The sequence below is a fragment of the Scytonema hankhaensis NUACC26 genome (assembly GCF_045865695.1).
Classification (GTDB): domain Bacteria; phylum Cyanobacteriota; class Cyanobacteriia; order Cyanobacteriales; family Nostocaceae; genus Scytonema.
Genome location: NZ_BAACAP010000164.1, coordinates 1 through 41,767 on the forward strand (window position 1 = coordinate 1; position 41,767 = coordinate 41,767).

Annotated in this window: 39 protein-coding genes and 1 pseudogene; 17 read left to right on the forward strand and 23 right to left on the reverse strand. The window is 40.5% G+C overall.

The features are described from left to right. Window positions 1-258: 258 nt before the first annotated feature. Window positions 259-390 carry a photosystem II reaction center protein PsbN gene (psbN, locus tag ACKTT2_RS13365; RefSeq protein ID WP_407887544.1) on the reverse strand — a complete coding sequence of 44 codons (132 nt, stop codon included), beginning with the start codon at window positions 388-390 and terminating at the stop codon, window positions 259-261. An 83-nt stretch (window positions 391-473) separates the two neighbouring features. Between psbN and psbH the strand changes: the two genes are divergently transcribed. From psbH to pth, 3 genes are all read left to right on the forward strand, one after another. After that, complete coding sequence (gene psbH, locus ACKTT2_RS13370) at window positions 474-677, forward strand: photosystem II reaction center phosphoprotein PsbH (RefSeq protein ID WP_407887546.1); 204 nt, start codon at window positions 474-476, stop codon at window positions 675-677. Between the two features lie 166 nt (window positions 678-843). Continuing rightward, complete coding sequence (locus ACKTT2_RS13375; protein WP_407887616.1) at window positions 844-1,095, forward strand: TatA/E family twin arginine-targeting protein translocase; 252 nt, start codon at window positions 844-846, stop codon at window positions 1,093-1,095. A gap of 36 nt (window positions 1,096-1,131) precedes the next feature. Further along, window positions 1,132-1,770, forward strand: coding sequence for an aminoacyl-tRNA hydrolase (pth, locus tag ACKTT2_RS13380; RefSeq protein WP_407887548.1), 639 nt, complete (start codon window positions 1,132-1,134; stop codon window positions 1,768-1,770). A gap of 43 nt (window positions 1,771-1,813) precedes the next feature. Here the strand turns inward: pth and ACKTT2_RS13385 are convergent. Then, window positions 1,814-1,876: pseudogene (locus ACKTT2_RS13385) on the reverse strand (small ribosomal subunit protein bS21); the annotation flags it as partial. A gap of 92 nt (window positions 1,877-1,968) precedes the next feature. Further along, window positions 1,969-2,832, reverse strand: a complete 864-nt coding sequence (gene rsmI / locus ACKTT2_RS13390) for a 16S rRNA (cytidine(1402)-2'-O)-methyltransferase (protein WP_407887550.1) — start codon at window positions 2,830-2,832, stop codon at window positions 1,969-1,971. Window positions 2,833-2,921: 89 nt separating this feature from the next. On the opposite strand from rsmI, the gene ACKTT2_RS13395 reads away from it, so the two are divergent. Then, window positions 2,922-3,779, forward strand: a complete 858-nt coding sequence (locus ACKTT2_RS13395) for a sugar kinase (RefSeq protein ID WP_407887552.1) — start codon at window positions 2,922-2,924, stop codon at window positions 3,777-3,779. Between the two features lie 199 nt (window positions 3,780-3,978). After that, window positions 3,979-4,143 (forward strand): response regulator, encoded by a 165-nt coding sequence (locus ACKTT2_RS13400; protein WP_407887554.1) that lies wholly within the window; start codon window positions 3,979-3,981, stop codon window positions 4,141-4,143. 525 nt (window positions 4,144-4,668) lie between these two features. Here the strand turns inward: ACKTT2_RS13400 and ACKTT2_RS13405 are convergent. Beyond that, window positions 4,669-4,899: a bacteriocin gene (locus tag ACKTT2_RS13405; protein WP_407887556.1), complete on the reverse strand. Its 231-nt coding sequence runs from the start codon at window positions 4,897-4,899 to the stop codon at window positions 4,669-4,671. Window positions 4,900-4,976: 77 nt separating this feature from the next. Here ACKTT2_RS13405 and ACKTT2_RS13410 point away from each other — a divergent pair, with 77 nt between their 5' ends. From ACKTT2_RS13410 to ACKTT2_RS13425, 4 genes are all read left to right on the forward strand, one after another. Then, window positions 4,977-5,285: a hypothetical protein gene (locus ACKTT2_RS13410; RefSeq protein WP_407887558.1), complete on the forward strand. Its 309-nt coding sequence runs from the start codon at window positions 4,977-4,979 to the stop codon at window positions 5,283-5,285. A 578-nt stretch (window positions 5,286-5,863) separates the two neighbouring features. Further along, window positions 5,864-6,832, forward strand: a complete 969-nt coding sequence (locus tag ACKTT2_RS13415; protein ID WP_407887560.1) for an aldo/keto reductase — start codon at window positions 5,864-5,866, stop codon at window positions 6,830-6,832. A 30-nt stretch (window positions 6,833-6,862) separates the two neighbouring features. Then, window positions 6,863-7,033 carry a hypothetical protein gene (locus ACKTT2_RS13420; RefSeq protein WP_407887562.1) on the forward strand — a complete coding sequence of 57 codons (171 nt, stop codon included), beginning with the start codon at window positions 6,863-6,865 and terminating at the stop codon, window positions 7,031-7,033. A gap of 64 nt (window positions 7,034-7,097) precedes the next feature. Next, window positions 7,098-7,961, forward strand: coding sequence for a 3'(2'),5'-bisphosphate nucleotidase CysQ family protein (locus tag ACKTT2_RS13425; RefSeq protein WP_407887564.1), 864 nt, complete (start codon window positions 7,098-7,100; stop codon window positions 7,959-7,961). 20 nt (window positions 7,962-7,981) lie between these two features. Here the strand turns inward: ACKTT2_RS13425 and ACKTT2_RS13430 are convergent, their stop codons facing one another. The 13 genes from ACKTT2_RS13430 to ACKTT2_RS13490 form a co-directional block, all read right to left on the reverse strand. Next, on the reverse strand, window positions 7,982-10,654 hold the full coding sequence (locus ACKTT2_RS13430) for a non-ribosomal peptide synthetase (RefSeq protein ID WP_407887566.1): 2,673 nt from the start codon (window positions 10,652-10,654) through the stop codon (window positions 7,982-7,984). An 88-nt stretch (window positions 10,655-10,742) separates the two neighbouring features. Beyond that, window positions 10,743-11,669, reverse strand: coding sequence for a glycosyltransferase family 2 protein (locus tag ACKTT2_RS13435; protein ID WP_407887568.1), 927 nt, complete (start codon window positions 11,667-11,669; stop codon window positions 10,743-10,745). A gap of 116 nt (window positions 11,670-11,785) precedes the next feature. Beyond that, a complete protein-coding gene (locus tag ACKTT2_RS13440; RefSeq protein WP_407887570.1) occupies window positions 11,786-12,730 on the reverse strand; it encodes a glycosyltransferase family 2 protein in 945 nt (314 codons plus the stop codon). A gap of 222 nt (window positions 12,731-12,952) precedes the next feature. Then, window positions 12,953-13,858: a glycosyltransferase family 2 protein gene (locus ACKTT2_RS13445; protein WP_407887572.1), complete on the reverse strand. Its 906-nt coding sequence runs from the start codon at window positions 13,856-13,858 to the stop codon at window positions 12,953-12,955. A gap of 54 nt (window positions 13,859-13,912) precedes the next feature. Continuing rightward, entirely contained in the window at window positions 13,913-14,149 is a 237-nt protein-coding gene (locus tag ACKTT2_RS13450; RefSeq protein ID WP_407887574.1) for a hypothetical protein, read from the reverse strand. Window positions 14,150-14,176: 27 nt separating this feature from the next. After that, window positions 14,177-15,469: a lipopolysaccharide biosynthesis protein gene (locus ACKTT2_RS13455; protein WP_407887576.1), complete on the reverse strand. Its 1,293-nt coding sequence runs from the start codon at window positions 15,467-15,469 to the stop codon at window positions 14,177-14,179. Window positions 15,470-15,534: 65 nt separating this feature from the next. After that, entirely contained in the window at window positions 15,535-16,935 is a 1,401-nt protein-coding gene (locus tag ACKTT2_RS13460; protein WP_407887578.1) for a glycosyltransferase family 4 protein, read from the reverse strand. Next, window positions 16,932-17,915 (reverse strand): glycosyltransferase family 2 protein, encoded by a 984-nt coding sequence (locus ACKTT2_RS13465; RefSeq protein WP_407887580.1) that lies wholly within the window; start codon window positions 17,913-17,915, stop codon window positions 16,932-16,934. The genes ACKTT2_RS13460 and ACKTT2_RS13465 overlap by 4 nt, the downstream gene beginning before the upstream one ends. Window positions 17,916-18,338: 423 nt before the next feature. After that, window positions 18,339-19,304, reverse strand: a complete 966-nt coding sequence (locus tag ACKTT2_RS13470) for a glycosyltransferase family 2 protein (RefSeq protein ID WP_407887582.1) — start codon at window positions 19,302-19,304, stop codon at window positions 18,339-18,341. Between the two features lie 131 nt (window positions 19,305-19,435). Beyond that, window positions 19,436-20,896, reverse strand: a complete 1,461-nt coding sequence (locus ACKTT2_RS13475) for an O-antigen ligase family protein (protein WP_407887584.1) — start codon at window positions 20,894-20,896, stop codon at window positions 19,436-19,438. Next, a complete protein-coding gene (locus ACKTT2_RS13480; RefSeq protein WP_407887586.1) occupies window positions 20,896-23,058 on the reverse strand; it encodes a GumC family protein in 2,163 nt (720 codons plus the stop codon). The genes ACKTT2_RS13475 and ACKTT2_RS13480 overlap by 1 nt, the downstream gene beginning before the upstream one ends. Window positions 23,059-23,220: 162 nt before the next feature. Continuing rightward, entirely contained in the window at window positions 23,221-24,387 is a 1,167-nt protein-coding gene (locus tag ACKTT2_RS13485; RefSeq protein ID WP_407887588.1) for a glycosyltransferase family 4 protein, read from the reverse strand. 71 nt (window positions 24,388-24,458) lie between these two features. Beyond that, on the reverse strand, window positions 24,459-25,679 hold the full coding sequence (locus ACKTT2_RS13490; protein WP_407887590.1) for a glycosyltransferase family 4 protein: 1,221 nt from the start codon (window positions 25,677-25,679) through the stop codon (window positions 24,459-24,461). Between the two features lie 814 nt (window positions 25,680-26,493). Here ACKTT2_RS13490 and ACKTT2_RS13495 point away from each other — a divergent pair. Then, complete coding sequence (locus ACKTT2_RS13495; RefSeq protein ID WP_407887592.1) at window positions 26,494-26,976, forward strand: hypothetical protein; 483 nt, start codon at window positions 26,494-26,496, stop codon at window positions 26,974-26,976. Window positions 26,977-27,084: 108 nt separating this feature from the next. Next, window positions 27,085-27,222, forward strand: a complete 138-nt coding sequence (locus ACKTT2_RS13500; protein WP_407887594.1) for a hypothetical protein — start codon at window positions 27,085-27,087, stop codon at window positions 27,220-27,222. Between the two features lie 421 nt (window positions 27,223-27,643). Here the strand turns inward: ACKTT2_RS13500 and ACKTT2_RS13505 are convergent, their stop codons facing one another. Next, window positions 27,644-28,324 carry a tetratricopeptide repeat protein gene (locus ACKTT2_RS13505; protein ID WP_407887596.1) on the reverse strand — a complete coding sequence of 227 codons (681 nt, stop codon included), beginning with the start codon at window positions 28,322-28,324 and terminating at the stop codon, window positions 27,644-27,646. A gap of 465 nt (window positions 28,325-28,789) precedes the next feature. Here ACKTT2_RS13505 and ACKTT2_RS13510 point away from each other — a divergent pair, with 465 nt between their 5' ends. After that, the gene (locus ACKTT2_RS13510; protein ID WP_017746893.1) at window positions 28,790-29,116 is read left to right on the forward strand and encodes a YbjQ family protein; all 327 of its coding nucleotides are present in this window, start codon (window positions 28,790-28,792) and stop codon (window positions 29,114-29,116) included. Window positions 29,117-29,820: 704 nt separating this feature from the next. Further along, window positions 29,821-30,456 carry a hypothetical protein gene (locus ACKTT2_RS13515; RefSeq protein WP_407887598.1) on the forward strand — a complete coding sequence of 212 codons (636 nt, stop codon included), beginning with the start codon at window positions 29,821-29,823 and terminating at the stop codon, window positions 30,454-30,456. 164 nt (window positions 30,457-30,620) lie between these two features. Here the strand turns inward: ACKTT2_RS13515 and ACKTT2_RS13520 are convergent, their stop codons facing one another. From ACKTT2_RS13520 to sufR, 4 genes are all read right to left on the reverse strand, one after another. After that, window positions 30,621-33,284 carry an nSTAND1 domain-containing NTPase gene (locus ACKTT2_RS13520; protein WP_407887600.1) on the reverse strand — a complete coding sequence of 888 codons (2,664 nt, stop codon included), beginning with the start codon at window positions 33,282-33,284 and terminating at the stop codon, window positions 30,621-30,623. 392 nt (window positions 33,285-33,676) lie between these two features. Then, complete coding sequence (locus ACKTT2_RS13525) at window positions 33,677-34,984, reverse strand: Nramp family divalent metal transporter (protein WP_407887602.1); 1,308 nt, start codon at window positions 34,982-34,984, stop codon at window positions 33,677-33,679. A 241-nt stretch (window positions 34,985-35,225) separates the two neighbouring features. Continuing rightward, window positions 35,226-35,483, reverse strand: a complete 258-nt coding sequence (locus tag ACKTT2_RS13530; RefSeq protein WP_407887604.1) for an NDH complex assembly factor CRR9 — start codon at window positions 35,481-35,483, stop codon at window positions 35,226-35,228. Window positions 35,484-35,573: 90 nt separating this feature from the next. Then, a complete protein-coding gene (sufR, locus tag ACKTT2_RS13535) occupies window positions 35,574-36,254 on the reverse strand; it encodes an iron-sulfur cluster biosynthesis transcriptional regulator SufR (protein ID WP_407887606.1) in 681 nt (226 codons plus the stop codon). Between the two features lie 215 nt (window positions 36,255-36,469). Here sufR and sufB point away from each other — a divergent pair, with 215 nt between their 5' ends. The 4 genes from sufB to ACKTT2_RS13555 all read left to right on the forward strand — a co-directional run bounded on the left by sufB (window position 36,470) and on the right by ACKTT2_RS13555 (window position 41,636). After that, entirely contained in the window at window positions 36,470-37,909 is a 1,440-nt protein-coding gene (gene sufB / locus ACKTT2_RS13540; protein WP_407887608.1) for a Fe-S cluster assembly protein SufB, read from the forward strand. Window positions 37,910-38,094: 185 nt separating this feature from the next. Continuing rightward, window positions 38,095-38,883, forward strand: coding sequence for a Fe-S cluster assembly ATPase SufC (sufC, locus tag ACKTT2_RS13545; protein ID WP_407887610.1), 789 nt, complete (start codon window positions 38,095-38,097; stop codon window positions 38,881-38,883). Continuing rightward, entirely contained in the window at window positions 38,883-40,289 is a 1,407-nt protein-coding gene (sufD, locus tag ACKTT2_RS13550; protein WP_407887612.1) for a Fe-S cluster assembly protein SufD, read from the forward strand. Before sufC ends, sufD begins: the two co-directional genes overlap by 1 nt. Window positions 40,290-40,373: 84 nt before the next feature. Continuing rightward, window positions 40,374-41,636 (forward strand): SufS family cysteine desulfurase, encoded by a 1,263-nt coding sequence (locus ACKTT2_RS13555; protein ID WP_407887614.1) that lies wholly within the window; start codon window positions 40,374-40,376, stop codon window positions 41,634-41,636. Between the two features lie 45 nt (window positions 41,637-41,681). On the opposite strand, the gene ACKTT2_RS13560 is transcribed toward ACKTT2_RS13555, so the two are convergent. Further along, window positions 41,682-41,767 (reverse strand): ribosomal protein L7/L12 (locus ACKTT2_RS13560; protein ID WP_407887618.1); only part of this gene is annotated, 86 nt, incomplete at its 5' end.

Genomic DNA, 41,767 nt, shown 5'->3' on the forward strand with positions numbered 1-41,767 from the left:
CCAGTGACCAGTAACCAGTGACCAGTGACCAGTGACTAGTGACCAAAAATCAGTTTTTGTCTAATGCCACTAACAGCTTTTCTCATTTAATCCACAAATCTTTACAATAAGCCGGAAAAATTGACAGATTAAACCTTGTTACGGGCTGACATTTCCAGACACTGCTTATAGAAAGTGTAAAACCTTGTAAAGACGTGTTCTGGCACGTCTTTACAAGGTTTTTTAGGGATGTCCGGAACATCCATTAAATGGCTAGCATTAATCTTCGTGATCTTCAAAAGGATCGCTCAATCCCTTGCTAGGAGGGCCAAAAGAGGTGTAAATGGATAAAGCTGTGATGACGATGACGATCGCACCAACAGAAATGCTAAGAACTGTTGCGGGTTCCATAAGAAGTATATATTATGAGTAGTCTTCCTATAGAATATTACAGAACATTAAAAAATGGTTTGGCAACTCATCTTAGGTGAACTATGGCACAAAGGACGCGGTTGGGAGATATCCTCAGACCTTTAAACGCTGAGTATGGTAAAGTAGCTCCAGGATGGGGTACTACGCCCCTCATGGCTGTTTTTATAGGACTATTTTTCGTATTTCTGCTAATTATCCTGCAGCTTTACAACAAGTCAATCATGATTCAAGACGTAAATGTCGATTGGCGGACTCTAGGCAGATAATTCGCAATATTGACAAAACTTGCATAACAAACTACACTTCACCCGGTTTTCCGGGTTTTTTCTTTTCCAACTCTTACACTAAACTACAAGATGTGAGATGTTGTGGCTGTGGTTAATAGATTGGTCACTGGTCACTGGTCACTGGTCACTGTTAAAGGAGAAGCTTGTGAACGTATTTGGTATAGGTTTGCCAGAAATGGCTCTGATTTTCATCGTAGCGCTGTTAATTTTCGGTCCCAAGAAGTTACCAGAAATTGGTCGGAGTGTAGGAAAGGCAATTCGCGGTTTCCAAGATGCTTCTAAGGAGTTCCAAAACGAGTTTCAAAAAGAAGCTGTACAGATAGAAGAAGCTGTCAAGACTACAGCCGAACTCGAACCCAAGCAACTAGAAGCTGCTACAAAAAAGGATGAAGGATAAAATTTCTGACTTCATAATTCATAATTCATAATTTAGATGACAGAAGCGGTTGCTAAAAAAACTCTTGTTATTCCCCAGCTAATTGTGGGGTTGGGGAATCCAGAACCCAAATATGACCAAACACGCCACAATATTGGTTTTGCTGCCATAGATGCCTTATCTCGTGCTTGGAGAATTCCCTTAGCAGAGAATCGTAAGTTTCAAGGAGAGTACGGTGAAGGATTTGCACCAAATGGAGACAAAATCCGCCTACTAAAACCACTGACTTACATGAATCGTTCGGGACAGTCCATACAAGCTGTTAATAGCTGGTATAAATTACCACCAGAAATGGTAATGGTGATTTATGACGATATGGACTTACCTATGGGTAAAACTCGCTTGCGCTTGTCCGGTTCTGCGGGCGGACATAACGGTATGAAAAGTACCATTGCCCATCTTGGAACTCAAAACTTTCCTCGTTTGCGTATAGGTATAGGCAGACCAAAAAATGCGATCGCTGATGACTCTGGGACAATTTCCCACGTCTTGGGAAAATTCTCTGTTGCTGAAAATCAACTGATGTCTATTGTCTTGCAATTTATTGTTGATTGTACGGAAATGTGCCTCAAACAGGGAGTAGAAAAGGCAATGAATGTTTGTAATAGCCGTTCCTTCGATTTTCCTGAATCGTGAGTGAGTTTGATAGCCCAGAAAAACTAGAAAGTTGCCACTATGGACGTTTAAAGCGACGTAATGCTAACTCGATTCCTTCATTTTCACCTAAAACCACTTGGGTCATTCTTGCTCATTCCTCATTATCAATAATTTCCCATTTTGACATCTCATTTTAATTAAGAGTAGAGGTAGATTCTAAAGATAGGGGAGAAAATTTCACCCGTTAACTTCATCCTTAAGAGAAAGAGCTAATTGATAAAGTTGACGGCGTGAAAGAGAAGTCACTTTGGCTAATTCGCGACTCGCTTGACTTCGCGATATTCCTTGACGTATCAACTTTTCCAATTCTGCTTTCAGTTCTGCCTCTGAAAACTGTACTAGAGTCGGTGGGCTACCGGCAACCACTAAAGTATACTCTCCTTGAGGTTCGCGTCGATTGTATTCAGTTATGGCATCTGCTATCGTTCCCCGCCAAAACTCCTCATATAACTTGGTTAACTCTCGTGCAATGACAATTTGACGGAAATCACCAAACACCTCTGCCAAATCTTTGAGAGTTTCTCGCAAGCGATGTGGAGACTCATAAAAAATAAGTGTACGAGATTCTGCGAGCAAAGATTCGAGGTGCGATCGCCTTTGTTGACTTTTAGCTGGCAAAAACCCTTCAAACACAAACTTATCCGTTGGTAATCCCGCCGCACTCAAAGCTGTAATGACTGCTGTGACGCCAGGAATAGGAACAACTTGTATCCCCGCCTCAACACAAACTTTAACCAATTCGTATCCTGGATCGGAAATTCCTGGCATTCCCGCATCAGTAACCAAAGCAATTGCTTTACCACGATTAAGTTGTTCGAGTAACTCCGGAACCCGGCTGCTACGATTGTGCTCGTGATAACTTATTTGAGGCGTCTTAACTTGGAAATGTTGAAGCAGCTTTCCAGTATGCCTTGTATCTTCTGCAGCAATCAGATCCACAGTTTGCAAAATCCTTACCGCCCGGAATGTCATATCTTCCAAGTTGCCAATCGGCGTACCGACAATGTAGAGTATTCCTGGTTTTGGATCTGTTGTTTGCATGATTGGGGATTGGGGATTGGGGACTGGTGATTAGGGACTGGGAAGATATGACAACTAACAAATGACAAATGACAAACGATAAATGACAAATGACAAATAACGGACTCTTCGTTGGTTTATTAACTCTGGATTTAATTTATCTTGCAGAGTCTCCCCCTAAGAATAACCAGAAAATTGTAGCAGTTGATTATACTGTTGCTGCGGGAGGACCTGCAACGAATGCTGCAGTCACTTTTAGCCATTTGGGCGATGGCGCAAATGTATTGGGAATTGTTGGTTCTCACCCAATGACACAACTCATTAGAGAAGATTTGGCAAACTACAAAGTAGGAATTATCGATTTGGACTCTACCACCCAAAACCCACCACCTGTTTCTTCCATCATTGTGACTCAATTCACTGGGGAACGAGCAGTTATTTCTATCAATGCTGTCAAAACTCAGGCGTCAGAGCAATCTATTTCCTTAGATATTTTACAAAATGTTGATGTTGTACTGGTAGACGGACATCAAATGACGGTTGGAATTGCGATCGCCCAAATGGCTAAAGCCAAAAACATCCCTGTTGTCATTGATGGTGGTAGTTGGAAATCAGGATTTGAAAAACTCTTGCCTTTCGTAGATTACGCTATTTGTTCTGCCAATTTTCATCCTCCCCAATGTAAAAGCGAGGAAGAAATTTTTGCCTATCTGAGTCAAATTGGTATTCCCCACATTGCCATCACTCACGGAGAAAACCCCATTCAATACGTTACCGATGGCAAAAGAGGTATTTTAAATGCGCCGAGTGTTCGAGCTGTTGATACACTAGGTGCGGGAGATATTTTTCACGGTGCGTTCTGTCATTATATTTTGCAGTCAAGTTTTACAGATGCACTCGAGCAAGCGTCTCGTGTAGCTTCTTTGTCATGTCAGTTTTTTGGTACGCGCCGTTGGATGGAGCCTTAATAATTCGTAATTATTATTCTACAGAAAAAATTTCAGAGGGCTTTAAGAGGATGTTTGAAAAGTCCTTTCATCAGTAGCAATCATATTCAAGCTCCCCCTAAATCCTCCTTTTTAAGGGGGGCTAGGGGGGGATCGATAACTGGATAAAATCACAGCCAACCACTTTTCAAACAACCTCTAATAAAATGGATGTTTCCTAATGCGTCAAATAAGAATTTTGACCGAACGCGAACAATACAAGTATCTTCCAGCGATCGCTATAACAGCTTTGACGACAGAAGATGGACGCGAACAAGCTTTTAGGTCTGGGTTTGATGTCTACATAGCAAAGGGAGCATCCCAATTTGGAAAAAACACCGAGTAAGTGATTGAAAATCACGGCTATACAAGCGCTCGTCCGCCTACGCGGACTAATATAAAGTCCACGTAGGTGGACTTTGTTTGTATAGCCCCAGAATTCTATTCTGAGGCAATTAGCAAATTCGGGATGCTCCCCATAGCAAAACCTATTTACCCTGATGAGTTAGGAGAAATTGTTATTGAACTTGTTGAAAATTATTCCCTTCATCACCACCGCACTTATGACCGAACTCAAAAGTTGTCAGGGTCTGGAAGTATAAGCTCGGATTTAAGTGTAACTTAAAGGATAAAGTGGCCGTTCTTAAAGCATAAAGTAGCCGCATTGTTTAGAGCTAAAACCAGCCAGCAAGTCTGACTGGGGAAGTAAGCTGCTGGCTGGTCATAAAATTAGCTCGAGTCGAGGTAAGCACAAATACTCACTAGGTCAATTGATACTTTGGGAGCACCTACCCGGTATCGAAACGCCCTGAAGTAGCACGGCGAAATCGAGCGTTGTGTTTTTGATGCCGAGCGTGTATGATTAACCCGGTTATGCAATGCCCCGCCCTGTAGCAGGTAATTCTTTTGGCGGTACTAAATACTGGACTCGGATTTTCTGAACTGGGGCTACGTAGTATCCGCCGCTAACTGCTTCTAATTCAGTATCAGAGAGTTCTTGCACGCCATTGAGTTCTCCGCTGAGGCAAGGTACATCTGAGTTTGCTCTCGCAGCGAATGTAGCAGGGTCAGTAGTCATGTGTTGAGTCTTTTTGTTGTTCATAAGGTTTTTTCCATTTGATGGTAAGCAGTGAGCAAGCATAACTACGATTGGTGGTTATGTCGCCGGGGTTGTGATGGATGCTGTCGTCAGTTGGCACGTCCCCCAGAACTGAGCCCGTTGAATGGGCAAGTGTCCATCGCGCAGTTGCTGCACTCGTTCCAAAAGTATGTGCTGAAGTGGAAAAGAAAATTGATGCATTGCTAGTACGGATTCCAGAGGATACTGTAGAACTGTCTGTATGCCCAAGTGAAGTATGGCTGCAACTGTGCTGGTTGCATGAACTTGGCGCGTCAGGCGCTTCAGCAAAGCTCTTCATCTCCCACCAATACAATCACGCCCGAATTTTGAATTCCCCTAACGTCGCCCAAATCCTTGCCACCGAGTGAAGCACATGGGTAAAAGCGCCAGAACATCGGAAGCTGGCTGCCTACCCTACGGTATGCCCAGATTTAACACGGAGGTGGGACGACGGGTAATCCCGCTCATGGACCTGGACCCCAAGACTGGGCTCGGATTTTCTGAACTGGGGCTCTCAATCCGCTCCCGCCCCCGCCGCTAACTGCTTCTAATTCAGTATCAGAGAGTTCTTGCACGCCATTGAGTTCTCCGCCGGGGTAGGTACATCCGAGTTTGCTCTCGCAGCGAATGTAGCAGGGTCAGTAGTCATGTGTTGAGTCTTCTTGTTGTTCATAAGGTTTTTTCCATTTGATGGTAAGCAGTGAGCAAGCATAACTATCAGTGAGACTCAATACTTCTCATGTAACCGCTCGCAAGAGCCTTCGCTTAGAGTTTTCCAGAGTCTAAAGCCGAACTTATGCTTCTGTATGACTCTTTGGAATAACTGAAATCAGAATATGCACCACTAGTTTATATAAAGGCAAATAAAGATGATTGAAAACCTTTGACAGTAGGCAATAGTAAAAAACGGGTAAAGTAGAAAAAGTATAGTAAGTATGTATGGGCTATGGACAAACGTAAACTCGGACGTTCTCAACTAGAAGTATCACCTGTATGTTTTGGCGGTAACGTCTTTGGATGGACGATTGATGAAGCCACTTCATTTGAGATTTTAGATGCCTTTATTGCGGCTGGAGGTAACTTCATTGATACTGCCGATATCTATTCTAGGTGGGTTGAGGGCAATGAAGGCGGGGAATCCGAGACGATCCTGGGTTCATGGATGAAGCAGCGCCATAATCGTGACAAGGTGATAATCGCAACCAAGGTTGGTAATGATATGGGCGATCGCGGTAAAGGGCTTTCTCGTTCGCACATCCTGCAAGCTATTGATGACTCACTACACAGGTTACAAACAGATTACATCGACTTATATCAGTCACATATTGACGATGAAAATACTCCTCTTGAGGAGACCCTTGAAACCTATGCAGAGTTAATCCATCAAGGGAAAGTGCGCGAGATCGGTGCCTCGAATTATCGTGCAGATCGTCTTTCAAAGGCATTGCAAATCAGCGAACAGCATGGTTATCCTCGCTACGAGAGCCTTCAGCCCCTCTACAACCTGTATGACCGAGCCGACTATGAAAAAGACCTCGAACCACTTTGTATCGAACAGGAAATTGGCGTTATTAGCTATTTCTCGCTCGCCAGTGGTTTCCTTTCTGGGAAATACCGTTTGGAAAAAGATTTATCCAATAGTTCCCGTGGAGGTTATGTAAAGAAATATTTAAACGCTCGTGGCTTCCGAATTTTAGAGGCAATTGATGAGTTAGCAAAAACTTATAATACGACTCCCACCCAAATCTCTCTCGCATGGCTCATCCGGCGTCAGAGCATCACGGCTCCTATCGTCAGTGCAACAAAGCTCGAGCAACTGGAGGAAATTATCAAAGCGATCGCTCTTAAACTTGACTTAGCCTCGATCCAGCTTTTGGATCGAGCCAGCGCTGATGACAGTGATGCGATCGGATGATATCAAAGCAAGAATCAACAAGTTGGGTGATTGAACGCGCTCGCACTCAAGTCTCCTGAGAAAGAGACTTTAGCATCGAGCGGACAAACTCTTAATGGCACCATAACTTACTCTGGTGAGGAACCCCATGCCCAACCTTCTGTTGATACACTGGTGGCTGGAGATATTTTTCACGGTACCTTCTGTCATTATATTTTGTGAGAAAGAACTTAATTCTTTCCCAGTCCCCAGTCCCTAATCCCTAGTCGCCATTTTCAAGAAATAAATGAAAGACTTACAAGAAATACTCAATATTGCTCGTTCTGTCGGTTGGGAAGCAGCAGATATACTGCGATCTTACTACCACCAAACTGGCGAGCGCAATTTAGAAGTACAGTACAAGCAGAACGAACCCGTGACAGTAGCAGATGTAGCTGTCAATCAATATATATTAGAGACGTTACAAGCAGCTTTAGGCACTGAAGATTTTGCTTACATTAGTGAAGAAACATATACGAGCGAACAAGCAAAACAGGAATGGGTGTGGATTATCGATCCTTTAGATGGGACGCGAGATTTTATTGAAAAAACTGGCGAGTACGCCATTCACATAGCTCTAGTTAAAGAAACGCACCCAGTGCTAGCTGTAGTTGCTGTACCGGAGTTAGAAAAACTGTATTATGCCACCAAAGGCGGTGGGGCTTTTGCAGAAACTCGCGATGGGCAAACTTTACCCTTGCAAGTATCTTCACGAGAACGTCTTGAGGATTTAACACTAGTTGTTAGTCGTTCTCACCGGAATGAGAGACTTGAATATCTACTACAACAACTACCCTGTCAAAACCAAAAAGCCGTTGGGAGTGTGGGATGTAAAATTGCCACAATTGTGGAACAACGAGCAGATATTTACATTTCACTATCGGGTAAGTCTGCACCAAAAGATTGGGATATAGCCGCCCCAGAACTGATTTTGACAGAAGCTGGTGGAAAATACACTCATTTTGACGGTACGCCATTACAGTACAACACTGGTGATATAAATCAGTGGGGGGGTTTGCTCGCTAGTAACGGTCAATATCACGAGATTCTTTGTCAAGAAGCAGAGGAAATTTTAGCACGGTGGGAAAAAACAGAGCGCTCGTACAAATAAAGATTGCACTTTATTTAAATTCACATTGCTAAGTTTAGACAAGCCTTCAATTTTGTGGCTAATACCTGTACGTGGGGTTCTGCGAGTACAGTGTTGTGCATACCAGGAACGCGATCGACATCTACTCCATCAGACGCAAACTGACTCCAGCCCAAATGATGGTCTATTGTATAACCTTGAGCGACTGACCACAGTTGGTCTTCAATCGCTAAAACAGTTATCCGACCGGGATAAACTTGTAAAGAGTATTTTGATAATGCCTCTCTATTAGTTTCTTCCATGACCACGTAGCGGAACTTGCGAGGTAAATGATCTCTAACACTTAAAAAATATTTACAGGCAATTTTATCAAATTTTGCTTTAAATACTTTATTCTGAAGCCAATCACTCCATCCTACGATCCTTCTCCAAATGTAAGCAGTTCCTTCTTGAGAAAGGGCGGCTAGATGAAGAGGCATTCGCTGTAGAAATGGTAATCGATTGATAGCACCAGGAGCATGAGTATCTATCAAAACTAGACTAGCAACTTTTTCACCTTGTTTGTGGAGTTGTTGGGCTATCTCAAATGCTACAAAACCTCCAAATGAGTGTCCACAGATAAAATATGGTCCTTTTGGCTGTATGCTTTGAATTTCTTTGATATAGCAAGATGCCATCTCTTCAATCTGTGTATGAAGTGCCTGTTGTCCATCTAATCCTTTTGCTTGTAGCCCATAAATGGGTCGATCCGATTCAAGATAACGTGCCAAATTATAGAAACTAACAATTTCGCCATAAACGTCATGGATACAGAACAGAGGGGGTCGAGAGCCTTCTGGTTGAATGGCTACTAATGAAGACCATGAGGCTGAGGGTTCTGTTTGAACTACTTTTAAGTTATTCCGGAGTGGAATCAATCCGTCTTTTTGCTCGCGGATAACACTCGCTAGAGTCTCTACAGTACTTGATTGGAAGAGGATTGCTAGAGGTAAATTTGTACCCAATGTTTTCTCAATTTGCGAAAACATTTCTATTCCTAGTAAAGAATTGCCTCCTATCTCAAAGAAACGATCTTTAATACCAATTAACTGAATACCTAAAACCTTCTGCCAAATTTGTATGAGTTTTTGTTCTAACTCATCGCGGGGGGCAATATAGGTTTCGTCTGGCTCATGTTGAATGCGATCGGGAGCTGGCAATGCCTGACGATCGACTTTGCTGTTAGGAGTTAGAGGAAAAGCCTCTAGGATCGCAAAGGCTGAAGGAACCATATGACTGGGCAGTTTTTCTTTTACAAACTGTCGTAGTTCCTTAATCGAACACATTTGCTCTTGGTAAGGGACAACATATGCCACAAGACGTGTATCACCAGGAACATCCTCACGTGCCATAACAACAGTCTGTTGTACTGTTGGATGTTGAACCAAGATGGCTTCAATTTCTTTTAACTCAATACGGAAACCACGAATTTTGACTTGATGATCGTTACGTCCAATAAACTCAATATTGCCATCCGGTAAATAACGAGCTAAATCCCCAGTTCTATAAAGTCGAGATCCGGGTTGACTGCTAAAAGAGTCAGGTATAAATTTTTCATTGGTTAGTTCGGGTCGATGAAGATAACCCCTTGCTATACCAGCACCTCCAATATATACTTCTCCAGGCACTCCTACAGGAACTAGCTTAAGATCTTGGTGATGCAATTCCTCTAGCAGATAAATTTGAGTGTTATCAATTGGATGTCCGAGAGGAATTGGGAGATCTGCTGATTCCACTTTATGAACCATTGACCAAATGGTTGTCTCAGTGGGACCATATAAATTCCATAGTGAATTGCATTTTTCTAGCAAGGAAGATGCAAGTTTTTGAGACAGGGCTTCGCCACCACAAAGAATTTTTAGTTGCTTGTTTCCTTTCCAACCAGCAGCTAAGAGCATTTGCCAAGTCGCAGGAGTGGCTTGCATGACAGTTGCTTCCGATATTGTTAACTGTTCAACAAGCTGTTGAGCATCGACAGCGACTTCCCGACTCACTACAACAACTTTTGCTCCAAGGCTGAGGGGTAAATAAATTTCTAATGCAGCAATATCAAAAGATATGGTAGTCACTGCTAAGAGTATATCATCAGCTATCATCCCTGGCTCATGGCTCATGGAAGTTAAAAAATTGACAACAGACTGATGCTCGATCTGCACGCCTTTAGGTTTTCCAGTCGATCCAGAGGTGTAAATAGTGTAAGCCAAGGAATTTGGCATAACTCCACTGACTGGGTTAGAACTACTGTGTTCTTCTATTGTGTTCCAATCATCGTCCAAGCAAACGACAACTGACTCGGAAATAATGAGACAATCACTAACAATTTGCAGTAATTTTTTTTGAGTTAAGACGACTGATACTTGAGCATCTCCAAGCATTAAAGCTAAACGTTGCTGGGGATAGGCTGGATCTAGAGGTACATAAGCTCCACCAGCTTTGAGAATGCCTAAAAGCCCAATGACCATTTCTAAAGAGCGTTCTAAGCAAATTCCTACTAGTACATCAGGTCCTACACCTAGTTTTTGCAGGTAATGTGCTGTCTGATTAGCTCTATGATTTAGTTCCCGATAAGTGAGTTGTTTGTCGTTAAAAATGACAGCAATTTTATCCGGTGTTTGTTCTACTTGAGATTCAAATAATTGATGAATACTAAAAATGGAAGGATTGAATGCTTGCATAATGATTTTCCCAAAAGATATAAATTTACGGACAAGTCTTTTCTAATTTTTTTTGACTATCAAAAATTCTGATAACCAAATAAGAACGTTACACTTTTTCTGTTAATAATCTTCTTACTAATTTTTTTTTAATGAACAATCTCATTAATCCTTGGGCAAATGGTTCCAATAAAATCTGTGGTTGTAGACAAATTGCTTTCCATAACTTCTGACCGGCAAGATTAATATCGTTAGAGTTAGTAAAAATACGGCTCAAGTATTTCTGTGCCAAGTATTGATAAATTCCAGCTAAGCTCTTCTGTTTAAGGAATTGAAGCTCCGGTGGTGCATCTCGAAAAGCTTTGTCAATCAAAATAAGACAATTTTTTTCCATAACTTCAATATTTTCCGATATTGACTGAGAGCGCTGGCGGTAAATTATTTGTGGTTCGCGGACAAGAACAAAATGCCATTTGGCTGCTAGCCTGAGCCAATAGTCCCAGTCTTCCACCGATTTAAGAGTTGGATCGAAGAAACCAACAGAATCAATTGCTTTTCGATAAATCAATGGATTAGAACCATTGTGTAAAAAATTGGTGACAAGTAAATGGGGATAGACATTCCCTTCAAAAAGATAAGAATTTTCGATGTAAGAATCTTGTTCGTCTGGAAATTGATAATAAGTCCAGCTATAAGCAACAGCGGCTTTAGGATTTTGTTTTAAGGCAGCGAGCTGTCGTTCTAATTTATTAGGTGTCCATAAGTCATCAGCATCAAGAAAGGCAATATATTCTCCTGTTGCATGAGTAATTCCGCGATTGCGTGCTACTGACGCTCCACCATTTTTATAGGAGAAAACCTGAAGTCTTTGCTCCTTGATACCATAGAGTATTTCTAACGTGCGATCGCTAGACTCATCATCAATAACAATGATTTCCAAATCTGAGAAGGTTTGTTGTTGAACAGAAGCCACTGTGTCAACAATTGTTTGTTCTGCATTATAAGCCGGAATAATAACAGATATGATAGGCGGCATGAAATTGAACGTATTCACAATAGAGGGTAATACTGAAATTTATGACAAATGATGGGTTATTGACAATTTACTATCTTTTCTTTTCAATAACCCGTACATTCTGAAAATTTAGCTACTTACAAAATAGTAGAGGCTCTCCAATTCATCACTTTATATAAAAGAGCTAAAAAAGTTCTTTTAACAAAGTATTTTAAATTTTTTTGGGAGGCTTGATAAGCTAAATAGCGATGTTTTTCTACAAACTCTTCATAGTGTTTGAGAGTAGGAGAATCTTCAGTTAAATTCCATTTTATTTTGAAATGGTTAACACTTTTTTTACACCAAGCTCCACTCCAACGAACAAAATAAAATGGTAAATCAGACCAAACTAGTGGAGGTGGCGGTACATAAGATATGACAGAATCAGGCTCGACATAAATTAATTTTCCAGCATTAATGACAGTCATACAAAAATCGCTTTCTTCTCCCATACTCATCAGATTTTCATCTAATTTACCCAGCATATCAAAAGTTTCTGTACGAGCAAATATACAGTGAAGCTCTAAAATTTCAGTTGCTTGACGCTGTAGTTGGGATGCTACTTTTTCTAGCGGTAATTTCATAAAAGGACGTTTTTCTACTAACCAACGGCGATTCCCCTTCTCTTTGAAGATAGATGTTCCTCCTACCATATGAACCGTTTTGAAATCTTGTCCTTCAAGACAAAGAGGACCCACTACCCAAGCTCCAGTTTCTTCTGCACATTGGACTAGTGCTTCTAACCAACCTGGTTTTACTAACACATCGTTGTCAATGAAAACGACATATTTAGTATTAACACAGGAAAGACCTATATTACGAGATCTATTTGGAGTCAGGTAGTTTTCGTAACGGAGTAATTGAAATCCCTTTTGCTCGGCCTGTTTTTTTAGATATTGTTTGATATGAGCAGGAGAATTACCATCAACATAAACTAATTTAAAAGGAAAATGAGTATTTTCGTAAATACTCCCAAGAGATTGAGAGGTATAGCTAAAGCGCTCTCTAGGAACAACAACAATTGTGACTTGTGGTTCAGACATATGTTTCAATTAACTAATGTTCAAAGGTGTCTATTTGCTTATATCTTGCAACTTTTCAAGAAGGGCTAGTGGGCAGTGTACATCATACGAAATAATAAGCTTTTTAGGTTCTGGTTTTCGACTAAGCCAATGGTGCAAGATGTCGGTTTGTGTACTTAAATTGTTTGGGTTTTTGTCGTTTTGAAAAAAGAGTTAAATAATTAGTCAAATTTACTCTTATTACTAAAAAACAAAAATCCATTTTTTAAGTAGCCATTTTATCAGATTTTGAGTATGTTTCTCTAATAAAATAGGCGGATACAAGCAGATTGCTATCCACAATTTTTTAGCTGCTTGATTTACCAGAGAACGGCTTTTACCACTGTGCTGTAAGTACTGATTTGTACAATACTGATAAACCCCAGCCAAGCTCTGATTTTTGAGATATTGTAACTCTTCAGGAGCATTTTGAAATGCCTTATTGACTACCTTAAGACATGACTCTTCCATAATCTGAACTCTGGATGACATGGAGTTGGAAGATAGACGGTAAAAAATTTGATGTTTGCGAACTACAGTAAAATGGCAAATAGCTGCTAGGCGTAACCAATAGTCCCAGTCAGCAGAACCAGCTAGGGTAGAATCAAATTCTCCTACAGATTCAATAACCTGTCTCCGAATTAAAGGATTGGAACCACTTGCAAGAAAGTTAGTGACTAATAAATTAGCTTGTACATTGCCTTCAAATGATGTACAAATACCAGGATATATCGCTTGTTTTTTTTCATCTAGAAAATATGTCCAGCTATAAGAAACGCCTGCTTTTGGATACTGATGCAGGGCTGCTAGCTGTAATTCCAATTTGTCAGGGTTCCACAAATCATCAGCATCAAGAAAGGCAATAAATTCACCTGTTGCATGAGCAATGCCACGATTGCGAGCTACTGCAAGTCCTCCATTTTTATAGGAAAAAATCTTTAGGCGCTCATCTTTAACAGTCTGAAGTAGTTCTAGAGTGCGATCTGTGGAACCATCATTAATAACAATAATTTCAAAATCAGAGAAAGTTTGTTGTTGAACAGAGTTAATTGTTTCTAACAGAGTTCGTTCGGTATTATATGCAGGGATAATTACAGAAATAGTTGCCATAGTAATGAGAAAGTTTTAGATAACAAATGGTAAAATTTTTATTAAAAAAAGAGCTTAGTTATCAAATTTGTGAGATAACAAAAATTGACGAAGTTGCAGACCGTTTACTTCTATAGAAAAGAATTCTTGTGCATGAGATCGTGCATATTTGTCTAATTTTTCCCTCAAAGCTAACGCCAGCACTCGTGTATTTTTACTAGGTAATACTAATCTACCAGACACTTCACCTCCTTCAAGGATATCCGATATATTATCGTTGTCAGTAGGCAAAATCACAGAGATTTGATGCATATTGTCTATTTCACTCCTCAGTTTCGCTTAATAAATACTGTTGTTCTCGAAATGTAATCTTTTATTGAATGTGTAGCGGTGAGTCCAGACAATAAAAGGTGGTAAAACTAACAAGTGAGATACTAATACTGCTGCCGCTACCCAAAAGATTCCCCATTTGACAGCTATGACTATAGCAACCGCGAATACTAGAGTAAAAGCTATATCTACATAGAGTCGAATATGAGTTTTATCTATAGCATTGAGTAATAAAGAAGCAGTCCATGCAAAGGTACGTGGCAATACTGATAGACAGATCGTAATTAATATGGGAATGGCTGGTATCCATTTTTGACCAAAGATAATTGGTACATATAATGGTGCAAGTAATGATTGAGCTAAAATGAGTGGTACGACTACTAAAGCAATTTTTTGTAAACTACTAAAATATCTTTGTTTAAATTCAGTGTAGTTAGTACGTACAGCACAAATATAAGGAAATAAAGCTGACATAAATGTATTTATAATATTCATACTGATTCCTAAGCCAGCATTAAAAGCAAAATAGTAAATGCCTAGAGCTTCTATTCCTAGAAAATTCACGATCGCTAAATAATCTAAATTCATCCTGAGCTTATTTAACAATTCCAAAGCGAGCATATTTCTACCAAAATTAACGACTTCCTGCCAACGCTTTAAATGAAAATATTTAGGAGGACGCCAAGAATGATTTCTCCAGTTAATAATAATCCAGATGGGAGTTGTGAGAACTATAGCCCAAACTATAGACCAGACACCCATTCCTAAAATGGCTAAAGTAACCGTAATAATATTGCTGAATAATGATTGTGTGGCATTACATATTGCTGTAATCTTGAGTCGATTTTCTCTTTCAATTAAAGCACTATGTATTGAATAAACTGGCATCATTAAATACATGAAAGCAACAACGCAAAGAGGTAGACATAATTTGCTGTTACCCGACCAAGTTTTGATAAAAAATGCAGCAGTACATTGAATAATAAAAAGCGAGCTACAAAGAATCCAATTTAACCAGTAAGCTGTATCACAAATAGTTTTTACATCCTGCTCGTGAGCTTGAATAATTTTCGCTCCAATACCACCACGAAGAGTAAAAACATTGGCAAAGTCAATAACAGTATAAATAACTGCTACTAAACCGTAGTCTTCGGGGCTAAATGTGCGGGCGAGAGTCACTGTTGTTGCTAGACGGAAGACTCGATTAAATAATTCTGCTCCTCCTAGCCAGCCAACATTGCGGATAAATGGGCTAGATACTAACTGCTTGAATTTATTGATTTTTAAGTTGTTGATTTGCATTTAGTAATATCTGTCGTTTGTCATTTGTCATTTGTCATTAACAATTAGCAATTAGCAATTAGCAATTAGCCAAACAGTACATCCTTTAATTGCTCGCCAATAACCTCAGAAGCAAAGCTAGTCATGGCACGATCGCGAGCGCGTAATCCCATTTGTAAACCTCTTTGGCGATCCTCGAGAATCTCATCTAAGGCTACTGCTAATGCCATAGTATTCTCACGAGGAACAATAACACCACCATAAACTTCACCTCTTTCAAAAATATCGGGTACGCCAGGAGCATCAGCTGCAACTACAGGTAAGCTACAGGACATAGCCTCTATAGGTGCAACAGGAAAGCCTTCTTGTCGGGAGGGAAAAGCAAAAACATCAGCAGCACAAAGATACGTCTGTAGCACAGTGCGATCGCTAACAAATTCATTCAGCCATGTCACTCCCTGTAGCTGCATCCGGTCGAGAGATTGATGAAATCTCTCAGCATCGCTACCCGTTCCAATTACAAGCAACTTCAAATCTTCTTGAGGATGTTTGTCACACAGATGTTGCCAAGCTTTCAACAGGATATCCAATCCTTTACGTTCTATCTCTACCCGTCCATGCCAAACAACAACTTTAGCATTCAAAGGAATGTTCAGCTTTACTCTTGCTTGTTGACGGTTTATTGGTTGCCAAGATGACACTTCTAAGGGATTAAAAATGCGAGCAACCTTGCTGATAGGGACTTGATAGCGATCGCACACGCGCTGAATCTCTATTTGTGTGGCAATAATCACCCCCCTACAAGCTTGAAATGCTAATTGTCGTAAGGGAGATTCTAACCAACTTTGAGTGCGATCGCCTCCTTGGAAAGTCGCAAACACTGGTAAACGCATGAATTTCCCTAAAAGCACGCAAGCATCAAAACGAGCATACTCATATTCTTGACAGAGGATGGCTTGGCAATTCTCACGTCGCAGTTCGCGAGCTAACAAGTTCAAGGGTGTAGACAAATAACTCCCCAAACTTTTCGCTAAATCTTTAATTGGTGAGAGAAAAGAACGGCGCAGGAGATTCTCATCTTGAATATCTTTAAAAGACTGACTGTCACTCGCTCCGTAAAGATTAAGAGACCTGCGACGTACCTTGCGGAAAATACGGTACATCCAAGATGTAGGTAAAACGCATATTGTTGCACCTGTAGGTTTGTGAGTAAAGCGAGAGACTTCTTCCACTCGTGCTGAAATACAAAAAAGTACTGTCCGAACGCCAACTTTTTGCAATGCGTCAATGTAGCCGAACATCCAGCTACCTACAAACTCATTACAGAAAGTCTCAAAGGAAATATTGATACTATCTAAAAAATCATCAATGAGGTCGTAACAGTGCAATAACGCAACAGTTGGTTGTAAGTGATGGTTGGAGAACAAAGGCTTTTGTTCGCTAATATCACCCTGTTCCAAAGATGGAAAAATAAAGAAGTTTTTCATATTTCAAATCTTGGATCGTTCATGGCAATAGATTTTCTCATCCATTGGAATAAGTAATTAGCAATGTGTGTTGGAAACACTCGTTTTAAAAACAACTTTATGAGTAATTTTTGCGTAGCTTGTTCGAGCAAAATTTGAGGTTGTAAACAAAGCGCCGTCCACAAGTGTTCTTGTGCTTGACTGATACCACTTGTATCTATACGATACTGCAAATACAGACTAGCACAATATTTATGAAAACTAGTGAAAGTATATTTTTTCAAATATTGCAATTCTAATGGAGCAACTTTATATGCTTTTTCCATTACCATAAGTGAAGCTTGCTTCATCACCTCAACTTTAGAAGACATCGCTCCAGGTGTACGACGATAAAGAACTTGGTGTTTGGGTACCACAACAAAATTCCATTTAGCTGCTAAACGCAGCCAATAATCCCAGTCTTCGCATGACTTGAGTGTGGGGTCAAATTCTCCTATTGATTCTACTGCCTCTTTGCGAATTAAAGTATTTGAACCACTATGAATGAAATCACTAACTAATAGATTTTTATAAACATCACCTACAAAAAAATAGGAAGGTGATGGATGAAATGATATAGGCTTGCCTTGTTCATCTACATCCATAAAACAAGTCCAGCTATATGCAACTCCTGCTTCTGGATTCTGTTGCAATGCTGCTAGTTGTAATTCCAATTTATTTTGTGTCCACAAATCATCAGCATCAAGAAAAGCAATAAACTCTCCTATTGCACAAGCTATACCTCGATTGCGAGCCGTTGGCAAACCACCATTTTCATAAGAGAAAACCTTCACTCGCTTATCGTTTACACCTTTTACTATTTCTAAAGTTTTATCTTTTGAACCATCATTAATAATAATAATTTCAAAATTTGTAAAGGTTTGTAACAAAACAGAATTTATAGTTTCTGCAATAGTCAGTTCGGCGTTGTATGCTGGTATGACTACAGAAATTTTTGGCATATGCAGTCCTAGTTTGAGTTGTAAATGAATTCATAACTTTTGAATTACGAACTACGAATTATTCAGTCATCTGCTGAAACAATACTTTCAGATTAACTCTCATTTATCTAGTTGTAATCGGGAATCGTACTGAATTGACATTTGGCGATTAACACGGAGTAAAAGACTAGCAATATTCTGAATCAAAAGAAGTCTCATGAACAACTTGGTACTTGACTTCCAAACGGATATGTCTAGTAGAATTTGTGGTCGAGTACAAATAGCTGTCCACAATTTTCCTTGCGCCCTTCTCATCCTACTTATACTAGGACGATATTCCATACATAATTCAGCACAATATCTATAAAAATTGGCAAATTTTAAACCTTTGCGCCTTTGCGCCTTTGCGTGAGATTCATGATTTCTCCAAGCCTACAAACCGATCTAACGTGCAATAGCTACTGCATAACGACGCAAAGTGTGAAAAATTGTTAGCAGTTGCTTATAACCATTATTCCCCAACCAGCGCATAGTGATAGCAGCTATACGAAGACGAATAAATTCCTTAGAAAAGCGTATTCCAGGATAATAATTCGAAGCTTGTTTAAGAAAATAAATAGTTTTTTGATAATCCTTCTGCTGGTTTTGCAGTGGTTTCCAAGCTAAACAAAGGTTAGCAGAAGCATAGCTTCTATTTTTTAAATACTGCAATTCAGTAGGTACAGAAGCAAAAGCTTTTTCAATAACTATCTGGAAACTTTGCGCCATCGCTTCCCAATTTTTAGATGCACTATTTGAGCGCTGTCGGTAATAAACCAAAGGCTCTTTCACAACCTTAAAGGGATATTTGGAAGCAATACGAAGCCACATATCCCAATCTTCTACAAAAGAAACCAAGGTGCGATCGAAAACACCACAAGTTTCAAAGCAGGAGCGACGTACCATGGCAACGCTACCACACTCTACGATATTATGTTCAGTTAGCTTTTTCCAGACATCACCTTCCGCTTGATGCTTAAATACTTTACCAGTAGATTGGCTTTGCTCGTTGATGTAAGCAACCCAAGTATAAACTAAACCAACTTCCGGATGTTCGTCAAGGATACTGGCTTGTTTTTCTAATTTAGTGGGTTCCCAAATATCATCTGAATCGAGAAAAGCTATATAATCTCCCCGAGCGTGAAGAATTCCGGTATTTCTAGCTCCAGACAAGCCTTGGTTTTCTTGAGAAATTAGTTTTACCCTAGGATCTTGAATTTGAGCAACCCATTGTTCGGTTTTATCTAAACTACCATCATTAACGACTATCACTTCAAAACTATTAAAAGTTTGATTTAAAACACTTTCCATAGTCTCAGGAAGATAAGCTATGGCATTGTATGCAGGAATAACAACAGAAACTTTTGGCATATTTTGGATTTTGGATTTGGGATTGGAAAGTAGGGTGGGCACTGCCCACCGTTCAATGTTTGTGGGCAGTGCCCACCCTACGTGTATTTCAAAAATTAAATAGAATTCTTGTAGATGTGAATCCTAATTCATTATGGAAAATTAGGAAAATGATTAGCGATCGCAGATCCTTCTCCCGTCTTTAATTCATGCCAGTTCCAACCAGCAACTGCTATCAAAGTTGACCAATAAAAAAACAAAGTTGTATGACTCCAAATATTTTCCGTAATCATGCCAACAGGTATTGCCAAGAAAACTGCTAGCAACATTTGACAGAAACTGCGTTGCGAACTTCCACTAGGTGCGGAACGAATTAATTGCAAGAGCCGAACTACATAAGAGCTAAGAAAAGTGAGAAAAGTGACCATACCCACAATTCCTCCCTCGATCAAAGCTCGAACGTAATCATTATGGGGTAAAAGCCCGTTTTGGCTGACAGAATCACTAATACCCAAGCCAAAACCCAACCATGGAAAATTTTGCCATTGTCCCAGTAAGTAAGTCCACTGAGCAAGACGCCAATTAAAACTATTACCATCACCTTGAGACAAAAGAATAGCTCGAGAAATATCCATATCTGGGTTCAAAAGAGGAGTTGCCATAATAGAAGCAAGACGCTCTTGACCAAACTCCGTACTGGTAAATAAACCAATCACAATTGCAAACAAAACAACTCCCCCAAGGAGGTTTGGAATATTTAATTTGGGAACTAGCAACACAAAAATAAAAGTCGCCAGCATCATGAGACTGAATAAAGCCTTAGTACCTACAAAAAAGAAAGCGATCGCACCCAATAAAAGCAACCAAGGTAAGCGATACCGTGCTTGTTGCTGTTTCCAAAAAGTGAGACCAATAAATAGTAAGAGAAAAGTAGCAAAAGTATTTGGATGACCAAGGGTACCATTAATACGAGAAACACTTCCGCCTGTTGGGTCTGTTGCCATATTAACCAGTATGGGAGGTAGAAGCGACAGAGGCAAAAATGTTTGCATTGTAGCTGCGGTCAGTGGCACCATCAAACCAAAAAACAAACTAGAGACAACTTGGTTGGGATGAACTTTATCCTGTAATTGCATTACCAACAGATAAACCATCAACCAAGTAAACAAGCGTAGCCATTCCCGAACGGAACCGAGTAAATAAGAGCCGTCTAGCCCTAACCCTCCTAAAGGTAAAAGTATGACCCACAGTCCTTGTAAAGCTACCCAAAAAGCAAATAACCACCAAAACTTATCAATTTTGATAGATTGACCTAACAGTAACTGTAGAGTCACGTAAAGTAAGGTCAAAGCGTCTAACCCAAGAGCAAACGCAGCTGGTAATTGTTGAGCAGAGAAGATATCAAGAGAGCTACGGAATATTAATAGACACAGTACCGTTTGCGGAAATTTGGCAAAAAACGAAACGAGCACGATGACTCCGACCAAACCCACAGCTAGTAATTGCGGGTTAACACCAACAAGAACTCCCGAAACTAGACCAACTCCCACGCCTGTCAATCCTACAAACAGTCGCTGGTAAAAATAACGATTTTGAAACTTATTCAGTAACATTATTTAGACCTAAAACCTCTTGTAGAATTTTTAAAGCCAGACTCCAAAGCCACTAATTGCTTTGTAGGTCGGTAATTATCTTTGGGATAGCGATAGTACTTTTCTGTCAGAGATGTCATTCCATTGACGACAACGCCCAGTATTGGTATACGATTCTGAGTTAATTCTGATACTGATTTTTGCAGTATTTCCTTAACTGTAAAGCTAGGACGTGTCACGATAATAATTCCGTCGCTATATTTGGCTAGTGTTGTACTATCAGCGCAAACACTTAAAGGAGGAGTATCTATAATAACTAAATCATAAGAATTAGCAGCCTCTGCTAATAGAGATTTCATCGCAACTGACTCTAGCAATTGGGAGGGACGCCCGTATGGATTGCCATATGTTAAGACAGAAAGGTTTTCAATCGTTGTAGGCTGTACAGCTTCTAACAGAGATTTATCGCCATTAATGACATCACTAATTCCTGAATTTGGAGCTAGATTGAATAGGGTGTGCTGTATCGGTCTTCGCAAGTCTGCATCAATGACTAATGTCCGTCGAGATAGCATGGCGGATACGGCGGCTAAGTGAGAAACAACTATTGATTTCCCTTCACCAGAAATAGTGCTGCTAACGACAATTAATTTAACATCGTCAGGAGTACGGAACTCTAAATTCTTGAACAACGTCCGGTATGGCTCAACCAACCCAACGTTATCTAGAAATTGTTCGGCTGGTGTAAGACTGAGGGCTGTAGCAGGTAATTGCGGCAATACTCCTATCAACGGTAACTGTAGTAATTTCTCTGCTTCCGACGCATCTTTTAGGGTGTTATCCATCACTTCTAGAACCAGCACAATACCTGTGGCTAGAATGGCTCCAAATACAACAGCAAGCACGAAAATGACTTTCACGTTAGGAGACGCGGGTGAAGTTGGTAATGTGGCTTCTTCTATAACGTGAATGTTGCTGACTTTTTGTGCTTCAGCGATACGTGCTTCCTCTAGTTTGCTTTGAAGGAATTTGAGTGACACAGCCGCCTCTTCCCTTTTACGGGAAAGTGCAGTTAACTGTTGTTGTTTAATTGGGATCTGAGCAAGACGAGTCATGAGGTCAGTTTTTTCAGTCCGTGTCAGTTTTAACTTATTTTCAATTGCCCTCCTCTCAACTTCTCTTGCGATCAGTTGTGATGTGAGATCCTGACTCAATTGGTCTGTAGCTACATTTTTGGGAGCTTGATTTTCTGTTGATACGCGAGCTAGTTCTTGTTGATATAAGGCGCGAACAGTGTCACGTTGTTCCGTCAGAGATATTAAAGTAGGATGTTGCTCTGTAAATCGCAAACGAGTTTGAATAGCTTCTTGTTCTAAGTCTACTAACTTAGCTCGTAATTTCTTCAGTTCTTCATTTTGTCCCCCTCGTACAGCAGCGTAAGCTTTACCAATAGAGCTAGCTTTAGTAATTTCTTGTAAAGAAGCTTTCTGCGATCGCACTTCTTGCCATTGAACTAACAAAGCCCGTTCCTGGTTTTCTAAAACAGCTATACTCTCCACTATTGTTTTTGTTTGCTCTTCAGAGGAGACAAGACCGCTAGTTTGTCTGTATTTATTTTCAGCCGTCTCTGCTTGTTGAAGTTGTGTTCTAGCTAATGGGACTTCTTGTTCTAAAAATTCTCGAACTTTAGTTGCTTCAGAACGGATGGCTTTGATGTTGTTATCAACCATTGTTTGAGAGACAGCATTGAGAACATTCACAGTCCAATCGGGGTCTCGATCTCGATAAGTCAGTTCAAGGATATTAGTCGCAGGAACAATTTTGACTTTTAACTGTTTGCGAAGAGCGCCTGTAGTGGGTGTTGGTTGGGATGAATTCTTTGGAGAATTGCTTGTCGCTAATGCGATCGCTCGTTCCAAAACCCGTTGCGACATCACAAGTTCTGCCTGATCTGCGAGGGGATTTGCTCCACCTGGTGTAGAAGACATTTGAATTAAGTCTCTACCTAATTCAGAAACACTCACGCTTTTGCTATCGAGCATAAGTCGTGCTGACGTTTCGTACAAACGTGGAGTCACACTCAAATAGGCAAAAGCACCACCAATAACAGCAATGAATGTAGCTATAGCAGGCAAACTTTGCCGTTTTAACACCGTTATTATGTATGTCAAGTTTTTTTCCATCACGTATACCCTTATGTCTTGAGGAAATTTAGAAAATTGAGGTTGAAATTTTTGATTTTAGTCATAGTACTCTAAGTAAGTCAGCCAGAATAGACAAAATGTAAAGATATGTAAACACAATTAAAATCCTTACAAATAACAAATGACAAATGACAAACTTATTCAACTTGTTCTAAATTTAGGCAAACTCACAATTGGTTCAGAATCATTCAGAAGAGTTTTATAAACTTTTAAGTGTTCTGTACAAATTTGCTCCCAACTGTAATTTTGCATCACATACTTTTGTGCGTTTTCAGCCATTAACTTCATCTCGTCGGGGCGATTGACGATCCAATCTAAAGAACGAATACAAGAGTCTATACTTCCAGCCTCAAAAAGCATTCCCCGTCCCTCACCGATCAATTGTTGGTGGGGTGCTATATTGCTTGCTAGTACTGGTATGCCTTCCTTCATAGCTTCTAATAAAGCTAGAGGTAGTCCCTCTAAATCGGAAGGAAGAACAAATAATCCGGCTCCTCGAACAATTTCCCACAGTCGAGGACCTCGAAGTTCGCCTGCAAACATGATATTGCGATGATTTGCAACCTTTTCTAAAAGCTTAGAAGTGAATCCTTTTGTATCGCTGATACCTCCAGCTAAAACTAACTTCCATCCATCTGGTCTGAGACGACTAAAGGCTTCAACTAACAAATCGGGACGCTTTTCCGGTACTAGCCTGCCTAAAAATAAGATGTAACGACCTGGAGTCAAACCAAGAGAGGTGCCATAGGTAAAAGTTGGGTCTGATTGAGCGTAGTTAGCTGGGGCGTTGGGAATGTAAATTGTCTCCCTACCATAGGTTTGTAAAAAATACGATTTCAAGGCTTCGGATACCACAATCAATCCATGAGCAAAATTAACTGCTTCCTTCTCCCCTGTTTGAATCAGACGAGTCGAAAAGTTCCCCCATTTAGCGCGTTGCCAATCTAGTCCGTGACAAGTAACCACAACTTTCGTAGAGAAATTAATTCTTGCTAGACGAGTAAATAGAGATGGACCAAGTGCTTGGAAATGAACGATATCGTAATTCTTCAGTGCAGTTGCGAGCGCTCCTATAGCTGAAGTCATAAAGGCGTCCACCCCTTTAACGTGACAATCAGGTAGGGGAATCACCCGGACACCCTGAAATTTGTAACTCTTTAACCAAGAACTTTGTGCATAGGAACTGCGGGCAAATAAATCCACACTATGACCCTGTGCGACCATACGAGGATAAACTTCTGCACAATAATGCTCGATACCACCCTGTTTGGGAGGAAGACCTTTTGCGCCGATCACTGCAATTTTCATATCTAATTTGTGTTACTCCACGTGCAGGTTTATGTCAAGATAAAATGCTGAGTTGTCAGAAAAATGACTCTTTACCAACTCCTACCCCCTATTCCCTGTCTCCTTTCCCAGCGTTGCCACATATCGTTGTAAACTTGAGTGACAACATTAAATGCAGCATAAGGACTTGCAGCTTGTACGCAAGACTCCGAAGGAAAATTTTCTGGATGCAGTAAAATCTTTCTTACAGCATCCGCTATACAAGTCGGAGTACGTTCAGAACATACAATTCCACTATTTGGTGTGAGAAATTTTGGTGTTTCTCCACATTTTGTTGTCACAACTGGTGTCCCACTCGCAAGCGCTTCTAGAACTACCAAGGGTAAACCTTCATAAACACTTGTGAGGATAAAAACACTGCATAAACGATGCAACCGTGCAAGTTCATTCTGGGTTACTGCACCAAGCATTGTTACCTGACTGCACAACCCTAAATGACCAATTTCTGTACGAACTTCTGTATCTAATTCTCCAGAACCAGCTATGAGGAGATGAACGTTTGAATCTCCCAAAGCAGCAAGTGTACGTACTAGCAAAATAGGATCTTTTTGTGGATGCAGTCGTCCTGCAAATAGAACAAAGCGTGTTTTATCTGGTAACCCCAATTTATAAGCTAGTTCGCGTCTTTGAGTTTCTCGGTCTTTTGAATTCAATGGATAGAAGACTTCATTATCATATGAATTCTTAATATAAGCAATACGGTCTGCATTCTTGGGATAACGCTGGCGATATAGTTCTGCACTATCAGTATTGCACGAGAGTATGCGATCGAATTGACTTACTAAAAGCTTTTCTAAAACAAAATAAGCAGCAGGAAACTTCTGCCAAAGCATTGCCTTAGTATTAGCCACGCCTTGCATTTGTGTCCGAATATCATTGTGAATAAATAGGGTTTTTTCTCCCTGCCAATGAAGAGATGCTAAGGTTGGCTCCAAGCGATGAAAATGCATGAAGTCTGATTCACAGCAATATTTTAAAAGTTGAGTTGTATACTTTATTGTTGTTGGTACTAGACTTCTAACATTATCATTTTCTAATGCAAACAAAGGTAAAAACTTAATTTTTTTACCTTCAAATTCTACATCTTGCCATTTTCCAATAGTTCCATCAGGCTTGTACGCTGTTCCTACAAGCCTAACTTCAAATTCGTTAGGTGCATATTTGAGGAAAATTTTAATGAGTGTTTGAATACCTCCGATAGTACTATACCAAGGATTGAATTGATAGAAAATTGTTAGAACTGGCTTACGCATGGTAACGATCCTGTAATAAATGTATAGACGATTCCTTTAGAATTTTCAATGATTTATCAATTTAAAAAATAGATAGAAATATTGATTGGAGTATAATCTATCGCTCATATTTTATTCAAAAATATTAGTCATTAAGCTTTCTTATATTTTTATTTAAAAAAATAAGCTCTTTATTAAGAATGTATGTTTCTTCAAAAAAAACAAAACCTTTTACAATTCTCATAATGGTTATATGCTCAGACACATCCCGGTAAAAATGACTGCTTATAGTCATAACATAGAACTCAAGAAGGTGTATAGAAAATTTCTACTAATATTCAGTAAATTATTAATAAACAAAAAATCTTGATTTGTTCAGTAAAATTACTAGTTTTATCCGTAGGACTTACGTAAATTCAGAAGTTGAAAAAAACAATTTCTAAGAAGATATTTGTAAATTCTACTGTTGTCTCAAGATCCTCCCTAGCCCCTCTTAAAAAGGCTGCGGTGTACGCACAAATCTGTAATAACTTACAAATCGAGGTTTTAGTTCAGTTTCCTCCCTTTATAAGGGGGGATTAAGGGGGGTAAATTCAACTTGTGTGTACACCATATCTTTAAAAAGGGGTGGAAATTCTCTCAAAGCCCCCTTTCTTAACGATACTGTTGGCAAATACTCGTTCCCAGGTGGAGCCACCGGATTGAGAGAGTGGTTAGTGAGGAGTCCGACCTCCCGACCGATATAAATCGCAAGCTTCGACTGGATTAAAAAATGAGTTTATAGTTTAACCTGTTAGGAAGATGGAAAAACTTTATATAAAAAGTATATTAAACAATGAATAACTTATGGGCGATCGCAACCCTCAGTACGACTATATTTTTAGGGGAATTATTTAGCTGTAGTAATGTCCATAACTCTGTCACTCATCAACCCGCCGACTCCCAAGTCAACTCAGAGATAAGGATTGGTAGTCAGGGTAGTACTTATCTAGCTATGAAGACACTAACTGATGCTTACATATCTCAAGTAAAAAATGTCCAAATCTCGTTTGTGCCAATGACTCAATCTACTGTTGCTCTTAAGGGAGTTAGGAATGGACTGCTCGATCTTAGCAGTGTGGATGAAGAGTTGAAATTCTATTTTAAGAAGATCGGGTTTCCTACCATGCGATCGCGGAAATTCTTGCAGAGCCTGCGTGACCAAAACGTAGTAGAATTTGCGTACAAACCCAAATCCTTACATTTTCTTCATCGTTTCTTAAAAAAAGTATCAGGAGTACCATCGCCAAATGCACAAATGATGATACACCATAAGTAGGAAGATCTCATATTCTCTCTGGATCTTGCCAAACAAACCGTAGTTGATGTATAATTTTGGTTTGCTTGATTTTCTATTAGGGTATCTGCCACAAAGGAGTTGAAACTTATGTCCAGACAAAAACAAAATGGTAGTAGCGATCGCCTCCAGGAACTTATCTCCCGAGTCGATTCTTCTAGCAACACCAACCGCCTCAAACTACTTGAACCACCTCAGCCCATACAACAGTTACCTAAAAAAAACTAACTAATGTCATTAAAAAAGACTGTAGCAACAAGTCAGATCGGCAAACGGGTGGTTCCCTAGGGGCTAATGGTTGCATATTAATTTCTTATCAAACACGAGCGTATGCGCTCATCAGTTAGAGTTCAACTAAGTTCAGGTCGTTTTTCATGATATTGGTACAAAGTGATATACCCTTGACCCCCTCGATCGGGTCAAGGGAATTTGCTTTTATGGCATTGCTTTGACTTCTATCAGACATTGAGCATTCAGACGTTAAGTTTTAAATATGGGATACCTTTATTTTAGTGACGAATAATCTCACGAATAGTTTCCGGTAGACAGTAATCAGTGACCAGTGACCAGTGAGTAATAGATAGATAAGTAGTAATAAGATAATGTTGTTTTGTAACTGATAACTGGTAACTGAACAATCGTGTGCCGATTAAACTCCTAAGTTGCGGAGCACGGCTTCTAAGCGGACTACGCTTTCTGACTTGCCTTGGCGTTCGTATAATTCTCTAGCTTGTTTGAAGACTGCGATCGCTTCTTTAGACTTTCCTTGCTTCATCAATATGTTACCCCGCAACTCAAACACTTGAGGATTTTTGGGGTCTAGTTTGAGGGCTTGTTCAAATGCCCATTTGGCATTTGCGTACTCTCCCAAACGCAAGAGGACTGTTGATAACCCTATGTAGGCATTGGCATTAGTCCGATTGCCTTGTATTGCAAGTCTATAAGCTTCTTTGGCTGTTTTGTTATCCCCCAAGTTACCACTTACGTAACCTAAAGCGTACTGATAATCGCCATTATTGGGGTTGAGTGCTACTGCACGCCGATACGCCGATAATGCTTCGGGAAAATTCCCTTGTTGGGCGTAGAGATAGCCAATTCCAGCATATATTGTAGCATTTTTTGGCTCTAAAGTTGTGGCTCTTTGATAGACAGCGATCGCATTGTTGTAATCTCCTGTATCTACGAGTCGTCGTCCTTCGTCTAGAAGTTCCTTCAACTCTTGAGAACTTTGCTGTGGCAAAATGCTTTGAGCGCGAGCCACTGATGGTATTGTTACGGCAATACTGCCAATAATGAAAAGACTTACTATAAAAGATGTTTGCTTGTACACAGTAATTTTCCTGATATTTTTTACAACTTTTTCAAAGTTTTCTCGATCGCTTGTCCATTAAAACAAAAATATCTTGTTTTGCAAACAGCCCGTATTTACTTTTGTACAAGATTTATGAAGAATTTTCATGAGTCTGTAAAAGTACGTTAAAGCCATTGTTTTATTTAATACAAGTTATTGGATCGAGCAATAAAAGACAAGCGATAGTCGCGTTCAAAGTGCTGACTTAACTCAATCGAAGTCTCAGCGTTAGTACCCGTGATAGATGAACCGTATAAACGGGCAAAGACTATTTTCCTACAAGTGTGTACCTTAATTCACCTATTTCATTAGCTTTTTACCTCTTCAGGAAGTTTTCTTGAAACTAATTTTTACCTACCCCCTGATAGGTAAAGCAGAACGTTAGCATATCAAATAGAATTAACGCCCGTGTTCTTCCTTTGCAATGCGATCGAGGTTTGATTTATGATTTTGACTACAACTGATGTTATTCAAGGGTCTATTGTTGATTCATATTTGGGCATTGTAACTGCAGAAGTAGTCTACGGAAGCAACTTCCTGCGAGATTTCTTTGCCAGTATCCGAGACATCATTGGTGGACGGACTGGAAGTTACGAACGACTGTTCGAGCAGGGTCAACAGAAAGCAATAGAAGAACTATCTCTACGAGCAAGGCGTTTGGGTGCGGATGCCGTTATTGGTATTGAAATTGATACTGGCACTATTAATGTTGACCAATCAGGTGTTCTCATACTTATTACAGCAACAGGAACAGCAGTAAAATTACGATAGGAGTTAGTTGTTAGTTGTTAGTTGTTAATAGAGTAACTAACCACTAACTAATTTAATATACATTCTTCATCAAAACTGTTCATTATTCACCGTTTCAGCATTGTTATTCAAAATTTTTGAGCTTGTCTTAGATTACTTTCACTACTTAGTAATCCTAGATCATTTATAAATAATTTTAGGTTATGTAGGTTGGGCATTGCCCACCATTAAATCTTGTAGTGGGCAATGCCCAACGCCACTCCTAGTAGTCGCGGGGGAACCCGCGCTCTTCGGGTGTCTCCCCTACGTATGTTTCAAAAAGTCAATAAGATCTCTATATGGTAAACATTTTTCATTTAACTAATGACTCAGAATAAATTGGAGTGTTATTCAATAACCCAATAATTATTTATTAAAGTCTTTAAAGAAATAAACTATGTCTAATAAATATGATATAGTTAAAGAAATGTATAACCTAGGTAAAAATTCAAGCCCTAAATTGCTTCGATAAAAACATTCATTCTCATGCCAAATTAGTAAAAAAAGAGTTGTTAATATTTTTTAAGATTTGTGTGATTTTTTAGAGTTGTTTTATATCTAAAGATAGACAAGAGAAGTATTTCTAGTGGTAGATATTAAAAATCAAAAAAAGCAATTTAATTCTAGTTACTATTTGACGATTTTGAAGTAAAAACTTTACTCAATTGGTAAGGGGAAGATAGAGTATGTCATACACAAATCGAGTAGGTGACGAGGTTATTAACGAACCTGCTGTAGTAGGTCGAATTACTGAGTACCACGATCGCGTTCGTTGGGGTCCCATCATTTCCGGTCTGTTAATTGCATTAGCAACTCAATTAATATTAAGTTCTATGTTTGCAGCAATTGGGGCTGGAACAATTGAAGGATCGGGCGCACCCAGATCTCTTGCACCCAATGTTGCTGGCAATGTGGGTATTTGGTCAACTATTGCTTTGTTGATTTCATTGTTCACTGGTGGTTGGGTAATGGCTCGTGCTTGCGGTCCCATGAACCGAAATACAGCTCTTCTCAATGGTGCAATATTGTGGGCAACAACTTTGGCGTTGAGTTCTTGGTTGTTAGCTAGTGGAGTGTCAGGTGCTTTTGGTATTGCGGCTTCTAACGCTGGAGAAGTTGTTAACCAAGTACAGCAAGGTGGCGTAAATGTACCTCAAAACACTCCTAATGTAAGCGCTCAACAGGCTGCTGAAGTTGCAGGCAACTTGCGTCGAGGTTTGTGGTGGTTTGTCTTTGGTTCTTTGTTAGGTTTACTTGCCTCAATGGTTGGAGCAGCTGCAGGAGCTCGCAGCCCGCGTAATACTAATAATAATTACGCTTAATGAATGGTTACATAATGTCTTCAGACTGGAAGTCTGAGGCTATACCAATAAAGTCCGCGTCAGCGGACTTTTTGTCGTTTTATTTATTCATAATTAACCAGTATCAATTGTTGTTTCTCAACTTTGCAAGGAGACTCTTTCGGTTGTTGTAAGCTTTAGTAAAGTTAGGATCTAGGCGCAAGGCTTGGTTGTAATCGTCTAAAGTTAAAGCGCAGCCCTCGATTGTTGTAGGCGTTAGCATATTTAGGGTCTAGGCGCAGCGCTTGATTGAAATCTTCTGTTGCCCCTTTGTTGTCTCCCAACTCTCTACGTACATTCCCTCGGTTATTGTAAGCTACAGCATAGCGAGGATCTAGGCGCAACGCTTGATTGTAATCTTCTAAAGCGCCTTTGTTATCTCCCAACTCTCTACGTACATTCCCTCGGTTATTGTAAGCTGCAGCGTAGTTAGGATCTAGGCGCAACGCTTGGTTGTAATCTTCTAATGCGTCTTTGTTATTTCCCAAGTTTTGACGGATAAGCCCTCGACCATTGTAAGCCCTATCATAGTTAGGATCTAAACGCAGGGCTTGTACGAAATCTTCTAATGCGCCTTTGTCGTCTCCCAACTCATGACGGACAAATCCTCGGTTGTAGTAGGCGTTAGCATTGTTAGGATTGAGGCGCAGCGCTTCGGTAAACTGATTTAATGCTTCTTTCTTGTTTCCACGCTCAGCCATAACAATAAACGCTTGTGAGTAGCGGTTGGCTATAGCAAAGTTGAGTTTTGCTTGTTGCAACTGATACCAAGCTGTGCATCCTAATATTGTCATAATCGACAATGCTGCCGTTGAGACGCTAGCAATTCCCCTTCGTCTACGGGCTTTCTCTTCTCGAAGCTGGCGATCGCGTAATTCAATACTGAGTTGGATAAAGTTTTGCTCTGATAGACTTAGCTCTTCGCGACGTTGCTGCAATTTTTCTTCTGCTTCTGACAAAGGTACACCACGCAACAGGACTCCTTCATCGTGTTTTGTCTCTTCCCACTGATGTATAATATCCCTCAACCGCTCTTGCCAAGCTCGAAACAAACGGTCTTTTTTCATCCACTCGCGTAGAGTCTGCCATTCTCGGATTAGGGCTTCATGCACAACCTCCACTGTATCTTCTTCAGATTTCTCATCGTATCCGGTGACAACCAAACGGGCTGTGTGTCCTGCTAAATCGCTCACCAATCCCCAATTCTCATCTCCTACTTCTTTCCGGGTGGCAATGCGACGAGTATCTTCAGTTCCTTCCCCAGGACGTACTAATTGCACAAAGATGCGCCGTGCAGCTTTTTGTTGTGTTTCACTCAATTTTTGGTAAACTTGCTCGGCATGATTTGCTAGCGCTTTTTTCACACCCCCTATCTCTTGGTATGCTTGATGAGTGAGTGTGCGGTTTTGCTGTAATGACCAAAGTTGAGTCAGGGCAAACTCTAGCAATGGAAGATTCCCCGGTTCATTGCCAACATCCTCTAAAATTCGTTGCGACAATTGTGGTTCTAATTGGACTTCTATCTTCTGCGCTGGTTGCTCAATTGCTCTTCGTAGTTCGTCGCGATTCATTGCACTCAACAATTGCGGTGCAAACTGCTGCAATGCATCTCGTAAAGGACGATAGGCAAGGACAAAGCCGTAGAAGTCAGCCCGTAATGTAAAAACCAATGTTAAATGATTTTGACGAACAGCTTGAAGCATCAGATCGGCAAAACGTTCTTGTTCTTCTTTCTGACAAAGGGTGTAGAGTTCTTCAAATTGATCCACAAACAGTAGAAGACGTTTATTCGGGTGACGTTCTTTAATACGAGACGTTATCTGCTGCAAGGTAACGACACCTTGCTGTATATTTTTATCTAGTCCTGCTGCCGATCGCAATTGTTGAATTTCATCAACTTCCGGTACTAATTGACGAACTAGCGCAGATGCTAGCTGATAAAATGGTTGATTGCCAGGACGAAATGATTCAATTACCCAATTTTCTGTCTGACATAGTTTGGGAATTAACCCCGCATACACTACAGAAGATTTCCCACTCCCAGAGGGACCAATGACTGAAACTAAAGGCTGTTTATTAACTGCTTCTACCAAGCCATTGACAAAGGTTTCTCTACCAAAAAAGAATGCTGCATCCTCTTCTCCAAATGCTGCTAATCCTTGATATGGATTGGGTGGAAGAGTATCTACTTCTGGTTGGATAGGAATGATACTAGTTTTGTCTTTTTTAAATAAAACTGGAGTTTGCTGCTCCAAATAATTTACTAAGACCGAGCAACCTAATTCATAAGCAAACTCCATCTGTTCTCCAGATGCGAGAGCATCATAAAATGCCACAGAAAATGCTATTGCTGCTTTATCCCCAACCTCTTGGTTCATGCCAATCACATATTTAACGTGTTGGCTAATAGCTTTTGCCTGTACCTCACTATAGCAGGCATTGAGAATTACACACTCCACTCCCTTTGTGGCAAATAGCTTGAACATACTTGCCAATACTGAGGCGTTAACTTCGACTGGCTGGTCAGTTTCATCTTCTAAGACAATACCATTCACACCTGTACCATGCCCGCTAAAGTGAACAATTTGGGGTTGGTAATCCAAGATAGCGCGGTAGAAATCACGCTGGCGCACTGCCCACTTCTGTTCTAACCTGAACCGCTCTCGCTTAGATGCTCTTCGCAATCCTTCATCAATTTCCCGTACTTCTTTATCAAGCCGTAGCCGAGATGTATCTGTGGGATTGGCTGCCAAAATCAAAATAGTTTTGACATCGGATTTGTTACCATGAGACAGTTGCTGAGAAAGCATAAAATTATGGTATAAACTTCTATAAAAAACTAAAAAAGGTAGTCAAAGGTACTACAGGATAAACACTTTTTTATAGGTGAAACCGATATTAACTTATGCAATAATGGAATAGAAACAGGATATAAAACTCCTATTTAATTTTTGAAATATACGTAGGGTGGGCATTGCCCACCCTACGGTACTGAGATTTTTTCAGAAATCAAATAGGATTCCTATAAATGCTTGTTTTCTATCTACGTATGACCACACAGTCTCCGATCTAAATTACGCAATCAAAGTAAAAAACTCATAGCTTACTCGCTCGTTCAATAGCAAAGCTGCTTGTACCTCGGTAAGGGCGCGGCGGTAAGAGCGCTCCTACCAAGACTTTTGGGTAATGCATAATTAATTTCTCAGCTAAAAATACTTTGTAATAACAGCCAAGCATTTAAGCCAACGATAATAATGGCAACAAAGTAGGCTAAAGATTTGAGCCATAGTGGATTTACAAACTCACCCATCAGGCTACGATTACTTGTAAACATCACCAATGGAATTACGGCAAACGGTAACTGTAAGCTGAGGATAACTTGAGAGAGAACTATGAGGCTGCTTGTACTCTTTTCTCCAAAGAGAATAATAGTAATTAACGCTGGAATGATGGCAAGCAAACGGGTTACCAGACGGCGCAACCATGACGGAAGGCGAAATTGCAAAAATCCTTCCATTATAATCTGCCCTGCTAAAGTTGCTGTCAGTGTTGAACTTTGTCCAGAAGCAAGTAAGGCGATACCAAAAATAGCACTCGCAGCACTAACTCCTAATAATGGTGAAAGTAGTTTATAAGCATCTTGAATTTCTGCTACATTTTGATTCCCTGAAAAATGAAACGTTGCAGCAGATACAATTAAAATTGCTGAATTGATAAATAGTGCCAAAGACAGAGCAAAAGTTGAATCAATAGTGCCAAATTTAATCGCTTCCCATCGCTTTTGAGTCGTAGGCTGCCAATCGCGTGTTTGTACGATGGAGGAATGTAGGTATAAGTTGTGAGGCATCACTGTTGCCCCTAAAATACCAATAGCAATATAAAGCATTTCTGGATTCTGTAAAATCTCTCGCTTGGGTAGATACCCCAACAAAATTCTCCCAAAATTAGGTCGAGAGAAAAGAATTTCTGCTGTGAAACAAATGCCTATGGTTGCTACAAGCATAATTACCAAAGCTTCTGTATAGCGAAAGCCTTTACCTTGTAAGAACAACAATACAAGTACATCTATTGTAGTGATGCACACACCCCATACTAAGGGAATCCCAAACAGGAGTTGCAGGGCGATCGCACTACCTAAAAGTTCTGCTAAGTCACAAGCAGCAATAGCAATTTCACACAGTACCCACAAAAAAAAGCTGATGCGTGGGCTGAGGTAATCCCGACAAGCCTGTGCTAAATCTCGCCCCGTAGCAACACCCAAACGCACACACAAAGACTGTAGCAATATTGCCATTAAGTTTGACAGCAGAATCACTGTCAACAGGGTGTAGCCAAACTTAGCTCCTCCAGCAATGTCAGTTGCCCAGTTTCCAGGGTCCATATATCCAACTGAAACAAGATACCCTGGACCGGCATAAGCTAGCATCTTGCGCCAAAAGCTACTACTATTTGGGATAGAAATGCTACGGTGAACTTCAGGAAGACTGGGTTTATTTTCAGGATAAGCCATTGGTTTTTGCTAATTCATACTCTCATATTCTTTTCACGATCGCAAAAAAATCGGTTACAAACATCGACTATGGGTTATATGGGACAAGGACTAAACATTAAGTTCACGTAGGTGAACTTTGTTTGTATAGCCGCGATTTCAATCGTAAGGGTGTTTGTTCCTAATTGGGAGGCTCCCAAGTTGTCTAACCAAAATCGTATCTAATGATACATAAAACTTCTTTATACCTTTGTAGGTGTTCTTACCACTTCAAATAAGCAGCATCAACACCCTGTTCGCGGCGAATCTTGCTATCTTTCTCAAACCAAGCAACAACTTGTTGTGCTGTTAAATCTTCAACAGTTACGTTATAGTCGCGAGCTATATGATTTAAAAGCCTGAGAGATGAAATAGTTATTCTAGTTAAAAACTTTTCTGGTGAAGACAGTAAAGCAGCATCAACCTTTGCGGATTCTTCTAATGTTAAAAATTGTGGTGTTGATTGCGGAGGTAAGTTCATAATCGCTCGTTCAAAAAACTTTACACTTAATAAAATAACTATATATTAGGTCGAAAATAGGGCATTGGGCATTGGGCATGGGAAAAGTATTTATGTTCTAGCTTGGACGAGATATCCACACCTGTGTTCGCCATTAATGATCCAGTGAGTACGTTCTACGGTACAATCTGGCAATACAGCAGCAAACATTTCTAGTTCATGACCGCAAACGCTGGGGAAAGACTCCGCGACATTGGAAATGGCACAGTTATGTTCTGTTAAAATGAACTTACTGTCATCCAATGATTGGCCCGACGGTACTGGATGACATTCAGCCATATAACCTTCAGCTTTTCTCAGTTCTACCAAAGCCGCCACTCTTTCAGCGAGAGGAGCATCCCCAAGACGTTCTCGATAATCTTGCGCTTTGCGTTCCCATTGTTTTCTGAGAATTAAACTAACTTCATCTCGTCCTACCGTTTCCGCTAATGTATCTAGTAGGGATACAGCAAACTTTCCATAGCTATCGCCGAGGCGTTCGCTGACTTTTATATTTAACCGTTCTTTGCCCAGCCGAGTCAGTTGATAGATATGTTGCGGACGCCCCATTCCCCCTTGTACGGATGACACAAGAGATATAAGTTGCTCTGCTTCCAAATCTTTAATATGACGGCGAATTGCTTGCGGGCTAACGTCTAGAGCGTCAGCCAGATCGAAAGCCGTAGCTTGCGAGTGTTTTAAAAGATATTCCAAAATATCTTGCTTGGTTGAGGACTGGTGGATAGTCGCCATCGTCGTCCCAAAAATTTATCATGACAAAGCTAAATTATGGCTAATCTAGCGTAGAATAAAGATATGTTAAACAACACGTATGTTGTTTTAGTCCTTATACTTATTATGATAGCAGTCGAGTCACACCTCGGCTAGCGTCAAAAAGGAAGCTCGGTTAAAGATTCCGTCTTCCGTCCTTAAAGAGATTAAGAAAAAGAACACAAGAGTAACAGCCGATGAGTGCCACTGTCAAAACCTTAGTTAACCAGCCATACAAGTACGGCTTTGTTACTGACATTGAAGCCGACACAATTCCGCGTGGACTGAGCGAGGAAATCGTCCGTCTAATCTCCGCCAAGAAGAACGAACCGGAGTTTATGTTGGAGTTTCGCCTCAAGGCTTTCCGTCAGTGGCAAAAAATGGCTGAACCAACTTGGCCGAGTGTCAAGTATCCTGCAATAGACTATCAAAACATCATCTATTATTCAGCACCAAAACAAAAGAAACAAAAGCTGAACAGCTTAGAGGAAGTCGATCCAACGCTCTTGGAAACCTTTGAAAAGTTAGGCATCCCCCTATCAGAACAGAAGCGGTTGGCGAATGTTGCCGTTGATGCAATTTTCGATAGTGTTTCCGTAGCAACAACATTCAAAGAAAAATTAGCTAAAGATGGTGTTATCTTCTGCTCCATCTCAGAAGCATTGCAAGAACATCCAGATCTCGTACAAAAGTACTTGGGTAGCGTTGTTCCGGTAGCAGATAATTACTTTGCAGCCCTAAATTCTGCCGTATTTAGTGATGGTTCCTTCGTTTACATTCCCAAGGGAGTGAAATGCCCAATGGAACTGTCTACTTACTTCCGGATTAACAACGGTGAAACTGGGCAATTTGAGCGAACACTAATTGTCGCTGAGGAAGGAAGCTATGTTTCTTATCTTGAAGGTTGTACCGCCCCGATGTATGACAGCAACCAATTGCACGCTGCTGTTGTCGAACTCGTTGCTTTAGACAACGCTGAAATTAAATACTCAACCGTTCAGAACTGGTACGCTGGCGACGCTAATGGCAAAGGCGGTATCTACAATTTCGTCACCAAGCGCGGTTTATGCCAGGGTATCAATTCTAAGATTTCTTGGACTCAAGTAGAAACTGGTTCTGCAATTACCTGGAAATATCCTAGCTGCGTGCTAGTGGGTGAGAATTCTGTAGGCGAGTTTTATTCAGTCGCGCTGACGAACAATATGCAGCAAGCTGATACTGGTACTAAAATGATTCACGTTGGTAAGAACACTCGTAGCACCATTATTTCTAAGGGGATTTCTGCTGGAAACTCTAGCAACAGCTATCGCGGACTGGTAAAAATTAATCCCAAAGCAGAAGGGGCGAGAAATTATTCTCAATGCGACTCTATGTTGATTGGGGATAATGCTCATGCTAATACTTTTCCCTATATTCAAGTGCAGAATAATGCTGCTAAGGTAGAGCATGAAGCTTCTACTTCTAAGATTGGGGAAGATCAACTCTTCTACTTTGCACAACGCGGTATCTCTACAGAAGATGCAATTTCTATGATGGTTAGTGGCTTCTGTAAGGATGTGTTCAATCAGCTACCAATGGAGTTTGCTGTAGAAGCTGATAAGTTGTTGAGTTTGAAGTTGGAAGGTAGTGTTGGGTAATTCTCGTTACCAGGCTTTCTCGTTACCAGGCTCAGCCCGGTTACGCACACTTTCTCGTTTACCAGGCTCAGCCTGGTAACGCATACTGTGAGGCTCTGCCTCACGATACATTTGAGGCAGAGCCTCGTGAATAGCATTCCCAGGCTGAGCCTGGGAACGAGATCGAGAGGAAAAAGACACACATCATGATTATTGAGAATAGTGAAGTCGTGCTGTCAGTGAAAGATTTGACGGCAAATGTTGATGGGACACCAATTCTCAAGGGTGTAAACCTTGAGGTTCGATTGGGTGAAGTCCATGCAATTATGGGACCAAATGGTTCTGGAAAGAGTACTTTTTCTAAAGTTTTGGCTGGACATCCTGCGTATGAGGTGACTGGCGGAGAAATTATTTTCCAAGGACAAAACTTGTTGGAGATGGAACCAGAAGAACGCGCCCGTTCTGGAATATTTCTAGCATTTCAGTATCCTTTAGAAATTCCCGGTGTAAGTAATTTGGATTTCTTGCGTGTGGCTTACAACTCTCGTCAGAAAGCACGGGGTTTGGAGGAATTGGACGCTTTTGATTTTGATGACTTGGTGGAGCAAAAGCTGGAAGTGGTGAAGATGAATTCTGCTTTTCTCAACCGTAGCGTGAATGAAGGGTTTTCTGGTGGTGAGAAGAAGCGCAATGAGATTCTACAGATGGCGCTTTTAGAACCGAAGTTGGCAATTCTGGATGAAACAGATTCGGGTTTGGATATTGACGCTCTGAAAATTGTGGCAAATGGGGTTAATCAATTAACGAGCGCTGAGAATGCGACAATTATGATTACTCACTACCAAAGGTTACTGAATTACATCGTTCCAGACTACGTTCATGTTATGGCACGAGGACAGATTATTACCAGTGGTGGTAAGGAACTGGCGCTAGAGTTGGAATCTCGCGGTTATGACTGGGTGCTGGAAGAAAATGGCGTTGAGGTGGTTGCGTAATGAGTATTCTTGTTTCTCCAAGTCCAGTTCCTAACTCGCATTCCATTGATTTGGCATCTACTGTGTTGGATAGAGATGCATATCTCATAGATTTGTTGAATCAAATCGTGCAGGGTGTTGAAAGGCATTCCAATAATGTATCTTGGTTGCAGGAATTACGGGAACGTGCAGTTTTTTGGGTTCGCCAATCCACTTTGCCTACAACTCGTGATGAAGAATGGCGCTTCAGCGATCTATCTTTTTTACGGAAAATTCAATTTCATGTAGAGAGCCGCTATAGTACTTCTATTGATGACCAATCGCTACCATCTTTACCAGAAACTACGACTAGTCGATTGGTTTTTGTCGATGGGGTTTATTCATGTGAGTTATCCTCGGTTACAGGTTTGCCAGATGGAGTTGTAGTCAGTAATTTAACTAATTTACCTAGTACTTATAGTCAACGCATCCAGGAATATTTGGCTCAATCTGAAGGGGCGCACGAACTATTTACTGCTCTTAATACAAGCGGAATGGTTGATGTCGCCGTCGTTTGGGTATCAAAGAATCTGGTTGTGGAAACACCAATTCATTTGGTATTTGTTGCTACTGGCGAGCAGTCTGGAATTTCTCTTCCTCGTTGCTTGGTTGTGGCGGAAACTGGTAGTAGCGTGACTTTGGTGGAAGAGTATAGGAATTTTCTAGACGCTGAGAATATAGATGTAGATACGAAAGATGGCGCTTCTGTACAGTATTTGACGAATGCGGTTACAGAAATTTGGGTTGGGGAAAATGCTCGCGTAAATCATACTCGAATTGAGACGGAAAGTGCTGAGGCTGTTCACATTGGGAAGACGGCTGTGTCTCAAGCTCGTTACAGTTGGTATGGTTGTCACGCCGTAACTTTTGGTGGAAAGCTTTCACGTCATAATTTAGAGATTTTGCAAACTGGAGAGCAAACCGAAACTGTCCTCAACGGATTGACGACGATTGGAGGAGAACAGTTGGCGGATACTCACAGTGCGATCGCACTGAATTATCCCTATGGTACGAGCAAACAGTTGCACAAATGTATTCTCAGCGATCGCGCCCATGGAGTGTTCAACGGTAAAATTTTTGTTCCGAAACCCGCACAGTTAACGGATGCAGCTCAGTTAAACCAGAATTTGTTGCTATCCTCTAAAACCAGAATTGACACCAAGCCACAATTAGAGATTACTGCTGATAATGTAAAATGCGCCCATGGTGCTACTGTGAGTCAGTTAGAGGATGATGAAATCTTCTATCTACAAAGTCGGGGTATTGATGCGGATGATGCTCGCCACCTATTGGTTAACGCCTTTGCGGCTGAAGTCATCAATCAAATACCTGTTGTTTCGGTGAGACAATCTCTCACTCAAATAATTAATAGTAACCGCAGCCTGTAGCTGACGAACGCGGATAATATTGGGATACTATCAGCGTCCATCTGCGTGCATCTGCGGTTCTAAATTCATGTATCCAAAAATCCCATGACTTATACTCAAGAAAAAACCCTTGCCGATAAAGTCCGTTCTGACTTCCCAATACTACATCAGGAAGTCAACGGGAAACCTTTAATTTATTTCGATAACGCTGCTACATCACAAAAACCTTTGCTCGTACTCAATACTTTGCGAGATTATTACGAGCAGTACAATTCTAACGTGCATCGTGGCGTACATACTCTCAGTGCTAAAGCAACTGAAGCTTATGAAGCAGTCAGAGATAAAGTTGCTGCGTTTGTCAATGCTGCATCGCGTCAAGAAATTGTATTTACCCGTAATGCAAGTGAAGCTATTAACTTAGTTGCTTACAGTTGGGGAATGAACAATTTGCAACGGGGAGATGAAATTATTCTCTCAGTTATGGAACACCATAGTAATTTGGTTCCTTGGCATTTTGTGGCACAAAAAACGGGTGCTGTGCTCAAGTTTGTAGAACTGACACCAGAGGAAAATTTTGATTTAGAACAGTTTAAAACACTGATTTCTGACAAAACAAAATTGGTGTCGGTGGTTCATGTTTCTAATACTTTGGGTTGTATTAGTCCCGTAACAGAAATTTGTGCGATCGCTCATCAATACGGAGCCAAAGTTTTAATTGATGCTTGCCAAAGTGTCCCTCATATGCCTATTGATGTCCAGCAATTTGACTGTGATTGGTTGGTAGCTTCCGGGCATAAAATGTGCGCTCCAACTGGAATTGGCTTTTTGTATGGCAAGTTGGAATTGCTACGGCAAATGCCTCCCTTTTTAGGTGGAGGGGAAATGATTGCTGAAGTGTTTTTAGATCGTTCTACCTATGCCGATTTACCTCATAAATTTGAAGCGGGTACGCCAGCTATTGCTGAAACAATTGCTTTGGGTGCAGCAGTAGATTACCTAAGCAATATTGGCATGGATAAAATTTATGCTTATGAATCTGAATTGACTGGCTATCTTTTTGAAAAACTAAGACAAATTCCTGGAATTCGTCTGTTTGGTCCATTACCTAAAGTTGCAGGTTTAGGGAGAGCCGCACTTGCTGCTTTCACTGCCAAAGATGTACACGCCAATGACATATCTACACTATTAGATCAAGAAGGTATTGCCATTCGTTCCGGACATCATTGCACTCAACCATTACACCGTCACTTAGGCATTGCAGCAACTGCAAGAGCAAGTTTATCTTTCTACAATACTCGTGAAGAAATTGACGTTTTTGTGAAAGCGTTGAAGGAAACTTTGGATTTCTTTAGCAGTTTTGGAAGTTAATTACTAGAGCGCTACTAGCGCTCTAGTACAATTACAAATTGCAAATTACTTAACAGTAACTTTACCGCCAGCTTCTTCGATTTGCTTCTTAGCAGCTTCAGCAGCATCTTTAGCGATCGCTTCCTTAACGG

Excerpts from the sequence above, each read along its gene's own strand:
- psbN (WP_407887544.1), bottom strand. The coding sequence starts at position 390 with ATGGAACCCGCAACAGTTCTTAGCATTTCTGTTGGTGCGATCGTCATC.
- psbH (WP_407887546.1), top strand. The coding sequence starts at position 474 with ATGGCACAAAGGACGCGGTTGGGAGATATCCTCAGACCTTTAAACGCT.
- pth (WP_407887548.1), top strand. The coding sequence starts at position 1,132 with ATGACAGAAGCGGTTGCTAAAAAAACTCTTGTTATTCCCCAGCTAATT.
- rsmI (WP_407887550.1), bottom strand. The coding sequence starts at position 2,832 with ATGCAAACAACAGATCCAAAACCAGGAATACTCTACATTGTCGGTACG.
- ACKTT2_RS13395 (WP_407887552.1), top strand. The coding sequence starts at position 2,922 with ATGACAAATAACGGACTCTTCGTTGGTTTATTAACTCTGGATTTAATT.
- ACKTT2_RS13400 (WP_407887554.1), top strand. The coding sequence starts at position 3,979 with ATGCGTCAAATAAGAATTTTGACCGAACGCGAACAATACAAGTATCTT.
- ACKTT2_RS13405 (WP_407887556.1), bottom strand. The coding sequence starts at position 4,899 with ATGAACAACAAAAAGACTCAACACATGACTACTGACCCTGCTACATTC.
- ACKTT2_RS13410 (WP_407887558.1), top strand. The coding sequence starts at position 4,977 with ATGCTGTCGTCAGTTGGCACGTCCCCCAGAACTGAGCCCGTTGAATGG.
- ACKTT2_RS13415 (WP_407887560.1), top strand. The coding sequence starts at position 5,864 with ATGGACAAACGTAAACTCGGACGTTCTCAACTAGAAGTATCACCTGTA.
- ACKTT2_RS13425 (WP_407887564.1), top strand. The coding sequence starts at position 7,098 with ATGAAAGACTTACAAGAAATACTCAATATTGCTCGTTCTGTCGGTTGG.
- ACKTT2_RS13430 (WP_407887566.1), bottom strand. The coding sequence starts at position 10,654 with ATGCAAGCATTCAATCCTTCCATTTTTAGTATTCATCAATTATTTGAA.
- ACKTT2_RS13435 (WP_407887568.1), bottom strand. The coding sequence starts at position 11,669 with ATGCCGCCTATCATATCTGTTATTATTCCGGCTTATAATGCAGAACAA.
- ACKTT2_RS13440 (WP_407887570.1), bottom strand. The coding sequence starts at position 12,730 with ATGTCTGAACCACAAGTCACAATTGTTGTTGTTCCTAGAGAGCGCTTT.
- ACKTT2_RS13445 (WP_407887572.1), bottom strand. The coding sequence starts at position 13,858 with ATGGCAACTATTTCTGTAATTATCCCTGCATATAATACCGAACGAACT.
- ACKTT2_RS13450 (WP_407887574.1), bottom strand. The coding sequence starts at position 14,149 with ATGCATCAAATCTCTGTGATTTTGCCTACTGACAACGATAATATATCG.
- ACKTT2_RS13455 (WP_407887576.1), bottom strand. The coding sequence starts at position 15,469 with ATGCAAATCAACAACTTAAAAATCAATAAATTCAAGCAGTTAGTATCT.
- ACKTT2_RS13460 (WP_407887578.1), bottom strand. The coding sequence starts at position 16,935 with ATGAAAAACTTCTTTATTTTTCCATCTTTGGAACAGGGTGATATTAGC.
- ACKTT2_RS13465 (WP_407887580.1), bottom strand. The coding sequence starts at position 17,915 with ATGCCAAAAATTTCTGTAGTCATACCAGCATACAACGCCGAACTGACT.
- ACKTT2_RS13470 (WP_407887582.1), bottom strand. The coding sequence starts at position 19,304 with ATGCCAAAAGTTTCTGTTGTTATTCCTGCATACAATGCCATAGCTTAT.
- ACKTT2_RS13475 (WP_407887584.1), bottom strand. The coding sequence starts at position 20,896 with ATGTTACTGAATAAGTTTCAAAATCGTTATTTTTACCAGCGACTGTTT.
- ACKTT2_RS13480 (WP_407887586.1), bottom strand. The coding sequence starts at position 23,058 with ATGGAAAAAAACTTGACATACATAATAACGGTGTTAAAACGGCAAAGT.
- ACKTT2_RS13485 (WP_407887588.1), bottom strand. The coding sequence starts at position 24,387 with ATGAAAATTGCAGTGATCGGCGCAAAAGGTCTTCCTCCCAAACAGGGT.
- ACKTT2_RS13490 (WP_407887590.1), bottom strand. The coding sequence starts at position 25,679 with ATGCGTAAGCCAGTTCTAACAATTTTCTATCAATTCAATCCTTGGTAT.
- ACKTT2_RS13495 (WP_407887592.1), top strand. The coding sequence starts at position 26,494 with ATGAATAACTTATGGGCGATCGCAACCCTCAGTACGACTATATTTTTA.
- ACKTT2_RS13500 (WP_407887594.1), top strand. The coding sequence starts at position 27,085 with ATGTCCAGACAAAAACAAAATGGTAGTAGCGATCGCCTCCAGGAACTT.
- ACKTT2_RS13510 (WP_017746893.1), top strand. The coding sequence starts at position 28,790 with ATGATTTTGACTACAACTGATGTTATTCAAGGGTCTATTGTTGATTCA.
- ACKTT2_RS13515 (WP_407887598.1), top strand. The coding sequence starts at position 29,821 with ATGTCATACACAAATCGAGTAGGTGACGAGGTTATTAACGAACCTGCT.
- ACKTT2_RS13520 (WP_407887600.1), bottom strand. The coding sequence starts at position 33,284 with ATGCTTTCTCAGCAACTGTCTCATGGTAACAAATCCGATGTCAAAACT.
- ACKTT2_RS13525 (WP_407887602.1), bottom strand. The coding sequence starts at position 34,984 with ATGGCTTATCCTGAAAATAAACCCAGTCTTCCTGAAGTTCACCGTAGC.
- ACKTT2_RS13530 (WP_407887604.1), bottom strand. The coding sequence starts at position 35,483 with ATGAACTTACCTCCGCAATCAACACCACAATTTTTAACATTAGAAGAA.
- sufR (WP_407887606.1), bottom strand. The coding sequence starts at position 36,254 with ATGGCGACTATCCACCAGTCCTCAACCAAGCAAGATATTTTGGAATAT.
- sufB (WP_407887608.1), top strand. The coding sequence starts at position 36,470 with ATGAGTGCCACTGTCAAAACCTTAGTTAACCAGCCATACAAGTACGGC.
- sufC (WP_407887610.1), top strand. The coding sequence starts at position 38,095 with ATGATTATTGAGAATAGTGAAGTCGTGCTGTCAGTGAAAGATTTGACG.
- sufD (WP_407887612.1), top strand. The coding sequence starts at position 38,883 with ATGAGTATTCTTGTTTCTCCAAGTCCAGTTCCTAACTCGCATTCCATT.
- ACKTT2_RS13555 (WP_407887614.1), top strand. The coding sequence starts at position 40,374 with ATGACTTATACTCAAGAAAAAACCCTTGCCGATAAAGTCCGTTCTGAC.